Source organism: Streptomyces sp. NPDC102258, from assembly GCF_055584685.1.
This window is the reverse complement of record NZ_JBVJLO010000021.1, coordinates 55,865-110,469: the sequence shown is the minus strand read 5'-3', so window position 1 is coordinate 110,469 and position 54,605 is coordinate 55,865. Positions and strand designations below refer to the sequence as shown.

Genomic DNA, 54,605 nt, shown 5'->3' with positions numbered 1-54,605 from the left:
AACGTCGGTGACAAGCTCGGCTTCGTCAAGCGGCAGATCACCGGTGACCTGAAGCGGTTCAAGGAGTACATCGAGGACCGCGGCCGCGAATCCGGCGCCTGGCGCGGCGAGGTCTGACCCCCGGCTCGAACGCCGGCGGAGGGAGGCGGGCCGGATGCCCGCCTCCCACGCGCCCGCCGGCGGGCGTTCAGGGCCGGACGCCCGGCCCGGTGCTCAGTGCGCGGCGATCTGCTGGAGCGCAGCTCCCTGGTAGCGGGCGCCGGCGTTCCACAGGATGAAGGACTCCATCTTGTTCGCCGCCGCGGCCTTGATCTGCTCGGCCACCTCGGCCGGCCCGTACGTGCTGCCCATCGAGAAGTCCTGCAGCCACGGGATGATCTCGGTCTGGGTGCCCTTCGCCTGGCGGGCGAAGTCGGCGAGCGAACGCTGCACGATCGCGTACGGGGCAGTGTCGGGCTGGGCGACACCGTACTCACCCGGCCCCCAGTGGGACGGGTAGACCATCGGCGCGATGTAGTCCGAAACCTTGACCAGCGCGCTGATGTCCTGCGCGATCTCGGTCGGCCGGGTGGCGGCGATGCCGAAGACCGAGACGCCGAGGTACTTGGCGTGCGGACGCAGCGCCGTACGGGTGTCGGCGACGAACGAGGTGATCGACTGCTCGGGCGTGTCCTTCCCGATGCCGGGGAAGCGCATGTGCGAGAGCGGGCCGTCCGGGCGGCGCACGTAGTCGTAGAGGACGTCGTCGAAGCCCAGCGTGGCCGCCTCGACCGCGAGGTCCTCGTTGTACTTGCGGACCGCCGGGTTGGCGAAGTTGGTGAAGGACAGGGCCCCGTAGTGGCCGCCGTTGTACGGCTGCCCGTCCGGGGTCAGCACGAGCTGGTCGTTCTTGCCGGCCTTCCAGGAGGCCGCGGCCAGCTTCGGGTCGCGGAAGGCCACGATCCGGCCGATGACCTGGGCGCCGGCGGCGTGGATCTCGGCGACCGCCTTGCGGGCGTCGTAGTAGCCCTTGGCCGCGCCGATCTGGCGGGCCAGCGGCACCTGGGAGGCGTACCCGACCTCGCCGTCCTCGTCCTTGACGTCCAGCTCGACGGCGTTCAGCTTGCCGCTGCGGACCAGGGCCAGCACGCCCTTGCGCAGCGTGTCGTCGCCCCAGCCGATCGCCGTGATGTGCGCGGCGCGGATCATGGGGCGGCGGCCGCGGGCGGACACGTCCTTCTTGGTGGTGTTGCCGGCCCGGTCCACCGCGCTGACCGTCACCAGGGGCGTGCCCTTGGGCACGGTGACCTTGAAGGCACCGGTCTTGTCGAGGTCGACCTTCTTGCCGTTCACGCTCACCGCGGCGTCGGTGGAGGCCTGGCCGGTGATCGTCACGGGGTCGGCGGCGTTCTTGATCTGCGGGTCGGCCACCTTCAGCTCGGGAGCGGTGGCGTCCACGCTGAAGCCCACGACCTTGCGGTACGAGGCGAACGGGAGGCTGCTGCTACCCGACACCACCAGGGTGTGCCGGCCCTCGTCGAGGCGGGGCAGGGCGAGCTTGAGGCGGGCGCCCTCGGCCGTGACGGGCACCGCCGCGCCGTCCAGGGTGGCGCGCAGCTTGCTCCGGCCGCCGGCCTCCTCCGTGGCGAGGTACGCGCTGACCTGCGCGGCCTTGTGCCCGTCGAGGACGGCGCCGTCGCTCAGGCCCTGGATCCCGGGACCCGGCGCGAGGAACGTCCAGGCGCCGACGCCCGCTCCGGCCAGCGCGAGCGCCCCGGTCGTCGCTATGAGGGCGCCCCGGCGCTTCGGACGGCGGGAACCGAAGGCGGAGGCGGAGGCGGTGCGGGATATGTACTTACGGGCCATCGGGACGTCCTTCGTGCCGTGGGCGGGAGCTGCCCGGCTGGTTACTGCCTCCATTCATTGCCCCTTGGCGTACCGATCACGTCGTTCTGTCGGTATTTCACACGATCGGCCGCGTTCGTCCCCGGCGTGGCGGCTACGCCATGCAGGGGACAGTGCGGTATGCGGAGCCCTGTCGCCGGTAGGTATGGCGCGACCTACCCCGCCATGAAGGGCTTCTCCATGCGCCACCCACTCCTCCCCCTCGGCGCCCTGGCCGGCGCCGCCGCCCTGCTCGCCTCCGGCTGTTCCGCGGGCTCGTCCCAGCCCGCCGGGCAGCGCCCCGCGACCGCCTCGCAGGCGGCCGCCCGCCCCGTCGCCGCCAAGGCCCCCGCGGAGGTCGGGGCCAACGAACTCGGCCAGGTGCCGGTGCTGATGTACCACCAGCTCACCGAGAAGCCGGCCAGCGTCTACGACCGCACCCCGGCCGACTTCCGCGCCGAACTGGAGCGCCTCGCGCGGGAGAACTACGTACCGGTGACCGCCCGGGACTTCCAGACCGGGCGGATCGACATCCCGGCCGGCGCCCACCCGGTGGTGCTCACGTTCGACGACTCGACCAACAGCCAGGTGCGCCTCAACCCGGACGGCACCCCGGCGGCGGGCACGGCCGTCGCCATCCTGAACGAGACGGCGAGGAAGCACCCCGCGTTCAAGCCGACGGCCACCTTCTTCGTCAACGCGGACGCCTTCTCGGCGACGGGCCCCGCCAAGGCCCTGACCTGGCTCAAGGCGCACGGGTACGAGGTCGCCAACCACACCGACCGGCACGAGAACCTGCGCTCCCTGGACGAGGCGGGCGCCCGGCGGGCGATCTCCGGCGGCCAGCAGGCGATCGAGAAGGCCGCGCCCGGGACGGCGGTGACCTCGCTCGCCCTGCCCTTCGGCGCCATGCCCCAGTCGGCGGAGGTCGCCCAGCGCGGGACGGGCTACCGCTACGACGGGGTGTACCTGGTCGGCTCCAACCCCTCGGTCTCGCCGTTCGCGAAGGCGTTCACCCCCGGCGCGATCCCGCGGATCCGCTCGGCGGGTCCCAAGGACGAGGACGCCGAGTTCGGCTCGTCGCGCTGGCTGGACAAGCTCGCCGCCGGGAAGAACCTCTACGTCTCCGACGGTGACCCGAACACCGTCGCCTTCCCGAGCACCGCGCGGGACGACCTTGCGCCGGCCTTCGCCAAGCGCGCCCTGCCGTACTGATCCATCCATCCACCCGTCCGGACCCGGGCCCCCGCCAGCTTTCGGCGGGGGCCCGGGGCGGTGTCCGACGTGGTGTCCGAGGGGATCAAGGCGTCCGTCCCCATCGGCCGGAGGGATACAAAGGCGCAGGGCCCCATGTGACCGAAAGTCTCACTCCCCGTGCGCGGGCGCGCGGCCGGCCCGCCGGGCCCCCTTCAGCTCGCGGTCGGCCGCCCAGATGTCCGCCACCGGGCCCACGTGGCCGAGCTTGTCGGGGTTGCTCACGGAGCGGATGGTCTGGATCCGCCCCGCCAGGACGTCGAGGGTCAGGACGAAGAGCACCTTGCCGTCCCGCTCGCGGAAGACCGCGCCCGGCTGCCCGTTGACCTCGCGCCGCTCCCACGTCACCCCGATCCGGGCCATCTCCGGGAAGACACCGGCGAGCAGCCGGGCCGCCTTCTCGGCGCCCGCGACGGCCCTGGCCAGCTGCGGAGCCTTGCCGCCGCCATCGCCGACCATCGACACGTCGGCGGCGAGCAGTTCCCGCAGCGCGCCCACGTCCCCGTCCTTCAGGGCGCTGAAGAACCGGGAGGCCAGCTCCTCCCGCTCCCGGCCCTCCGCCTCGAACCGCGGCCGCCCCTCCCGCATGTGCCGCCGCGCCCGCACCAGCAACTGCCGGCACGCCGCCTCCGACCGCCCCACCGCCGCCGCGACCTCGTCGAAGCCGAAGGCGAACACCTCCCGCAGTACGAACACCGACCGCTCCAGCGGACTGAGCCGCTCCAGGAGCAGCAGCGCCGCCATCGACACCGAGTCGGCCAGTTCGGCGGACCGCGCCGGGTCCTGGTACGGATCGCTGAGCAGTGGCTCGGGGAACCACGGGCCCACGTACTGCTCCCGCCGGGCCCGCGCCGAGCGCAGGACGTCGATCGACAGCCGCGTCACCGTGGCCGACAGGAACGCCCTGACGGAGTCGGGCCGGGTCGGCGAGCCGTCGTAGCGCAGCCAGGTCTCCTGCACCGCGTCCTCGGCTTCGCCCACACTGCCCAGGATCCTGTACGCGATCGAGAACAGCAGGGGCCGCAGCTCCTCGAACTCCTCGACCTTGCCCACGTCCACACCCACACCCTCACCCATCCCCGATGTCTCCCCCGTGACCGACCCGGGGCCTGGACGGCCCCCGGTACAGGCTTCCCCAACCTGCCGCCGGCGCCGTGTCAGTGGGCCGCCATCGCGCCGGCCGCCTCGTAATCCCCGGCCGGCGTCTGGGCGATGACGTTCAGCCGGTTCGCCGCGTTCATGAACGAGACCAGGACGACCAGGGCGATCAGCTGCTCCTCGTCGTAGTGCTCGGCGGCACGCGCCCAGACGGCGTCGCCGACCCCGCCGGCCCCGTCCGCGATCCTGGCCCCCTCCTCCGCGAGCTCCAGGGCGGCGCGTTCGGCCGCGGTGAAGACGGTGGCCTCCCGCCACCCCGCGACCAGGTGCAGCCGCACCGGGGTCTCGCCGGCGGCGGTGGCCCCCTTGACGTGCATGCCGATGCAGACGGCGCAGCCGTTGATCTGGCTCACCCGAAGGGCCACCAGCTCCTGCGTCGTGGCCGGCAGCGGTGACTCCCTGAGCGCCTCGCCGGCCGCCATGAAGTACTTGAACGCCTTGCCGGCGGTGGGGCTGGCGAAGTAGTTCAGTCGCGCTTCCATGCTGTCCTCCTGTGCTCGCCGATGGCTACACCCCTGAGACGGGACAGCCCGAGCCCCTGTGACACGTACGCGTGTGACCTGCGCCTCACCCCGCCCGACTGCCGGCCGGGCCGTCGGCTCAGCCGGTGAGCGGGTGCCCGGTCGTGGCGTCCACGTGGTCCGGTACCTCGTCGTGACGATCGCCCACGGTCGGCGTCCCCGTCGGCTCGAACATCAGGATCGCGGCGCCGGACGGAGCGTACGGACGGTGCTCCGTGCCCCGGGGGACGGTGAACACCGACCCCTGGGGGAGCAGCACCGTGCGCTCCCCTCCGGACTCGCGCAGCGAGATGTGCAGCTCTCCCTCCAGCACCAGGAAGAACTCGTCGGTGTCGTCGTGGACGTGCCAGATGTGCTCGCCCGCGACCTTGGCGACGCGGACGTCGTAGTCGTTGACGCGCGTGACGATGCGGGGGCTCCACAGGGCGTCGAAGGAGGCCAGGGCCTTGCCGAGGGAAATCGGTCCGTTGCTCATGGGCTCATCCTGAACCGTTCCGCACGGCCGCCGTAAGTGCTAGGAATCGCACATGCCGAAAGAATCCTCGCACGTGCACCGCGTCGTCGTGATCGTGGACGAGAACTCGAACCCCTTCGAGCTCGGCTGCGCCACCGAGGTCTTCGGCCTGCGCCGGCCGGAGATCGGCCGTGACCTCTACGACTTCCGGCTCTGCTCCCCCGAGCCCCGCACCCTGATGCGGGACGGGTTCTTCACGCTCACCGGGGTCGCCGGCCTGGAGGCGGCCGACGCGGCGGACACCCTGATCGTCCCCAACCGCCCGGACACCGACGTACCGCGCCGGCCCGCCGTGCTCGACGCCGTCCGGCGGGCGCACGCGCGCGGCGCCCGCCTGGTCGGCTTCTGCAGCGGCGCCTTCACCCTCGCCGAGGCCGGAGTCCTCGACGGGCGCCGGGCCACCGCGCACTGGCAGTGGGCGGACTCCTTCCGGGCCCGCTTCCCCTCCGTCCACCTCGCGTCGGACGTGCTGTTCGTGGACGACGGCGACATCCTCACCGCCGCCGGCAGCGCGGCCGCGCTCGACCTCGGGCTGCACCTGGTCCGCCGCGACCACGGCGCGGAGGTCGCCAACGCGGTGAGCCGGCGCCTGGTCTTCGCGGCGCACCGGGACGGCGGACAGCGGCAGTTCGTGGAGCGCCCCATGCCCGACCTGCCCGACGAGTCCCTGGCGCCCGTCCTGGCCTGGGCCCAGGAGCGGCTGGACTCGCCCCTCACGGTCGCCGACCTCGCGAGCCGCGCGGCGGTCAGCCCGGCGACGCTGCACCGCCGCTTCCGGGCCCAGCTGGGCACGACGCCCCTGGCCTGGCTCACGGGTGAACGCCTCGCCCTGGCCTGCCGCCTGATCGAGCGGGGCGAGTCCCGCTTCGACCTGGTCGCCCGCGGCAGCGGCCTCGGCACCGCCGCCCACCTGCGTAACCTGATGCGCCGCGAGACGGGCATCAGCCCCTCCGCGTACCGGCGCCGGTTCGGTCCCGAGGCGATGTGACGAAGGGTCACCCCACCCGGGCGCCGTCCGCGGGCCCGCTCCTAGGGTGGGGGTCAGGTCGACCGGCCGGTCGACGCCGCCACGCCGTCCCGGACCGCGCCCGCGCCCGTACGCGTACACGTAACGCGTACGCGTACGCACCGGGACGCGTCCTCGGAAGGAGCCCCGATGCCCCACGGCGAAGTCAGCCGCCCGCCTTCCCCGGCCGGGGCCGTGCCCCGCAGAACAGCGGGGTCATGGCTCCGGCAGATGCTGCGCGACGGCGCCGACTGGATCCGGCGCCGGCCCCTGCCCACGCCCGACGGGCAGCGGGCCGTCCCGCACTCGGCGGACGTACGGATGATGGTCTGGGCCATCACCGCGGTCGACGTCATCTCGGAGGTGGTGATCGACGCGATGATCCCGCCCGCCTTCCGCGCCGCGCACCTCGTCTTCGGCGTCACCGTCGTGGTGCTGTCCCTGGGCTTCTGCGCCATGACCACGCGCTCCCCGCACCTCGTCGACGCGACCACCCTGCGCCTGCGCACCGGCCCGCTGCGGGCGCTGGACATACCCCTGCACCTGGTGACCGGCGTCCGCGCCGCGCACGGGTCGCACACCGGCCACGGGCTGCGCCGCGTACTGGACGAGGACGACGCCGTGGCCTGCTCCGTCAGCACCGCCACCACCCTCGTGCTGGAACTGGCCCAGCCCCTCCCGGTGCCGATGCGCAGGGGCGGACCGGTCATGGCCCAGCGCGTCCACTTCGCGGCCGACGAACCCCAGGCGGCCGTACGCGCGGTCAAGGCCGCACTGGCCGGCGCGGCGTAGGGCGAACGGGGCCGGGCCTGAGCACGGGTGGCCCGGCGTCGGCGTGCGCGGCCGTTCCACGGCCGGTCGATCCCCGTTCGAGGCGTTCTCCCTTGTGGCCTGGCAGCGTCAGCACCGCAGGTTCCACTCGGTACGAAAGGACAACGGGAATGACCAAGTCAGGGCGCAGGTTCGGTATCGCGGCCGTGGTGGCCGCGTTCGTGGCCGCGATGATCACCTTCGTGGGACCGCAGGGAGCCAGCGCGCACGACCAGGCGCGGCGCGGCTGGGACCACTTCGGCTTCGGCGTGCCGTGGGAGGAGTCCTACGGGTACTCGCAGGCCGTCAGAGCCGGGGACACGGTCTACATCTCCGGCCAGCTGTCGCACGACGAGGCCGGGAACCTGGTGGGCGTCGGCGACTTCGAGGCGCAGGTGCGCCAGTCGTTCGCCAACATGGACAAGGTGCTCGCGCACTACAAGATCCCGCGCAGCCAGATCGTCAGCATGAAGATCTACACGAAGGACCTCCGCAAGAACTTCGACACGGCCGCGAAGCTGCACAAGGAGTACGTCGGCAACCACCGCACGACCGACACCATCCTCGGCGTCACCGACCTGGCCTTCCCCGACCAGCTGGTCGAGATCGAGGCCGTCGCCCTGGTGTCCCCGCGCTCCTGACGCCTGACTTCTGACTCCTGAACCGAACCGGCCGCGCGGCACCGCCGCGCGGCCGCTCCGGCGTGTGACGGCGCCGCGCGGGCGCCGGCCGCCGCAGGACTCAGTACTCCCCGTCGAGGGACGAGGCGGAGTCCGCGCGGTAGCAGAGCGAGACGACCTTGAAGAGCAGCATCGGGCCCCCGGTCGCCGACTGCTTGCGGCCCGAGACGTGCACGGCGAACTTCTCGGCGTCGTTCTCGGCGTAGATCTCGGGATTCTGCGCCTCGCTGTCGGCCTTGCCGTCCTTCGTGATCTTCCAGCCGTTCTCGCCGAGCGCCTTGCGCAGGTTCTGCATGCCGGTGTCGACCTGCGCGTCGGTGATCTCGTACACCGACCAGGGGTGCGACGTCGAGAACAGGTCGTCGCCGTACTCCCGGCAGCGCGTGATGCTCGGGCCCGGCTCCGTCACCTTGCCCTTGATCCCGGTCATCTCCAGGAGCCTGCTGGAGACCTGCTTCGTCTTCGTGCGCGCCGGACCGGGGTCCATCCTGACCGGCGTGTAGTCGGGTTCCTTCACGTTCGAACACCCCACAGACAGGAAGGCCGGGAATCCGGCGAGGACGACGGCGAGGGCCGTGGCCCTGACCGTTCTGGCGATTGCGCGGCGACGGGCCGCTTTCCCGGTGTCAGCCACGCTTGACGTCGCCGTATTGTCCCGCGACCACGTTCGCCTGGTTTTCGATGCTCAACGAGTGATCCCTCCAGTAGTCGGTGTGGCTGTCGGCGTCGTTCGCCATGATGTTGGCCCCGAAGTCCTCGTCGGAGGGCACGTTCGACCCCCACACGGTGCCGAACGGCAGCATCTCCTCCCACCAGTCGGTGGGGCCGCCCAGACCCGCGACCTTGCCGCCGAGCGGCACCTGGTCGTCCAGCGTGCCGGCGGCCTGGGACCACACGTGGCCCTCGCCCGAGTCGAGGTCCTTCGCGTGCTCCACGAGCATGCCGGGGCTGCCGACGGCGATGATGTCGTCGGCGCGCAGGTCGCCCGCGTTGGAGGCGGCGCCGACGACCGTACTGCCGTAGCTGTGGCCGATGATCGTGGTGTGGCTCGCCGCGTCGCCGCCCTGCAGGTTCTCCAGACCGGCCATGAAACGGTTCAGGTCGGGCGCCGCGGTCTGGGCGAAGTGCTTCTCCATCGCCTCCGGGACGATGCTCTGCGGGGCGTCGTAGCCGATCCAGGTGATGGTCGACACGTCCTGGCCGGGGGCCCGGGCGTGGGTCTCCTTCCACAGCTCGCTCATGTGGTGGATGTAGTCCTCGGTCTTGTCGATGCCGGTGAACGTACCGGGGACGAAGACCGCGGTGTGGTCGGCGGTGTCCGGATTGCCGTTGGCGACGATGGCCCGCCCGCCGCCCTTGGTGTCCAGGCCGAGCAGGTAGGCCTCGGGGAGCCCCTCGACGCCCGTCTTGTCGAACCGGGCCTGGATGGCGTTCATGCCCTTGAGGTTCTTGTCGAGGAATTTCTTGTCGTCGCCGTACTTCTCGTCCCACTCCGACCAGGCGGGGTTCAGCGTCACCGCCGGGTAGTCCCGGCCCGAGGGGACGTACTTCTGCGGCTGCGGGGGGATGGCGTCCACCCGGATCTGGAACTCCGCCCGCTTCTCGGCGAGCACGACGCGGTTGGCCTCGTCGCGCACCACGGACGGCAGCCCGTCCAGCGCGCCCACCTGCGCCGCGTTCAGCGACAGGTACGCGGTCTGGTCGTCCGCCGAAAGCCCCTTCCACCACTCGGCGTTGGCCTGTGCGTCGCCGTCCTTGGGCGGGGGCTTGATGTGGTCGAGGTAGTCCTTGGCACCGCTGCGCACCTCGGCCGTGTCGGCCGTGACGTCGTTCCAGTCCGAGTCCGAGACGACGAGGTCGTCGTCGGCCTTGAGCTTACGGAGCCTGGGCGCCCACTGGGCGTCGGCGTCGGTGGCGTCGGCGACGGCCTGCGCGATGCGGTTGGATATCTCGACGGCCTTGCCGAAGTTGGGGTTGGGATGGATGTGCGCGGCCTGCCGCAGCAGGGCGTCGGCCACGCTGTTGGCATCGCGCGTGGGGTCGATCACCCCACCGGAGGGCTTGCCCCGGGCGCTGCCGGTGACGGTGCCGCCCTCGGGGAGCTTGCCGTCCTTCTCCGTCCCGGCGGCCGGGTAGCTGACCGACCCGTCGGCGCCGACGGTGAACTTCGCGGCCTCGGCGTCGGCCACGGCCGCGTCGAGCTTCCGCTTCGCCTCGGTGAACGCCGCGGCGAGGGCGTTCAGCGAGGTCGCGGCGAGCCCGCACTCGATCTGCGTGTAGTGGAAGTTCTTCGCCAGCTCCTGCAACTGCTTCACGGCGGCGTCCACGGCGGCGCCCGTCAGCCCGGCCCGCAGGCGGGCCGTGATCTGCCCCTCCGCGTTCCCGTACGCGTGGTCCGCCATGGCGCTGACCGACTGGTAGCCGTCGGCCGCCTCCGTGAACTCCGACGGCTTCAGGGCCTTCAACGTCGCGTAGTCCATGCCCGTCACCGGCCCCCGGTGCCGCCGCCGGGGGCGGCGGTGTCCTGGTATTGCTTGCTCATCCGGGCGAACTCGCCCTCCAGGGCGCCGTCATTGTGGACCTGGCCCTTGCCCGCCTCCAGCATCGGAGCCTGCAGGGACCCGCACTTGCCCACCAGCCCGTCGAGGTACGTCTTCCACGACTGGTACAGCTCCAGCTGTGCGGCGGCGCTCTCCACACCGGTGACCGCCGCGCCCTTCTGCCCGGACTCGAAGTCCGCCTGGGCCTTCCGGATGCCCGTCATGAGCAGGCCGACGTCGTCGCTTCCCTTCTTCCACACCGCCATGTCCGACTTCAGATCCTCGGATCCGCCACCACCACCGCCATCGGGCGCGGCACCGGCCAGCCGCATCCGCGCCGCGGCCGCCGTCCCGTGCTTGAGCTCCGCCCACTCCGTGTCGAAGGACGCCATGCCCTGTCAGCCCCCGTATGAATTCACGCCAAGTTCAGGCCATCCTATGAGCGCCCCCACCCGGCCCCCACCCGGCCCCCACCCGGCCCCCAACGCGGCTCCTGCGGCTACGGGGTGGGGTCGGGGCCAGTCGTGACATATGTACTCGCCAGGACGGGATGTGCGGCCCTGTTGAGGTGGGTGGTGTCCTTCGTAGGCTCGGGAGCATGTCGAAATCACACGAGGTCGCACGCGACGACTCCTGGGAGGGCGTCGTCACCCACCTGTCCCGGGGCATGCTCGACGGCTCGAACATGTACCACTTCGCGGAGATCCGCCTCGCCGACGGGGAAACGGTCAAGGTCAGGATCAGCCGCCGGCTCTGGAAGTCGATCGCGGTCGGCGACCGGATCGTCAAGCGGCCGGGCGCCGACCCGGACAAGGAGTAGGCCCCCACCATCCTTCGGGAAGAGGTGCGAACAAACGATTAACCGGTGACGAAGCAGATTTTCCATTCCGGAGTGTTCCGGCTCTGGTGAAAACCTTTCTGCTCGCTGGGGGGCGGAACTGCCGGGCTGGGCCGTCCGGGTGAGGGGCCGTTGTGGTATTGGTCAAGGTTCTGCAAAGCTCATGGAGTCGGCGCGGCAGTTCCGGCGCGTACTTTTGGAGGCTCCATGGGCTATGGACGCACCTTGCGTGAAGAAATCGCGACATCCGAAACCACCCCGCTCATCGGCGTGTACGACATGTATTCGGCATCGATCGCGGCACGGCACTACGGCGGATTCTTCGTTTCCGGTTTCGGATTCGCGGCATCCCACTACGGCCTGCCCGACATCGGCTTCATCGCCTGGCCGGACATGGTCGCGTTCGCCGAGCGGCTGCGGCTGGCGTTCCCCTCGCACCACATGGTGGTGGACATCGACGACGGCTACGTCGACCCGGAGGTCGCCTGCCACGTGGTGCAGCGCCTGGAGCGGATCGGCGCCTCCGGGGTGATCCTGGAGGATCAGAAGCGCCCGCGCCGGTGCGGGCACGCCGACGGCAAGCAGGTCCTTCCGCTGGAGGAGTACCTGGAGAAGCTGAACCTGGTGCTCGAAAGCAGGACCGACCTGATGGTGGTCGCGCGCACGGACGCCGTCGAGGAATCCGAGATCCTCCGCCGAGCCGCCGCGCTGGCGCGGACGGACGCGGACGTCGTCCTCGTGGACGGCGTGCGCAGCGTCGAGTGGATCCGCCGGATCCGCGACGTCGTCGGCGACAAGAAGCTCATGTTCAACCAGATCGCCGGCGGCAAGTCGCCCCGGCTCTCCCTCTCCGAACTCACCTCGCTGGGCGTCGACGTGGCGATCTACAGCACACCCTGCCTGTTCGCCGCGCATACGGCGATCGACGCGGCGCTCACCGAACTGAAGCACGCCGACGGCCGCCTGCCCGAAGTCGCCGAGGGCGCCGTGCAGATCGGAGTCCAGGCTTCTACCGCCCTGCTGGAGAAGAACATCAGCAGGCACCACGCGGTGCGGCCACCGATTTCCGTCTGACACACCACCAGGAGCCGTTCGTATCATGCGCATGACCAGGAAGATTCTTCTGACCGCGGTCGCGGCCGGGCTGCTCCTCGCCTCGGCCGCCGGAACCGCCGCGGCGCGTGCGCAGGAGGGTGCATCCGCGCAGCAGCCCCCCGTCCAGATCCTGCCCGTGGGTATCAACGTCGTACTGATCGACAATTCGCGGGCGGACTCCTGGCTCGAAATCGACCGCACCGCCAATTCCCAGTCCGGCACTGGTACGGCGGGCAGCGATCACGAGGGGGAGTGAGCCCCCCGGCCGGGTGCGGGCCGGGGGGCCTTCGTGTGCGGGTGCCTGCGCGCAGCCGGCCCCGCTGCGTCAGCCGGCCGCGTACACGTCCTCTACGTAGCGGCCGTCCGCGACCAGGGCGCTCAGCCACTGCGCCGCCGTCGATTCGTCCTCTCCGCTGAAGCGCACGTACAGCCGTCGGAAGGCCTCGCGGACGCCCGGGGCCATGCGCGAGCCGTCGCCGCAGACGTGGATGCGGGCACCCGACTCGGTCAGCCGCCAGACCTCCTCGCCCTCCGCCTCGATCCGGTGCTGGACGAAGCGGACCCCGCCCTCCGGGGCCCGCGAGAAGGCGGGGCGCATCGATACGGCGCCCTCGCGCTCGGCGGCCTCCAGCTCCGCCCGGTGCAGGTAGTCCACGTCCGGGTGGTCACAGCCGAAGTAACAGAGCGCGGGCGCCAGCTCGGCCCCCGACGCACGCAGCGCGCGCCGGTCGGCGATCGCCCCCCGGAAGGGCGCGAGGCCGGTGCCGGCGCCGATCATGATGACCGGCGTCCGACCGTCGTGCGGAACGCGGAAGGCCTCCCGGCACGGCTGCACCCGGGCGAGCAGCGTGTCACCGGGACGCACCCGGTGCAGGTACGAGGAGCCCACCCCGCGGAACACGCCGCCCCCGCCGGAGCGGTGGGGGGCCTCCAGGAGCGAGACCATCAGATCGGCCTGCCCCGGACCCGCCGAGGGGGAGGAGGAGATGGAGTAGTGGCGCGGACGCATCGGCTCCAGCAGCTCCAGCAGCACGGGCCACGGCAGCCGGCCCCGCAGCGCCGGGTGCTCCTCGACCAGGTCCACCAGACTGTACGAGGGAACCCCCGCCGCGAGCCGTTCCAGCGCGGCCCGCTCCGGCGGACACGGGTGGTGCGCCGCGAGGACGGCCGCCTGCTCCGCCGTCACCGGGGCCTGAAGCTCCACGTACCGGGTCAGCAGCTCCCGTACGGTGACGGGCCGGTCGAGCGGAAGCGCGGTCCGGCCGGTCCGGCGGGCCCGGATGTTCAGCACCGTGTCCGGATCGGCCCCCAGGATCCGGGCCGCCCGCTCCACCTCGGCGGGGTCGTTGGCGGGGAGCACGGCGAGGTGGTCGGCGGTGCGGTAGCCGACGCCTTCGGGCAGCCCGACGCGCAGGAAGCGCTTCGACCGGCCCGCCGGGTGGCCGAGGTCGGCGAGGTCCCCGGTCTGCGTCACCGTCATCGGCCGCAGGTCGTGCCGTCGGGCCAGCGCGTCGAGCGGCTCACCCGTGACCTCCACGACGTCGTACGACGAGCCGGAGCCGGCTGATTCCGCCGACCGCGAGGAGCCCGAGGAGCCCGAGGAGCCCACGGACGCCGGGTCGCCGTAGCGCTCCAGCAGCGTACGGCGCAGGGCGGCGGTGAAGCCGCGTACCGCTCCCGCCAGGTCCCCGGAGGCGTCCGCCGCGGCGCGGTCCATCAGCCGCTCCGCGCCCGTCGCGGCGAGGCGGCCGTCGATGAGCGTGGGTACCTGCTGGTAGGTGGCGGCCCAGTTGCGGTCGCCGACGCCCAGGACGGCGTACCGGACGCCGTCCGCCGCGCCGGGCTCCGCCCGCGTCAGCCAGGAGACGAATCCCGCCGCGTCGTCGGTGGGCTGTCCGTTGTACGAGGCGGCGACGACGACCAGCGGCCCGTCCGTCGGCAGAGCGCCGGCCCGGTAGGCGTCGAGCGGTGCGACCCGCGTCCCGAAGCCCAGCTCCCCGGCCATCTCGGCCAGGTCCTGCGCGTACGTGCGGCAGGTGCCGAAGTTCGAACCGTGCAGCAGCGTCAGCGTCGTACCGGGAACGGCCCGGGTGGGGGAGGCACCGGCGGCCGGTGTCTCCGCGTCGTCGCTCCGCCCGGACGGGAGGACCGCCCCGAGGGCCGCGCGGTTGCGAGCCCGGTCCGCCGGGGTGCGCCGGCCCAGGGCCATCGTGAACCCCTCCGGCTTGAGCGTCAGCGTCTCCTTGACGCGCAGCTCGTAGCGCGCGTGGTCGACGAACCGGTAGCGGTGCACCAGCATGCCCAGCAGCATCGTCGCCTCGTGCAGGGCGAACTGCCGCCCGATGCAGGCGCGTTCCCCGGTCCCGAACGGCTTGTACGCGTGCGGGGAGCGGGCCGCCTCCGCCTCGGCGGCGAACCGGTCCGGGTCGAACTCCTCCACGTTGTCACCCCACAGCGGGTCCCGGTGCAGCATCGGGGTGAGCACCAGCATCCGCTGCCCCGCCTTCACCGGGTAGCGCCCGCCGATCACGGTGTCGGCGCGCGCCTCGCGGGCGAACGCGGCGGCGGTCGGCCACAGCCGCAGTGCCTCATTGAGGACCTGGCGTACGTAGCGCAGCCGGCCGATGTCCTCGAAGGCCGGCTCGGGGTCCGGGTCGTCGCCCCAGAGCACGTCCGTCTCGGCCTGGGCCAGGTGCAGCACCGCCGGGTTCTTCAGCAGGTGGTACAGCGCGAACGACAGGGCGCCCGAGGTCGTCTCGTGGCCCGCGATCAGGAACGTGATCACCTGGTTCCTGATGTTCGCCCCGTCGAGCACCTCCCCGGACCGGGGGTGCGGGGAGCCCAGCATCAGGCCCAGCAGATCGTCGGTCGAGGTGTCCCCCGAGGCCCGGCGCCGCTCGATCACCTCGTCCACGACCCGGGCCAGATAGGCGGCGTCCGCGGCGAACGCCTCGTCGTCGGTGGTGTGGTCCGCGCCGGGCACCCGGCCGAGCTTGGCCTGGCTGTGCGCGAGGGCCCGGACGAGCGCCTGGACGAACGGGTGCGCCTGCTCGCGCTCGAAGGACGCGAAGTCGTAGCCGAACCCGGACAGGCCGATGGTGTCCAGGGTCATCCGGGTCATGTCCTCGGCGACGTCGACCGGGGCCGAGACACCGGCGCCCTCACCGAACCGGCCGTCCCAGGAGGCGATCAGCCGCCGGGCGACCCGCAGCATGTGCGGGTGGTAGGTGCGCATCGAGGTGAGGGCGAAGGCCGGGAGCAGGATGTCGTGCGCCTTGGCCCAGTTGGGCTCGTCGTTGTACGCGGTGAACAGCCCGTCCGCGGCAACCTCGCGCACGTTCTCCAGCGCCGGGCCGATGCCCTTGACGAAGCGCTGCTCGTCGGAGAGCTCCGCCACCAGCTCCGCCCCGCTCACGAACACGGTCTCCCGGTCGTGGAAGCGCTGGACGAAGACCGGACCGAGCCTGCGCGCGTGCGCCATGGCCGTCTGCAGCGGGGTGCTCGTCATCCCCGAGTCGCTCACGTCGACCACCGGCAGGTGCGGGGCGTCGTCGTCGGGCCGTCCGGTACCGGTGGTGTGCGGTTCACTCATGGCGTCTGCCTCTTCTGGTCACGTCGCGCTGCATGGACCTCTGGACCCGTGCACCCGCGCGCCGCACGGGTGCCGTGGCGGGTGTCGTGCCGTGTCGTGTCCACGGTGACGCGGCCGCCGCGCCGGTCCGCCACGAGAACTACCTATTCTTGTAGGGGTGTTTTCCGTTCCGGGCCTTGATCGGGGGCAGTTGGTCGTGCCAGAGGGTGAGTGCGTGACCCAGCCGTCACAGGACGCGGCGGTCGCGGCGGCGGTGGCGGCCGAGGCCGCCGCCTGGCGGTCGCGTTTCGTCAGCCTGTTCGACAGGGCGCCCGTGGCGCTGGTGATCAGCGACGCGTACGGCCTGATCCTCGGCGCGAACCCCGCGTTCGCCTCCGCGTGGCAGCTCCAGCCGGGGAAGCTGCAAGGCCGCCGGCTCCTGGACCTCCTCACGCCGACCAACGACCGCCAGTTGCGCCGGCTGGACGAGGCGCTGCGCTCGCGCCGCAGGTCCCGCTACCCGGTCGAGGTGAGCTGGCGGGTCCGGGGGGCCGATCATCACGGCCGGGTCACCGTCGAACCGGTTTCCGACCCGCAGGACGACGTCCCGCGCCTGCTGGTCTCGCTGGTCGAGGAAGCCAGCGGAGCACAGCCCGAACCGCCCCCGTACGACCCGGCGGGCGGCGGCCTGAGTGCCCAGGAGGCCCGGATCCTGCCCCTCGCCGCGGCGGGGCTGTCGGGATCGGCCATCGCCCGGACGGTGGGTCTCACCGTCGACGGGGTCAATTACCACCTGACCCGGCTGTGCCGGCGGCTCGACGTGCCCAACCGCCCCGCGCTGATCGCCCGCGCCTACGTCCTCAACCTCCTGGACCCCACGGCATGGCCCCCGCGCACGGCCGGCCCGCCCGGCCCGGCGGGCACGTCGGTGGCCCGTCGGTGATCCATGGGTGATCCATGGGCGAGATGTCGGCGGCGTCCGCGACCGTGAGCGCCAGAGCTGTCCGCACGGCAGCCGCCGCCACCGCGAGGGAGTCCCACCATGCCGACCACGTCCGCCACCCCGCCCTGGGACGTCCACCGGCCCCCGCCCGCCCCCGGCAAGGTCTTCCTGGTCACCGGCGGCAACGCCGGCATCGGGTACTTCATCGCGGAACAGCTGTCGGCCGGGGGTGCCACCATCGTCCTCGGCAGCCGCAATCCCGCGAAGGCGCAAGCCGCCACGGCCTCGATCCGCGCCCGGGTCCCCGGCGCGCGGGTGCGTTCCGTACGGCTCGACCTCGCCGACCTCTCCTCGCTGCCGGCCGCGGTGGAGGCACTGGGCGTCGAACGCCTCGACGCGGTGGTCCACAACGCCGGTATCGCGCTCGACCACCCGCCGCGCGAGGAGACCCCCGAGGGCCACGAGCTGATGTTCGCCGTGAACCACCTCGGGCACTTCGCGCTGACCCACTGGCTGCTGCCCCTGCTGTCGGCCGCGCCCGCGGCCCGCGTCGTGACGATGGGCAGCTTCGCGGCGAAGACCGAGCGGCTCGACCCGGACGACCCGCAGTCCCGGAAGGACTACCGGCCCAAGACCGCCTACGGACGCTCCAAACTGGCCCAGATGTACTTCGGCCTCGAACTCGACCGCCGCCTGCGCGCCGCCGGCAGCGGGGTGTCGAGCATCGTCGTCCACCCCGGCGGCGCGCTGGACTCCCTCACCCCCTCCCGGCCGCCCGTCCACGTCCGGACCGCCGGAGCGCGGCTGCGCGGCGCGCCGGCCGCCCTGCTCGTCCAGGGCAAGGACGCCGGCGCCTGGCCCGCCGTCCGGGCGGTGCTCGACCCGGACGTGCGCGGCGGAGAGCTGTGGGGCCCGCGCGTGGGCGGCCTGCGCGGCCGGCCCCGGCGCGAACCGGTGTGGCCCCACCTCGCCGACACCGCGGTCGCGGCCCGGCTGTGGGAGGCGAGCCGTGACCTGACCGGCGTCGACCCCGGCCGCCTCCCGTGACATGCGTACGGGTCCTCAGCTCCCGGGAGCGCGGCCCCTGGGCTGTCGGGGCTCGGGGGATTCGGGCGCCGGCGGCACGGGCAGGTCCACCGGCGCTCCCGTGGTGAGGCCGACCGGCGCGTCGTGGTGCATGACGGTGAGGGGCGCTCCGGACATCAGCGTGTAGCGCGCCGTCGCCTGGCCGATCTCGACGCGGACGAGACGCTGCTGGACCCGGACGTTGAAGGCCAGCCGGGTCAGCGAGGCCGGCAGCCGCGGGGCGAACCGTACGGGTGCGTCCGGCTCCCCAGTCTCCGGCTCCCCGGCCTGCGCCTCCCCGGCCTGCGGACTCCCGTCCGGCCGGCTCCCGCCGACCGGCTGCGCGGCGGGCCCCGGACGGGTGCGGCGCAGTCCGCCGAGGCCCTGGACCAGGGCGATCCAGGTGCCCGCGAGCGAGGCCATGTGGAGGCCGTCCCGCGTGTTGTGTTCGAGGTCGTCCAGGTCCATCAGCGCCGCCTCGCGGGTGTAGGCCCAGGCGAGGCGCAGGTGGCCGGTCTCGGCGGCGATCACCGCCTGGCAGCAGGCGGAGAGGGAGGAGTCCCGGACCGTCAGGGGCTCGTAGTACGCGAAGTTGCGGGCCTTCTCCTCGGCGGTGAACTCGTCCGGGCAGGTGAACATGGCCAGGACCAGGTCCGCCTGCTTCACGACCTGCTTGCGGTACAGGTCGAAGTACGGGAAGTGCAGCAGCAGCGGGTACTGGTCCTCGGCGGTGCCGTCGAAGTCCCAGCGTTCCTGGTCGGTGAAGCCGGCGGCCTGCTCGTGCACCTGGAGCCGCCGGCTGTACGGGAGGGCCATCCGCGCGGCGGTGTTGCGCCAGTCCGCGATCTCCTCGGCGTCCACGCGCAGGTCCGGCGCCCGGTCCGGGTGGCGCGCGACGGCGTCGGCCGCGGCGAGCAGGTTCCGCCGGGCCATGGCGTTGGTGTAGAGGTTGTCGCGCGCGATGGCGCTGTACTCGTCGGGGCCGGTGACCCCGTCGATGTGGAAGACGCCGTCGGCGTCGAAGTGGCCGAGCGAGCGCCAGAGCCGGGCGGTGTGCACCAGCAGGTCGAGCCCGGGGCCGCGGTAGAAGTCCCGGTCCCCGGTGGCGAACACGTACCGCTCGACGGCCGCCGCGATGTCGGCGTTGACGTGGAAGGCGACGGTCCCGGCGGGCCAGTAGCCGGAGCACTCGGCGCCGTTGATCGTGCGCCAGGGGAAGGCCGCCCCGCCCAGCCCGAGCTGCCCGGCGCGCTCCAGCGCGCTCGGCAGCGTGGAATGCCGCCAGGCGAGGGCGGCGGCGACGGTGTAGGGCGCGGAGTGGGTGAGGACGGGCAGGACGAAGGACTCGGTGTCCCAGAAGGCGTGGCCGTCGTAGCCGGTGCCCGTGAGGCCCTTGGCCGCGATCGACCGCCGCTCGTTGCGCGCGGCGGCCTGGTAGAGGTGGAAGAGGCCGAACCGGACGGCTTGCTGGACCTCCTCGTCGCCCTCCACCTCGACGTCGGCGCAGGACCAGAACTCGTCCAGGCAGGCCCGCTGCGCGTCGAGCAGCCCCTGCCAGCCGGTGGTGCGGGCCCCCGCCAGGCCGCCCTCCACCTGGTCGCGTACGGCGGGCAGCGAGCGCTGCGCCGACCAGCCGTACGTCACGAACTTGACGAGATCGAGCCGCTGTCCGGGTTCGAGGGTGGCGGTGACGGTCAGGCGGGCGACGTCCGGCTCGCTCTCCGCCGCCCACGCGGTACCGGCGGGGCCTTCCACGATGTGGTCGGCCGCCACCGCGACGCGCTGCCCGCTGGTGGCCGTGCAGTGGATGAGGCGCAGCCGGGTGCCGTGCGCGTAGTGCTCCTCGGGGAGCAGCGCGGAGTCGAGGGCGGCGGCCATGCGCGGGTCGCCGGAGGCCGTGGGCAGCTGCTCGTTGGCGACCAGCTCGGACTGCACGGCGATGGTGGCCGGCCCGTTGAGCGTCTCGACGGTGTACGAGATCGCCGCGACGGCCCGCTGGGCGAGGGAGACCACGCGGTGGGAGGTCAGCCGCACCGTCCGGCCGGAGGGTGAGGTCCACTCGGCGGAGCGGCTCAGGACGCCGCTGCGGTAGTCCAGGACGCGCTCGTGCGAGAGGAGTTCGCCGTAGCGCAGGTCGAAGGGGTGGTCGTCGACGAGCAGCCGGATGACCTTGCCGTCGGTGACGTTGATGGTCGTCTGCCCGGACTCCGGATAGCCGTACCCGGCCTCGGCGTAGGGCAGCGGGTGGCTCTCGTACACGCCGTTGAGGTAGCTGCCCGGCAGGCCGTGCGGTTCGCCCTCGTCGAGGTTGCCGCGCCAGCCGATGAGGCCGTTGGACAGGGCGAAGACGGATTCGCTCTGCGCGAGGACGTCGAGGTCGAGGGCCGTCTCGCGCAGCTGCCAGGGCTCGGTCGCGAAGTTCCGGTGCGTGATCATCCGCGGTCCGGCAGCAGCTCGGCGAGGTCGCCGACCACGACATCGGCCCCGTGGGCGCGCAGTTCGGCCGCCTGGCCGGTGCGGTCGACGCCGACGACGAACCCGAAGCCGCCCGCCTTGCCGGCGGCCACCCCCGCCAGCGCGTCCTCGAACACGGCGGCGTCGCGCGGGTCGGTGCCGAAGAGACGGGCGCCCGCCAGGTAGCTGTCGGGGGCGGGCTTGCCGCGCAGCCCCTGTTCGGCGACGGTCAGGCCGTCGATCCGGCCCTCGAAGAGGTCCTCGATGCCCGCCGCCACCAGCACGTCGCGGCAGTTGGCGCTGGAGGAGACGACGGCCCGGCGCAGGCCCGCGTCGCGCACGGCGCGCACGTACGCCACGGAGCCCTCGTACGGCTCCACCCCCTGCTCGCGGATCGCCCGGAGCACCAGCTCGTTCTTACGGGTGCCCAGACCGTGGACCGTCTCCCGCTCGGGGCCGTCGTCCGCCGTCCCCTCGGGCAGGGTGATGTCCCGGGAGGCGAGGAAGGTGCGTACGCCGTCCTCGCGGGAGCGGCCGTCCACGTACTCGTCGTAGTCGCGCACGGGGTCGAAGGGCACGAAGGCCGAGCCGTCGTGGTCGGCCCGCCGGCGCAGGTAGTCGTCGAACATCTCTTTCCAGGCGGCCGCGTGGACCTTCGCGGTCCGGGTGAGCACGCCGTCGAGGTCGAACAGGCAGGTGCTGACGTGGTCGGGGAGTCCCAGCATGCGGTCGAGGCTAGGAGGGCGCGGCGGCCCGCGGGCACCGCGGCGCCCGCTGGGCGGGCGCGGTGCCCCGTACGGCTGAGCGGGTGTGGCGTTCGGAGCAGCGCGCCCGCGGCCTCACAGCCCGGCGGCCCGGTGCCGTTCGGGCAGGTGCCAGCGGTAGGGGGCGACGAGGGACGCGATGGCCTCGGGACCCCAGGAGCCGGGGGCGTACGGGGCGACGGGCGGGGGCGCGTCCAGCAGCGGCGCGGAGACCTCCCACAGGCGTTCGATGCCGTCGGAGCGGGTGAAGAGGGACTGGTCGCCCAGCATGGCCTGGAGGATGAGGTGCTCGTACGCCTCCAGGGCGTTGTCGGTGGTGAAGGAGCTCCGGTAGCCGAAGACCATGGCGGCTTCCGCGAGCTGCATGGCGGGGCCGGGTTCCTTGACGAGGAAGCGGGCGGTGATCGAGCCCGGGTCGGCGAAGTCGATGACGAGTTCGTTGGCGCGGCCGTCCGCCGCCTCCCGGGCGTCCAGCGGGAACATGCCCAGCACGGGCTCGCGCAGGCCGAGGGTGACGACGTGCCGCCCTTCGGCCAGCGCCTTGCCCGAGCGCAGGTGGAAGGGCACGCCGGCCCAGCGCCAGTTGTCGATGTCGACGCGCAGCGCGACGAAGGTCTCGGTGTCCGAGTCCGGGGCGACCCCCGGCTCGGCGCGGTAGCCGCTGTACTGGCCGCGTACGACGTGCGCCGGGTCCAGGGGCCGCATGCTGCGGAAGACCTTGACCTGCTCGTCCCGCAGCGCTTGTGCTTCCAGGGCGACCGGCGGTTCCATCGCCAGGAACCCGAGCAGCTGGAACAGGTGCGTGACGACCATGTCGCGGAAGGTGCCGGTGCCCTCGAAGAAGTGGGCGCGGCCCTGGATGTCGATCTGCTCGGGCACGTCGATCTGTACGTGGCTGATGTGCTCGCGGTTCCACAGCGGCTCGAAGAGGCCGTTGGCGAAGCGGAGCGCGAGGATGTTGTCCACCGCCTCCTTGCCGAGGAAGTGGTCGATGCGGAACACCCGGGACTCGTCGAAGACGGCGTGCACGGCCGCGTTGAGTGCGACGGCGGACGCGAGGTCCGTCCCGAAGGGCTTCTCGATGATGACCCGGGCGTCCTGGGCCAGGCCCGTGGAGCCGACCATCCCGATGACGGACGTGAACGCCACGGGCGGGACGGCGAGGTGGAACAGCCGCCGGGGGGTGCCGCCGATCGCCCGCTCGGCCTCGGCCACCGCCGCCACCAGCGGCCCGGTCGCGTCCGGGTCGGCCGCGCCGAAGGACAGGGCGGCCTCGAACTCCGCCCAGGCGGGGCCCTCGGGGCGCGAGCGGCCGAACTCCGCCACGGCCTGGCGCGCGTGCGCGCGGAACCGCTCGTCGCTGAGCGCCTCGGCCGCCGGGGCCGAGCCGACGATGCGGTAGCGCGACGGCAGGAGCCCCGCCTTGGCGAGGTGGAAGAGGCCGGGGAGCAGTTTGCGCCGGGCCAGGTCACCGGTGGCGCCGAAGAGCACGACGACGTGGTCGGCGGGACGCGGCTGGGGCTGGGCCGGGGGCGGTGACTGCTCGGTACCGGGTTCCTGGTTCATGGCGGGCCTCACACGCGGCCCGTGCGGTCGTCTGGTCCGACTGCCGTGCCGAGCCGCAGGGGTGCGTCCGATGCCATCGCCGTGCTCCCGTTCTCCCGCTCCTGGCCGTCGGCCCGCGCCGCACGGTGCGCGCCCCCCGCGTGCGCGGCACGGCCGTACCACCTTCCCCCCTCCGCGCCCCGCCGTGGGCACCCACCACGGCTCCGCGCCCGGAAACTCCGCCAGTCGGCCCCCCCGGCGGCTACGGAGATCCTCCCGATGGAAACGGGGACACATCCCCACTACGCGTGTTACCGTCGGGCTGATGAAACGGGGAGCACTCCCCACTTCCATGGGAGGGCGCGGGAGATGGCGGACAGGGCCTTGGTGCTGGGCGGCGGGGGAGCGGTGGGCCTCGCCTGGACGGTCGGAATGCTGGCCGGCCTGGCCGAGGCGGGCATCGCACTCCACCGGGCCGACGTCACGATCGGCACCTCCGCCGGCTCCGTGGTCGGCGCCCGCCTCGCCTCCGGCGTGAGCGCCGGGCGGATGTACGCCGAACTGCTGGCGGGAGCACCGGAGATCGACGTCACGGTCACCCTCGGCCAGACCGCCCGCTTCCTCTGGGCCGCGCTCGGCTCCCGCGACCCACAGCGCTCGGTGCGGCGCCTCGGCCGCGCCGCGCTGGCCGCCTCCACCGTTCCCGAGTCGGCGGTGCACGCGGCGGTCGCCACCCTGCTGGGAGGCGTACGGGACTGGCCGTCCACCGACCTGCGGCTTACCGCGGTCGACGCCGGGACCGGGGAGCTGGAGGTCTTCGACAGCACGTCGGGCGTCGCGCTGCCGGAGGCGGTGGCGGCGAGCTGCGCGGTGCCGCTGGTCTGGCCGCCCGTCTCGGCGGCCGGCCGCCGCTGGATGGACGGCGGCAGCCGCTCGACGGCCAACGTCCACCTCGCGCGCGGCCACCGGCGGGTCATCGCCCTCACCCCGATCCCGAAAGCCGTCGGCCCGCACCCGAGCGCCACCGCACAGGGCGCGGAACTCGCCGCGGACGGGACACCGGTGGCGGTCCTCACCCCCGACCGAGCCGCCCGCGGGGCGTTCGGCCGCAACATGCTCGACCAGACCCGCCGCGCCGCGGCCGCCCGGGCGGGCCACCGGCAGGCCGCCACGTGCGCGGACGCCGTACGCACGGTGTGGGGGCCCTGACGAAGGCGCCGGCCGGTCCGGCCGTGCCGCCACGCGTCCTCGGCGGCGACCCCCTCGCGGGGCAGCCCGCCCGGGAGATGGCGGGCGGGCATGGGTGATCATGGCCGGATGGACACTCGTTTCCTCGGCATCGCCGAACTGGCAGAGGTGCCGTCCGTGGCGGTCGTGATCGACGTCATGCGGGCCTACACGGTGGCCGCCTGGGCCTTCGCCCGGGGGGCGGAGAAGATCGTGCTCGCCGCGTCCCTGGACGAGGCCCTCGCGCTCAAGGCGCGCCACCCCGACTGGGTCGCGCTGAAGGACGGTCCGGCCGCCCCCGGCTTCGACGCCGTCAACTCGCCGGGCCTGCTGCGCTCCGTCGACCTGGGCGGCCGGACCGTGGTGCAGAAGACCACGGCGGGGACGGTCGGCGCGCTCGCCGTCAAGGAGGCCTCGCTGGTGCTGTGCGCCGGCTTCGTGGTGGCGGAGGCGACGGCCCGGCTCTTGCGCGCACGCGGGTGCGAGCGCGTCACGTACGTCGTCACCGGCGAGGACGGGCGGGCCGAAGAGGACCTGGCCTGCGCCCAGTACATCGCCCGCAGGGCCGCCGGAACCCCGACGGACCCGGCCGGATACCTCCGCCGCGCCGCCGCGTCGCGTGCCGCCTCCGAACTCGCGGAAGGGCTCCGTGAGGGAGCCCACCGCGATGACGTCGCGCTCTGCCTCGACCTCGACCGGTTCCCCTTCGCCATGGTGGCCGCCCCGGAGGACTCGCTCATGGTCCTGCGCCCGCTCGCCGATGCCGCTACGACAGGGTGAAACCGCTGTAGCCGGCCTGCGCGCAGGCGTCGCACTCCTCCCGGTAGCGGTCCAGGCCGCCGGTGTACGCCAGGAACACCCGTGGCTTGCCCGGCACGTTCGCCCCGTTGTACCAGGACGCGACGTCCCGGTAGAGGGTCCCGTCGGCGAGGGCGGCGACGTGTGCGCCCCAGGCTTCCTCGGCCCGCGCGGTGGCGTCGATCTCCGTGAGGGCGCGGTCGCGCAGGTACGCGACGCAGTCGGTGATCCACTCCACGTGCTGCTCGATCGCGACCACCGCGTTGCTGAGGACGGAGGGGCTCAGCGGGCCGAGGACGGTGAACAGGTTGGGGAACCCCGCCGAGAGCAGCCCCAGATGGGTGCGCGGGCCGTCGGCCCACTTCTCCCTGAGCGTGGTGCCCCCCTTGCCCACGATGTCGAGGGCGAGCTGGGAGCCGGTCAGCGCGTCGAAGCCGGTGGCGTGGACGATGACGTCGGCCGCGTGCAGCCGTCCGGCGGTCCTGACCCCCTGCGGCGCGATCTCCACGATCGGGTCCCGCGTGAGGTCCACGATGCCGACGTGCGGCTGGTTGTACGTGGCGTAGTAGCCGGTGTCCAGGCACGGGCGCTTGGTGCCGTACGGGAAGCCGCGCGGTGTCAGCGTCGCCGCCGTGTCCGGGTCGGCGACGATCGCCCGGATCTTGGCGCGGACGAACGCGGCGACCGTCTCGTTGGCCTCCGGGTCGACGAGGAGGTCGGTGTACGTCCGCAGCAGCCCGCTCAGCAGGCCGGATGCCCAGCCCCGCTCGTAGGCGGCGTGCCGCTCGGCCTCCCGCGCCGCGAGGGCCGGCCCGGTCGGCGGCTCGAAGACGGTGCCACCGCGCGAGCGCCGCTGTGCCGTGCGGAACTGCGGGTACTCGGCCTTCACGGCGGCCACCTCGGCCGCGGACAGGGGGCGGTTGTGGGCGGGGAGCGCGTACACGGCCGTGCGCTGGAACACCGTCAGCGACGCCGCCTGCCGGGCGAGCAGCGGGACGGCCTGGACGGCGGAGCAGCCCGTACCGATCACGGCGACGCGCTGCCCGGTGAGGTCCACGCCCTCGTGCGGCCAGTCGGCGGTGTGCAGGGAGCGGCCCGCGAAGGCGGCGGCGCCGGGGACGTCCGGTTCCTTGACCGCGGACATGCAGCCCGTCGCCAGGACGAGGAACCGGGTGGTCACCGTCTCCCCGGTGTCGGTGGTGACCGCCCAGGTGTGCGCGTCCTCGTCGTACACCGCCCGCTCCACGCGGGTCCGCAGAGTGATGTCCGCGCGCAGGCCGAAGCGGTCGGCGACGTGCCGCAGGTAGCGCAGCAGCTCCGGCTGCGTCGCGTAGCGCTCGCTCCAGTCCCATTCCTGGTCCAGCTCGGGGGAGAAGGAGTAGGAGTACGAGGTGCTCTCGATGTCGCAGCGCGCACCGGGGTAGCGGTTGCGGAACCAGGTGCCACCGACGTCGTCGCAGGCCTCGAACAGCCGGGTGGTCAAGCCCAGTTCGCGCAGCCGGTACAGCTGGTACAGGCCGGCGAAGCCCGCACCGACCACGACGGCGTCGAGCGGGGCGGCGGGGGAGGGGGGCCGGGGGGCGCCGGGCATGCCGGTCAGACGCCCGTGGGCGCGGAGGGGGCCAGGGCGGAGATCTCCGTCAGGTCCATGCCCATCTGCGCGTGGAGGAAGCGGACGATGGTCCAGTGCGGCAGGGCGTCCTCGTCGAAGGGGCCGAAGGCGGCGACGTACAGGGGGATCCAGCGCAGGGCTTCCTCGACGGACTTCTCGCGCCCGCGCCCGGGATCGGCTCCGTGGCCGTCCTGGTAGGCGTCGTAGGCGATGCTGCGGTGGTGGATGAAGCGCCGGCCGGGCAGGCGCTCCTCGCACAGCTCCCGGTACTCGCGGGTCTGCAGGATGAGGAAGTGCCAGATCTCGTCGATCTCCTGTTCCACGGGCAGGAAGAGGCCGCCGAGGCGGTCGGGGTGGAGGGAGACCAGGTAGAGGTAGCGCAGGCATTCGCGCACCTGGTGCTCGACGCGGTCGCGTGCCGCGTGGTCGTGGTCGTGGTCGTGTTTCGCGGTGAAGTACCCGACGGTCTCCTCGTACAGGGCCAGGCCCAGGAGGTCGGTGGCGGTGGTGGCGGCGTGGGGTGCGGACGGGGTCACGGGGTCGGCTCCTGTTCGGGTTCCGGTACGGGCCCCAGCCAGGCGTACTTGCCGGAGCGGCCGATCGGCAGGCGGGTGACGTGGGCCAGGCCGCAGGGCCGCCCGATGAGCTGCTCGACGGCCTCGGTCAGACGGTCGGCCCCGGAGGCGTCGAGCGGGCTGTCGTCGAAGGTCACGTACGCGAGGGTGGCGGCGGCGGCCGGACCGGCGGCGGGCGCGGGCGGGCTCAGCCGGTAGAGGAACACCCGCTCGCAGACGGCCGCGACGCGGGCGTCGAGGTCGGCCTGGGCGACGGGCCCGTGCGGGGTGTCGAGGAGCTCCTTCTCCCGGCCGCAGAAGGCGGTGATCCGCTCGGGGTCGCCGCTGCCGTCGGCGGTGCGCACGCAGTCGCCGGAGCGGTAGCGCACCAGCGGCATGTACGGGTTGCGCAGGCTGGTGACGATGAGGCTGTGGATGCCGCTGCCGGGGGCCACCGGGAGGAGTTCGACGCTCATGTCCTCCAGGTGGGGACGGTAGCGGCCGGTGCGCGGGTCGCTGGAGTAGAGGTAGCCGAGTTCGGTGCTGCCGAAGAGGTCGACGACCGGGCAGTCGAAGCGGTCGCGCAGCAGGGCGCGGACGTTGAGCGGGGTGTACTCGTAAGCGTGGACGATGCTGTGCGGCTGGGGGAACTCGTCCCACAGCTTCCAGGCGTCCACCTTCCGTACGAGGTGGGCGAGGTGGTGGCCCGAGCAGTCCAGGTGGTAGCCGCCGTCGGGGTGGGCGTCGGCGATCCCACGGATCTCGGCGAGCATCGCCCGCACCTGCGTCCGGGTCCAGTCGGCCGGATCGAGGGTGCGGTTGAGGTAGAGCGTGCGGTCGTCGAGCCAGCGCTCGCCGGCCGTGGCCCCTGGCTTCCTCGCGTTGACCCGGGCGACGTGCTCGGTGGCGAGCACGGTGGTCAGCGAGACGCGCTTGGCGTGCGCCGCCCAGGTGGCGCGCAGGTCGGGGTGCTCGCTCCACAGGCGGTAGTACGAACGGAGCAGGAAGTAGGGCGGCCGGATCAGCTGCATCCGGGCGTTGTTCGTGCCGGTCGACAGCACGTACTCGGCCTCTCCCGAGGCAAGGGCCTCGGCCAGCCGGGGGGTCATCCAGTTGTCGGGGAACCCCCGGGCGATCTCGGGTTTCTCCAGGATCGGGAAGTCGCCCCGGGCGACGCTCTCGCGGTAGAGCGGGATGTCCCGCACCCGGTCCACGACGTGCGGGCTGGGCAACGGACTCATCAGGGCCTCCTTGGGATCGCGGCGGCCGGGGACCGTCGCCGCCGCCGTGCGCGGACGGCGGCGACGGGCCCCGGTGCGGGCGGGTCAGGTCGGGTCGGGTCGGGTCAGGAGATGCAGCCGGTCTTGCCGGTGACGCTGATGCAGCCCTCCTTCGGGGTGGCGCTGATGCAGCCCTCCTTGGCGCCCTGCGCCGAGTTGGCGGCTACCCACTGGGCCCAGACGCCGTCCTTGGTCAGGTGTTCGATGAGCCGGTCCATGGTGGTCCTCCTCGTATGCCGGGGATGGGGATGCGGGTGCCGGAGTCCCCCGTCGGCGACCCGCCCTCCGAAGGTAAAGAGCGGTTCAATCAACTGTCAACGGAGAGTCAAGTCGGTTGGCGTGAAGTGGCCTTGGGCATCGCCCGGCCGTGCGCGGGCAGCCCGGCGCGACCCCCGCCGGGAGTCTCCCGAGGGGGCTTCCACCAGCGCCCGTGCGGTGCCGGGCGGCGGCGTGCGGAGCTCTTCCGACGTCAGCCGTGACCGGCTTCGAAGGGCTCCGGACGATCACCACGTCCGGATCTGCCCTCCCGGTCGGCCCCGAGGCCGACGCCCACGGCCAGGGCCGGCCCGGCGGCGCCGGTGACCAGGCGCACCGGTTCGCCGCCCGCCGCCTGGTGCCGCAGCGCCCAGCCCTCCAGCGCCGTCTGGCAGGCGACGTCCAGGTGGCGCACCCCGCTCAGGTCCAGCTCGACCGGACGGTCCTTGGGCAGCGCCTCCAGCGTCTCCAGCGTCCGGGGCAACCGCAGGAAGGTGGCGTGGCCCGCGAGCGTCAGCACCAGGTGCCCGTCGGGGCGTTCGCGTACGTCGATCTGGACGTGCGAGGTGTCCCAGGCGCACTTGGCCACCGCGAGGACCAGCCCCAGGATCACGCCCTCGAACAGGTTCGTCACCACGATCGCGACGGCGGTGACCCCGAGGATCAGGGCCTCGCCCCGGTCGCGGCGCACCAGGGGGGCGATCTCCTTGACCGGCACCAGCTTGCAACCCGCGTGCACCAGCACGCCCGCCAGCGCGGCGAGCGGGATGATCCCGATGGCGGCCGGCAGCAGCACCGTGAACAGCGCCAGCCAGACCCCGTGCAGGATGCGCGAGAGCGACGTACGCGCCCCCGCCTGCACGTTGGCCGAACTGCGGACGATCACGGCGGTCATGGGCAGAGCGCCGAGCATGCCGCACAGGCTGTTGCCGACGCCCTGCGCCACCAGTTCCTTGTCGTAGTGCGTACGCGGCCCGGTGTGCATCCGGTCCACGGCCGCCGCGCTGAAGAGGGACTCGGCGGACGCGATGAGGGTGAAGGCGACGACCGTGCCGAGTACGGCGAGGCCGCCCAGCTCCGCCAGATCGCTCAGGCCGGGTGGCTGGATCGTGTCCAGCAGCCCCCGTACCGTCACGGGAGCCACGTCCAGGCGGAAGACGGCCGTCACGGCGGTGGCCAGGGCCACCGCGGCGAGCGGCGCGGGCACCACGCGTACGGAGGAGGGCATCCTCGGCCAGACGACGAGCACGCCCACGCTGCCCAGCCCGACGAGCACGGCGGTCAGGGCTCCGGGACCGGTGGCCACGTCGACGATCAGCCCCGGTACGCCGAGGATCTTGTCCAGGCCGGAGCGCGGTTGCCGGGCGCCGGCCATGGTGTAGAGCTGGCCGAAGATCAGGACGAGCCCGATCCCCGCCAGCATGCCCTGGACGACGGAGACGGAGATGGCGCGGAACCAGCGCCCGCAGCGCAGCAGCCCGAGCGCGATCTGGAGCACGCCCGTGAGGAGCACGATCGCCCCCAGCATGCCGAGGCCGAACTCCTGGACGGCCTCGAAGACCAGGACGGTCAGCCCGGCCGCCGGACCGCTGACCTGGAGCGAGCTGCCGGGCAGGAAGCCCACCACCAGTCCGCCCACGATGCCGGTGAGCAGGCCCAGTTCGGCGGGGACGCCGGAGGCGACGGCGACTCCGACGCACAGGGGCAGGGCGACGAGGAAGACGACCAGCGAGGCGAGCACGTCCTGGCGCAGGACGCGGGGCCGGCGCAGTTCCCCGAAGGAGGTACGCAGGTGGGTGCGCGTGGCCGACATGATCCCGGGGTCGGGGCCCGTGCCCTTACCGGGCTGAGTGCCGGGGCCGGGGCCGCGCCGCGGGCCGTTCACAGCGGCCCGAAGGCGGGCCGGCCCGCCGCGTCGCCCCGCCCGAACGCGGCCCGCGACGCGTCGTGCGTCCGGCCGCCGTCCGGTGGGGGCCGGTAGGCGGTGACGGCGCCGGTGTGCACCTCGTAATACCAGCCGTGCAGGGACAGTGAGCCCCGTGCACGGCCCTCGCGGACACAGGGGTAGTCCCCCAAGGCCGCCAGCTGGGCGACGACATGGGCCCGTACGGCATCGGCGACGTCCGGCGCGCCGGCCGCCAAGGTGCGTACGGGAGCGCCGGACGGGACGGCATGCTCCAGCCAGCCGCGGACGGCGGGCACGGTGGACAGGTCCTCCCCCCGGACCAGGGCGCCGATCGCCCCGCAGTGCGAGTGCCCGCAGACGACGATGTCGCGGATGCCGAGCACCCGCACCGCGTACTCGATGGTGGCCGCCTCGCCCAGCGGGCGGTCGTCGGCCGGATACGGCGGGACGACATTGCCCGCCGTGCGCAGTTCGAAGAGCTCGCCGGGCCGCGCTCCGGTGATCAGGGCGGGGACGACGCGGGAGTCCGAGCAGGTGATGAACAGGGCCTGGGGCGACTGCCCCGCTTCCAGGGCCCGGAAGCTGTCGGTGTGCCGGGGGTCAGCGACATGGTGCGCGGCGAAGGCGCGCGCGTGGTCGATGAGTGACTTCATGCTGGCCTGCCTCCTGCGCCCGTCACGGCACGGTGCCGGGGGCGCGGTGTGGTCGGGTCGGTGGAGGGGGCTCCGGCGCGGTCATACGGGATGGGGCCGGGCCGCCCGTTCGCACGGTCCGAGCGGACCGTGACCGACATTTTGCCAGTCCCATACCTGTCTTTGACAGAGTGTTTTTCTGCCACCCCGCCCACCCCGTCCGAGATCCGACCCACTTGACCGTCGTGCGTCCCCTTTTGTCAGGGGGTGGTGCCGACGAGGACGCCGACCTTGTCGACGCGGTGCTCGGGGTTGTCCTGCGCGTCCCGCCAGGTGTTGCCCGCGGCGTCGTCCTCGGGCGTGAGGCAGGTGGTGACGGTGATCATCGCGCGGCTCGGCGACGCGCCGCTGGAGCCGGGGACCGGGGCGCGCTGCTCCGCCATGGAGGACGGGGAGCGGAAGGAGGTCGTCCGGGTGGTGCCGATGACGTACTCGTACGTCACGCCGCCCGCGGTGACGAAGACGGACGCACCCTGGGCCAGCGACGGCAGGGCGTTCAGCGGCCCGCCGCCGGCGATGCGGTGGCCCGTGACGATGTAGTTGCCGACGTCGCCGGGGCCGACCCCGCCGCCGGGGCCGTAGGGGCTCGCGGCCAGGCCCCGGTCCTGGATCGCCGTACCGGGGGCGTCGTCCGGGCTGCCCTCGTACGGGACGACGGGCAGCCCGGACAGGCCGATGGCCGGTATCGACAGGGTGGCGGCCTGGATGCGGGTCACGGCCGTGGCGGGCGCCGGGGACGACGTCGGCGCCGACTGCCGCGCGAGGGCGCCGGGAGCGGCCGTCAGCAGGACGGCGAGGGACGCGCTGGCGAGCGCCGCCGGCACGCTGCGTGCGGGGCGGTAGGGGCGTGGATACATGGCGGTGTCCAAAGGTTGCCGGAGTCGTTCGGTCGAGCCGGCCGGTCGGCTCTTCCAGCCTGACACGGGCGGGGACGGGCGGCAGTCCGGCGCGGCGGCACCCGCTGGCCGGGGCCCCGGGCCACCGGACGCGACGGGGCGCGTGAGGGCGCCGAGGCGGTGGTGACTGGCCGGAAAGAGCTGGTGGGGCGGCGTAGAAAGGGACCGGATCGAGGTGTTCCGGCCACGCGGCCGAAGGGGCGTGGGAAGGGTGGTCCACCGCATCACCGCCGTAGCGGAACCGGACCACGGAGGCCCCATGGACCCCAGCCCGTTCCTCCCCCAACCCCCCTTATCCCGCGAGGAGTTCGCCTCCGAGCTGACGCGGCTGCGCGAGAAGGCCGACCTGACCGTCCGCGCCGTCGCAGCCCGCGTCGGCGCACCGGGCGCCCACAGCACCATCGGCGGCTGGTTCGCCGGCCAGAACCTGCCGTCCATGGGGTCCCTGCCCCTGTTCCGCCGGGTGCTGCAGGTCTGCGGGGTGACCGACGCGGCCGAAATCGAGCGCTGGCTGGAACGGCTCGCGGAGCTGCGGCGCTCCCGCGTCCTGCGCGTCCCGGGAGGCGCGCCGCCCTACCGGGGGCTCGCGGGCTTCGAGGAACGCCACGCCGCCTGGTTCTTCGGCCGGGAGCGGCTGCGGGCCGTCCTCGTGGACCGGATCCTCGCCGAGGGCGCCGACGTACCCCAACTGCTTGTCGGAGCGTCCGGTTCGGGGAAGTCCTCCCTCCTGCGGGCCGGGGTGCTGCCCGTCCTGCGGAGTGAGCACGGCTGGACACCCGTGCTGCTCTCACCCGGCCGCGACCCGATGCGCGCCCTGACGTCCGCCCTCGCCGCGGCGTCCGCCCTGTCCACGGAGCCCGGCCTGGGGGACCCGGCAGGCGATCCCCTCGAACTCGCCGCACGGATGCGGGCGGCGGCCCGGCGCGAGGGCGTACGCGTCATCGTCGCGGTCGACCAGCTGGAGGAGGTGTTCACCGCATGCCCCGACCCCGCCGAACGGGAGCGGTTCCTGCGCTGCCTCGCGGCCCTCCCCTCCCCCGAAGTACGGGTCACGGGCTGCCTGCGCGCCGACTTCTACGCCCAGGCCCTCGACCAACGACCCCTCGCGGCAGCCTTGCAGAAGGGCCAGACCGTCGTGGGCGCGCTCAGCGAGGACGAGATCCGCGCCGTGGTCGGCGGCCCCGCCGCCAAGGCCGGGCTGGTCCTGGACGAAGGGTTCATCGACGTACTTCTCGCCGACCTGCGGGGTTCCGGCCCGGGAGCCCTGCCCCTGCTGTCGCACGCGCTGCTGTCGACCTGGGAACGCGGCCGCGGCGCCGCCCTGACCATCGCCGACTACCGGGCCGGCGGCGGGATGTCCGCGGCCGTCTCCGAGACGGCGGAAGAGGTCTACGCGGACCTGTCGCAGGCCGAGCGCGTCCGCGCGCGGCAGCTGTTCCTGCGGATGGTCGCGGTGGGCGACGGCGTGCCCGACGCGCGCAGGCTGCTGCCGCTGCCGCTGCCCCCGCCCACGGGCCACCCCGACCGGGCCGGGGAGGCGTACGCGGTGCTGGAGCGCTTCGTCGACCGCCGCCTCGTCACGCTCGACGGCGACGGCGCCAGGATTGCCCACGAAGCGCTGCTCACGGCGTGGCCGAGGCTGCGCGGCTGGATCGACGCCGACCGGGCCGGCCAGATCGTCCGGCAGGACCTGACGCGGGACGCCGACCGCTGGCTCGCGCACGGCCGCGATCCCTCGCTGCTCTACCGGGGCACCCGCCTGGCCGTGGCCGCCGACTGGGCCATGGACAGTGGCCACGCCCCGGAACTCGACGCCCGCGAGGGCGAGTTCCTCGACGCGAGCCGGCGGGCGGAGGACGGCCGGGTCCGGCGGGAGCGGCGCCGCAGCCGCCGGCTGCGCCGGCTCCTCGTCCTGCTCTCGCTGCTGGTCGTCCTGTCGGGCCTGCTCACCGGTGTCGCCGTGGTCCAGCGCCGGGACGCGCAGAGACAGCAGGCCGTCGCGCTGTCCCGGCTGGTGGCGGCGCGCGCCGAACGCCTGCGGGGCAGCGACCTCGCCCTCTCCGCGCAACTCGCCCTGGTGGCGTACCGCACGGCTCCCACCGCCGAGGCCCGGGAGGCGCTGATGGACGCCTCGGCGCTGCCCGCCGTGACCCGGATCCTCGCCTTCCGTGGCGTCGTACAGGCGGTGGCCCTCAGCCCGGACGGGCGCACCCTCGCGGCGGGCGGTCTCGACCACCAGGTCGCGCTGTGGGACCTGCGCGATCCGCAGCGGCCGCGACCGCTGGGGGCGGCGCCGGTCACCTTCCCCGACACCGTGTACGCGCTCGCCTTCAGCCCGGACGGCCGACGGCTCGCCGCCGGGTCGGGGGACGGGACCGTACGGGTGTGGGAGCCGTCGGGCCCCGGTCCGGCGGCGGCCGGGCTCCGGTCGTTCAAGGGGCCGGATTCGGCCGTGTACGGGGTGGCTTTCGCGCCGGACGGCATGACGCTGGCCGCGGCGGGCGCCGACGGCGGGGTGTACCTGTGGCCGGACCCGGCGGTGTCGGGGACGCGTACGGAGGAGGGTTCCGCCGCCGCCCCGGCGGCCGCCGCCGGGCCGCGGCTCACCGGGTTCACCGGGGCGGTGCACACGGTCGCGTTCCGGCCGGGCCCCGGCCCCGCCCTGCTGGCGGCGGGCGGCGCGGACGGCTCCGTACGCCTGTGGGACCTGGCCGACCCGGGGCGCCCGCGCGCGTACGGGCAGCCGCTGACCGAAGCGGCCGGCCCGGTGTTCGGGCTGGCCTTCACGGCCGACGGCGCACGGCTCGCCGCCGGGAGCCAGGACCGGTCGACACGGATCTGGGACGTACCCGCCCCGGGCTCCGACGCCGGCTCTCCCGCGGTGCTCGGCGGGGCCCCGGCCGCTCCCGACGGCCCGGCCAGCTACGTCAACGCCGTCGCGTGCAGCCCCGACGGGCAGTGGCTGGCGACCGGCAGCGCGGACAACCAGGTGCGCCTGTACGACGCCCGGACGCGCGTCCTCGCCGGGGTCTTCCCGCACCCGGGACCGGTCACCTCGCTCGCGTTCCATCCCGGCGGCCGCCAGTTGGTGGCGGGCGCCGCCGACGGAACCGTACGCCTGTGGCAGCTGCCTCCCCGCCCGCTGCGCGGCTTCCAGGGCACCGTCAACGCGATCGGCTACGCGCCGGACGGGAAGCTGCTCGCCGTCGCCGGGCGCGACGTACAGCTGTGGGACGTCTCCGACCCCTGGGCCCCGCGCCCCGTCGGGCCGCCCCTGACGAACCCCACGGGGTACTCCGCGACGGTCTCCTTCACCCCGGACGGCCGCACCCTCGCGGTGGGCGGCCGGGAAGGCAAGCTGTGGCTGTGGGACCTCTCCCGCCCCGACCGCGCCGCACCCTACGGAGCACCCCTGACCGGGGGCTCCGGAACCATCCAGTCCGCCGCCTTCGACCGGACCGGCCGGATCCTGGCCGTGGGCAGCGAGGGGCGCACCGTACGCCTCTGGAACACGGCGGAACCGGCGCGCCCGGAGCTCTCGGCGGAACTGTCCGAGCCGACGAACTACGTCTACGCGGTGGCGTTCAGCCCGGACGGGCGGCGGCTCGCCGCCGGCACGGTCGACAAACAGGTACTGCTGTGGCGGCTGCCGCAGGGCGGCGGCCGGCCGGTGGCGGAATCCACGCTGCGCGGGCCGGGCAGTTACGTCATGTCCGTCGCGTTCAGCCCCGACAGCCGGACCCTGGCGGCCGGGACCGCGGACCGGGACATCTGGCTGTGGGACGTGAGCGGCGACCGGCCGCGCGCCGCCGGGCCGCCGCTGACGGGGCCGGGCAGTTACGTGTACGCCCTGTCGTTCAGCCCGGAGGGCGGCACGCTCGCCGCCGCCAGCACGGACGGCACCGTATGGCTGTGGGACACCCGTGATCCGGGGCGGCCGCGGCCCCGCACCGTACTGAGCGGCCTCGGCGGGAAGGCGTACGCCGTCGCGTACAGCCCGGACGGCCGCTCCCTCGCGGCCGGCGGCGCGGGCCCGGCCGCGCTGCTGTGGTCCCGGGACGAGGAGGAGATCGCGCGGCGGCTGTGCGAGCGCGCGGGGACTGTCGTCACCGCCCAGGAGTGGGCCCAGCTCGTCCCCGGACTGGAGTACGCGCCGCCGTGCCGGTGAAGAGGGGGCGGGCTGTACGGAGTTGTACGGAGCGCCGTACGGGCCTGGTCGACCTGCGGTTCCTTCCTTCCGTCGGCGGCGGTCGGGGTGGCTCTCTGGTGGAGCGCCGCCGGATCCGCCGGGGGCGCCGCACACCACCGCGAATCTCCCGAGGAGAACGACGATGCGCATGACGACCACCACCACGCTGCGGTCCCGGGCCGGACTGGCCGCCGCCGCGGCCGCCGTCGCCCTGACCGGTCTGCTCGCCGGCGCCGGCGGCGCCGACGCGGCGGGCAGCTACATCTCGTCCAACAGCGGCGGGGCGAACGAGCGCACCTGCGCCAACACCGGGTGCGGTTCGCTCGGCTACCTGTCCAACGGGACCGGCGTCACGATGCTGTGCTGGACCGACAGCCAGTGGGTGTACCCGCCGAGCTCGAACTACGCCTCCAACCGGTGGTTCCGCGTCTCCAGTTACGTGGGGACCGGCTACGTCCACTCGTCGCTGGTGAGCGGCCAGACCAGCGTCGGCCACTGCTGACACCGCTGACACCGCTGACGTGGCCCATCGGCCCCCGGCTCCCGGCCTCCGCCGGGGGCCGGGGGCCCGGCCGCGCGCGGCTACTGTTCCGAGGGCGGGGACTCCGCGGTCTGGAGGGCCTGGGCGGCGATGGTGATCGCCTCCTCGTCACGGCCCGCCTCCTTCGCCGCCCGGGCCTGGCTGAGGGAGACGCGGAGCAGCCCGACGGCGTGCTCCGGCAGAGAGCCGGACGCCACGGCGTCCTCCAGCTTCCGGATGGTGTCCGCGGCCAGGTCGTCGGGCATCGTACGGCCTCCTCTGGGTGCGACTGAGGGCTGAGGCTTCCCGACGGTGCCACGCCACACCGCCCCGGACAAGGCGACGGGCCGGTAGCCCTACTTCCGCTTGACCGCCGACGACTTGTGCACGGCGGTACGGCCCGACACGACGCGGGTCACGTCACCCGGTCCCGTACCGCGGCAGGGCGACTCCCCGGCCACGCACCGCCCCTACGCGCTGTCCGGGAGGAGATGCCGGGCGCCCCACTCGCCCAGGGCTGCCAGCGCCCCGCTCAGTTCCCCGCCGAGCGGGGTCAGCGAGTACTCCACGCGGGGCGGGACCTCGTCGTAGACCTCGCGGTGGACGATGCCGTCCGTCTCCAGCTCGCGCAACTGCGCCGCGAGGACCTTCTCCGAGACACCGGGGACCAGTCGGCGCAGTTCGCCGAAACGGCGGCCCGGGCACTGCTCCAGCTCCCACAGGATCGACACCTTCCACTTGCCGTCGATCACCGACATCGCCGCCGCGATCCCGCAATGGTCCGCACTCGGCCTCCGCGCCAGCGTCGCCATCCCGCCCACCCCTTCCCACCTGCTCGCTCACCCCGGGGTAACCACCCACCGGTAAGTGCGTACTTGATCATCCGTCAGCCCGCTCCCAGGCTAAACGCCATGACTGACAACGACACCGGGCACCGCCCGCTCTCTCTCCTCGGCCTCGGCGACATGGGTACCGCACTCGCCCGGACCTGGCTCGCCGCCGGCCACGCCCTGACCGTCTGGAACCGCACCCCCGCCAAGGCGGAGGCACTCGCCGCCGAGGGCGCCGCCGTCGCCGCGCACCCCGCCGAAGCCGTCCGCGCGAACACCCTGATCGTGCTCTGCCTGCTGGACGACGCGAGCATCGGCTCGGTGCTGGACGGCGTCGACCTGAGCGGCAAGGACGTCGTCAACCTCACCACCGGCACACCCACCGAGGGCCGGGCCCGGGCCGCCTGGGCCGAGGAGCGCGGCGCCCGCTTCGTGGACGCCGGGATCATGGCCACCCCGTCGATGATCGGCGTCCCCGAGTCCGGCGGCTACGTCTTCTACAGCGGCTCCCGCGCCCTGCTCGACACCCACCGCGCGACCCTGGAGGTACCGGCCGGAGCCCGCTTCGTCGGCGCGGACCCCGGCCACGCGGCCCTGCACGACGTGGCGCTGCTGAGCGCGATGAACGGGCTCTTCGCCGGGATCTCGCACGCCTACGCGCTGATCGAGGGCGAGGACATCGCCCCGAAGGACCTGGCGCCGCTGCTGTCGGAGTGGCTGGGCGCGATGGGCTTCTTCGTCGGGAACGCCGCCGAACGACTGACCTCCCGGGACTTCACCACCGGGGTGGTGTCCAACCTGGCCATGCAGGTCGCGGCAAGCGGCACCCTGCTGCGCACCGCCGCCGACCAGGGCGTCAGCACCGAGCTGATCGCGCCGTACCTGGACCTCATGAGGGAACGCCTGGAAGCCGACCCGGCCGCCCACGCGACCGAGGACACGACCGGAGCGATCACCCTCCTGCGCCGTGCGCGCCGCGCCTCCTGAAACCTCTTGCCGGACACCCCGAAGGGGCGCGACGGCTGGACGCCTGAGTTCCGTTAATTGCCTCCCCGCGGGGTGAAACATTCCCCCGCTCCCGTCGCGTCAATGGGGTGAGTCGGACGCGAGGGGGGACGGGGATGCGGCACACACGCAGGGAGGGGTTCCGCGAGTTCGCGGAGGCCCGGGCGGGGGGTCTGTACCGATCGGCCTGTCTGCTGGCGAGTGGGGACACCCACCTCGCCGAGGACCTCGTACAGGAAACCCTGGGCCGGATGTACCTGATCTGGGGAAGGGCCTCCCGCATCGACAATCCGGCGGCGTACGCGCAGACGGTGCTGATACGGGAGTTCCTCAAGCACAAGCGCCGCCGCTCCGCGGGGGAACGGCCCTTCGCCGTCCCGGCCGAGTCGGGCGTGACGGTGGTGCTCCCGGCGGCCGGGACCGATCCGGTCCTGCGGCTGACCCTGTTGGAGGCGCTCGGCCACCTGGCTCCCAAGGACCGGGCGGTGCTCGTGCTGCGGTACTGGGAGGACCGCAGCGTCGAGGAGACCGCCGACGCCATGAACGTCAGCTCGGCGCCCGTGCGTACGCGCAGTACCCGGGCGCTCGCCCGCCTCCGCGCGGAACTGGGGGGCAGCCTCAGTGTGTTCGTGGCCACCTGAGGCCGCCGGACCGTCCTCCCCGCCCCTCCACCCCTCGCTCCCGTCAGGCCCCCTCGCCGGATCAGAGCCCGGCGCGTTCCTTCACCACCACCCGAAAGGTGCTTCGGCATGCCCTTTGAAGATGAGCTCGGTGCGGCCCTGCGGCGCACGGGAGACGGATTCGTTCCCGGCCGCCCGGATCTGGTGGCCGCCGGCGAACGGCGCGGCCGCCGCCTGGTGGCCCGCCGCCGGGCCGCCGTCGTCGGCGGTTCGGCGCTGGCCCTGGCCCTCGTCGGCTCCGTCGGGGCCTACGGAGGCGGCCTGCTCGGTGTCGGCAGCGGGGGCGACGGCACGGCGAACGTGGCCGCCGCCCCCGTCCCCACCTTCCAGACGGCCGCCGCCTCCACCCCGGTCACCGCGCAGTCCGCCGACGGGCTGAGCGCGGCCCGGCTGATCGAGACCTACCGGCAGTTGCTGCCGGGCGGCCGGGTGAGCGACACCACGGCCAGTGTGCCGGGCGGCGCCGACCCGTCGCCGAACGCGTCGGTGACCGGCGTGTACGACGACGGCAAGGGCCGCGCGGCGGTCTCCGTCGGCCTCGCCCGCACCGACCCCCACGGCCAGGCGGCCGAGGACATGCTGACGTGCCCCGACCGCAGGGTCGTCCCGTACGACTCCTGCACCGTTGAGACACTGCCGGACGGCGGCCGGCTCAACCTCTTCCAGGGCTACGAGTACCCGGACAAGCGCGAGCCCACCAAGCTCTGGCGGGCCGTCCTGGTCACCCGGGAGGGCTACCAGGTCGACGTGTCGGAGTGGAACGCCCCCGCCGAAAAGGGGCAGCCCGTCAGCCGGCCCAACCCGCCGCTGGACAAGGCCCAGCTGAAGGCCTTCACCACCTCGGCCCTGTGGCGCCAGATCGCCGGCCGGCTCCCCGCGCCGCCCCGGCAGGCCCCGGAGGGGGCCGGCGCCGCGGCCGCGAACCAGGCCGACGCGACGAGCCCCGACACCGCCGCCGGCACGACCAACGGCAAGGGCACCGGCACCGGCAAGGGCGCGCCCAGCGCCACCCCGGGCGCGCCGCAGCCGACCGCCGGGACGGGCCAGACAACCGACCAGGGGGACACGGGCCAGGCAGACACGGGCCAGGGCGAGTCGGCCCACGGCGGCAGCACGGTCGCGGTCCTGGAGTCCCTGGTGCCGAAGCCCGGCATCACGATCCTGCGCAGGTCCGGACAGCCCGGCTACGGCTCCCTCGTACTCGACGACGGCAAGGGCGCCTCGCTGGTCCAGGTCAACGTCCAGGAGGGCATGGGCGAGGTCCTCAAGCACCGCATGGAGGGCGCGGGCGTCATCGTCCTGCCCGACGGCACCCGGGTCCTGGCGGAGCGGAAGTCGGGTGAGAAGGGCGGCGCGGGCGTGGTCCGGTGGAGCGTCGACACGTTGCGCCCGGACGGGCGCCGGGTGGTCGTCTCGGCCTTCAACACCGGCGACCAGTCGAAGGCGGCCACTCGCGCCCAGCCCATCCTGACGATGGAGCAGATCAAGGCCATCGCCCTCGACCCGAACTGGTTCGCCTGACCCCACCCGGGGCCCCGCCGTCCGGCTCAGTGTCCGGCCCATTGCGCTGGTCGTTGCAGAGACATGACTGCGCGCGCTCGCGGGCACGTTGTCCCTCGTTCTGGCGTGCGCGGCCCCGACCGCCGCGCACGCCACCGGCGCCACCCCGGAGAAGGGCGGCCCCGTCGGCTACGCGGCCCTGGGCGATTCGTTCGCCTCGGGTGTCGGGGCCGGTTCCGTCGGCGGGGACTGCCGTCGCAGCTCCCTCGCCCACCCCTCCTTGTGGGCCGACGGGCCCCCGCGCGCACGGTTTCCGCTTCGCCGACGTCTCGGCCGCCTTCGCCGGTCACGAGATCTGCTCCGCCGACCCCTGGCTGCACGTCCCGTCACTCTTCACCGCGGACGTGGCGTACCACCCCACCGCCGAAGGCCAGCGCGAGGCCTACCTCCCCGCCTTGACGGCAGCACTCACCCCCTGACCCGTCCGCATGCGGCAAGGCCGCCCGGTGATCGTTGAGTTGGGCTAACAGCGATCACCTGTGCTATTTTTTGTGAGCGATCGTTCAACTATGGAGGTGCCCGTGGGACGCAGACAGCTCTGGGACCGGGCAGAGGTCCTGGCCTCTGCCATGGGCCTCTTCCGCCGCCAGGGCTACGCCGGCGCCTCGCTCCGGGACATCGAGGCGGCGACCGGGCTGCACCCGGGCAGCCTGTACCGCAACTTCGAAAGCAAGGACGGCCTGTTCCGCGCCGCCCTGGACGCCTACAACGACCAGGTCGTCCGGGGCCGGGTCCGGGAACACCTCCTGGAGCCGGCGGACCCCGTGGCCGGGATCCGCTCGTTCTTCACCTCGGCGTTCGAGACCGGCCCCGGACCCGATCCGGGCTGCCTGCTCACCAACACCGCCGTGGAGTCGTTCACCGTCCCCGAGGCCTCCGACGCGGTGCGCACAGGGCTGGAGACGATCGAGTCGGGCTTCACCGAAGCCCTGACACGCGCCCGTGGCCTGGGCCTGCTGTCCGCGGAGCTGGACGTCGAGGTGTCGGCGGCCCAGCTGCTGGCGCTCTACCAGGGCCTGCTGGTGCTGGTCCGGGCCGGCGCGCCCCGCACGAAACTGCACATGACCACCGACGGCGCGATGGCGTTGATCGGCCCCGAGAAAGAGGCACAGCGATGAGCGATGCACAGCAACCCCAGGACACACGGCAGCTCTGGGACCACTACGCCGCGTGCTGGTCGGCCGAGCCCGGGGAGCGGCTCGCCGCACTCGGCGCGGTCGTGGTCGACGACGTCGCCTACCGGGACCCGGGCACGGAGGTCGGTGGGCGGACCGAACTGGCCGCGTACATGACCGGCTTCGCCGGAGCCTTCCCCGGCCACCGGTTCCGCATAGACGAAGTACTCGAACACCACGACCGGTCGCTCGCACGGTGGACCCAGCTCGGCGAGCAGGGCGAACCCGCGATGGCGGGCGTGAGCACCGCGCTCCACCGCGAAGGCCGGCTGGCCGACATCACCGGGTTCTTCCTGCCCGCCTGACGGCCCCCGGCCTTCGCCCGCACTGTCGCGGCCGGTTGCGGCCGGTCGCGGCGGTCGCGGCGGTCGCGGTGCGTCACGGTCCGCCGCCTAGGATCACCGGCATGGCTCTGCGACCCGTCCAGGTGAACATCAAGGCCGTTGACAGCCCCGCGCTCGGCCGGTTCTGGGCCGGGGCGCTCGGCTGGAGCACGTACCCCGGGGCGTCCGGCGCGACGTACGTCGGACCCGCGGGCGGGCTCGTATGGCCGGATCCGGCCGCCCTCGGCATCGACGTGATCCCCGTCCCGGAACCCAAGACGGCGACGAAGAACCGCGTGCACATCGACCTCGCCACCACCTCGGCGACCCACTACGCCGAGCTGGTCGCCCGCGTGCGGGAACTCGGTGCGACACCCGCAGACATCGGCCAGGGCGACGACGTGCCGTGGACGGTGCTCGCCGACCCGGAGGGCAACGAGTTCTGCGTACTGGAGCCCCGGGAGGTCTACCGGGGGACCGGCCCCATCGCCGCAGTGGTGGTCGACTGCGCGGATCCCCCGGCCATGGCCCGGTTCTGGGGCGGGGCCATCGACTGGGACCTGCGCGAAGCGGCCGACGACCGCGCGGTGTTCCGCTCCGCCCGGGCCGAAGGACCGTACCTGGAGTTCCTGCGCACGCCGGGCAGCACGACGACGGCGCCGGACCGCCTCCACCTCGACCTGCTCCCGTACCCCGGCGGCGACGCCCCGACGGAGGCGGCCCGGCTGCGCGCCTTGGGCGCCACCGACCTCGACCTCGGCCAGGGCGACGTCCCGTGGACGTGCCTGGCGGACCCGGAGGGGCACGAGCTCTGCGTCCTCGCCCCGTCCTGACCCGCCGGCTGACAGACGCAAACGGGGCGGCGCGGGTGTCAGGGTGTGCGGGGGCGATTGCAGAAGATGCAGCCCTCCCAGTGAGGCAGTGCGCTGAGGACCCGGTGGTGCGCGCACGAAGCCACCGCACGTTCCTCCGCTGAGGGGAAGCGTCCGGGGAGCCCCGTACCGCCCACCGGTACGAAGGACTCGACCATGGCGCGGAACCGGCGCAGGTGGTCACGGGCGAACGGGGGTTCGTAGCCCAGCTCGTTCCACCGGTGGCGGCTCAGCGCGAGGGTGGTGGAGCGCAGCACGAAGTCCTTCGCCCGGGCACGCTCCGCCTCGGACGTGCCCCACACGATGTCCTCCAGGTCGAAGCCGACGGCCCCGCGCCCCATCACGTTCTGGTCCTGCAGCGTCAGGAGGGCGGCGAATCGGTAGTCCCACTCGGCGTCAGCGAGGGCGGACACCGCGAGCATCAGCACCTCGACGAACACCTCGGTGCCACCGTTGGACAGATCCAGACTCTGCCCGCCACCACCGAACACGTTTCCCATCGGCCCACACTACGACGTCCTCTCCCGGCCGGTGGGCGACGTACGCGGGGCGGCCCGGCCGTCGACTTCCTGCCACCAGCGTGGCAGTTTGGCCCAAGACACCTGGTTCAGTTGCCACCGCTGTGGCAGTATCGGCCCCGCAACAGCCGCTGCGCCGACGCCCCTTGGGGCCGGCGTGACATGTCCTGCGCGCCCTCGGGAGTCGGAGTCCAGACCGGTGACAGAAGCCTTCTCCTCCGTACCGGCCGGGCCCGGCTCGCGGCTGGCCGCGGCCGTCGAACGGGTCGTGGACCTGGGAGCCAAGCTGGGCCGCGGCCGCGCCGAGGTGCTGGACCCCGAGGCACTGCACCGTGCCTGCGGAGTCCCGCTCACCGTCGTACGGGCGCTCCTCCAGGGCCGGCCGGCCGGCGAGCCGGACATCCACGAGCGTTTCCGCCAGCGCCTCGACCTGCTCCACGCGACGTACCTCAAGGAGAACGGCCGCAAGTTCTCCCACGGGGAGATCGCCCGCCAGAGCGGCATCTCCCGACAGCAGGTCCAGGCGCTGCTCGGCGGCGACCGCCGCCCGACGATGGACCACTGCGCCCGCCTGGAGAGGTTCTTCGAACGGCCCGCCGGCTTCCTCCAGTCGGAGGACACCGAGGCGCTGAGCTGCGCCCTGGCCGCCGTCGAGCAAGCGCTGCTCCAGGAGTACCGGGAACACAGCGAACGCGGCGCCCTCGCGGCGGCCCCGGCCGGCGCCGGACGCCCGAGTCTCTACGAGCGGCACGGCGTCGACGGCATCGCCCTGCGCGCGGCCCTGCTCCCTGCCCAGGGGCGCACCAAGCTGCTCGAATGGCTCGACAACTACATGGACGAGCGCGCGGCCGAGGGGAACACCCCGGAGGAACAGGGCCCGGCCGGCCATGCGTCCTGAAGCGTGGAGGCCGACCGTGGCGCAGATAACCGGGATCTCGGCGGTCCCGGCGCCCGCGTCGCGTCGCCTGCGCCACGCCGCCGCCTTACAAGCGGGGGTCGAGTCGGCTGTGGCCGTCGCCCTCACGGCGTACGGGGCCGACCGTGTCTGATTCCGCCGGGGCGAGGGCGACTTCGACGACGGCCGCCCAGGCCGACAGACCGGACCCGGAGAGGGAGCACGCATGACCACGGTGTACTTCTACCTCCTCGTCGGCGTCCTCTCGCTCGCCTTCGCCCTGAGGGCGCCCGGACTCGTCAGACACTGGCGCGATCCCCTCGTCCGTTCCGTGACCCTGCTCCTGCCGCTGGGCGCCGCCGTCTTCTTCTTCGCGGCGCCGCCGACGATCTCCCAGGTGAACGCGATCACGGGGATCCCCAACTTCTCGGTACCGCTGGTCTACGGCATCGTCACCGCCGCCAGTGCGGCGCTCATCAACCTCACCATCACCTGGCGCGGAGGCCCGAGCGGCCGGCGCCGGGCCGCCACCCGCTGGTGCGTCGGCGTCTACGGAGCGGTGATCGCGAGCCAGTTCACCCTGTTCGCCCTCGGAGACGCGTCCGAGGAGCGCCTCCGGGACTTCGACACCTACTACGCCACCACCCCGTACGTCCGGGAGATGGTCGTCCTCTGCGTCCTGTCCTACGGGCTGGCGAACCTGGTCCTGGCCCGCCTGTGCTGGCGCTGGTCCCGCGAGGTCCCGGGCCTGCTGCGCACCGGGCTGCTCCTCATCGTGAGCGGATCCGTCCTGAGCCTGGGCTACGTGGCCTGCAAACTCCTGGCCCTCGGGGCGCGATGGGCCGGCCACGACTGGGACGGCGTCAGCACCACCGTCGCCCCGACGGTGTCCTCACTGGCCTCGCTCCTCCAGTGCGTCGGCCTCGCCCTGCCCTCCGCGAGCCAGGGCGGGATGAGCCTGTGGCGCCGATGGTCCCAGTACCGCCGGCTGCGGCCCCTGTGGCTCACCATGCGCGCGGTGACCCCGTACGAACTGGCGCGCATCCCCTGGTACTCCTCGCTCGGCAAGCGCCAGCTGCGCCGGACCTGCGACATCCGCGACGGCCTCCGGCTGATCGCGCCCCGTCTCGGCCACCACGCGGAAGGGGAGAGACGGGCGGACACGCTCCCCGCCGAGCTCAAACCCGGCGCCGCGCGGCATGTCGCCCTGGTGGTCGCGGCGTTCGACGCCTTGCGCGGCACCGAGAGCGACGCGGGGGACCGCGGCCTTGAGGGCATGTTCTCGGGCGGCGACGACCAGCTCGTCCGGCTCTCGGACGCCCTGCTGACCGCACCGGCCGCTCGGCCCTCCATTCACACGGATCCGCCCCCCGGCCCTCCCCCACCACGCCCGCCCGCTCCCCTCCCCGGCGGCCCTGAGAGAGCAGTCACATGACCCACCCCGGCAACACTCGCCCCGCAGCGATACGCCACCGGGCCCTCGTCATCGGCGGCGGCCTGGCCGGCACGCTGGCGGCCGCCGCGTTGCGCGAGGTGGCGGACGAGGTCCTCATCGTCGAGAACGACGAACTGCCGGCCGGCCCGGGCCCCCGCACGGGACTCCCCCAGGCGAGTCACGCGCACATGTTCTGGAGCAGCGGAGTGCACGCCGCCGAGGCCCTCCTGCCCGGCATCACCGAGCGGTGGACGGCCGCCGGTGCCAACCGCATCCCGATCCCCACCGGCATGGTCGGCTTCACCGCCGAGGGCTGGCTCCGCCGCTGGAGCGCCGAGACCGCCTTCCTGATCGCCTGCGGCCGCGACCTGCTGGACCACGTCGCCCGCGACCTCCTGCTGGCCGACGCCCGGGTGACCGTCCTCCAGCGCACCCGCGTCGAGGGCCTCGCCGGCACGGCCGCCCGCGTCACCGGCGTCCGCACCCGGGGGGCGGACGGCCGGGAAGCGGTACTGGAGGCCGACTTCGTCGTCGACGCGAGCGGACGGGGTTCGCGAGCCCCGCGGCACCTGGCGGAGCTGGGGGTCGCTCCCGCCGTCGAACGCTCCCTCGACCTCGGCCTGACGTACGCCAGCCGCGTCTTCCGCGCCCCCGCGGAAACGGCCGGCTTCCCGCTGGTCGTCGTCCAGTCCGACCCCCGCACGGCACGCCCCGGGCAGAGCGGCAGCATCCTCCCCATCGAGGACGGCCAGTGGATCGTCACCACGGCCGGAACCAGAGGGGGCGAGCCCACGGCGCACAGCGAGGACTTCGAACCGTTCGCCCGCGGGCTGCGCCATCCCCTCATCGGCGAGATCATCTCCGGCCTGGAGCCGCTGACCGGCGTCACGCTCAACCGCAGCACGCGCAACAGCCGCCGCTACTTCGAGAACGTCAGGAACTGGCCGGAGCGGTTCGTCGTCCTCGGCGACGCCCAGGCGGCCTTCAACCCCATCTACGGGCACGCCATGTCCGTCGCCGCCCAGGGCGCGCTCGCGCTGCGCGACCTCGTCGCGGCCCACGGCGTCGACGCGCCCCGGCTCTCCCGGCGCGTCCAGAAGGCCATGGCCAAACCGGTCGCCGCAGCCTGGGACCTGGCCCTCGGACACGACGTGTTCTATCCGGGCGCCCAGGGCAGCGCCCAGAGCACCCCGACCCGCAAGGACAAGGTCCTGTCCGGCTACACCTACCGCCTGCTGAACACCTGCTGCGGCAGTTTCACCATGACGAAGGACTTCTTCGACGTCACCTCCCTCCAGGCCCCGCTGACCACCCTGGTCACCCCACGCGTCCTCCTCGCCGCCCTCCGCGGCCCCCGACACCCTCCCCTGAACGCACCGCCCCTGACCCCCCAGGAACGGGCGTCCATAGGCCTCCCCGACCCAAAATGACAGGCACGTGCTCGGCCCGCGGCAGACAGGGCCCGGCACCGGCGCGGGGGCACGGCGTCGAAGAGGCCGACACGGAACCCGGAACACGGTGGCGGAGTTCCCACGGTTGTCGCCCAGCAGGAACAACCGCCCCCGGGGCACCGACACGTCGAACGCCGCGGGCGTACCCGCCACTGGATCGCCGCCCTGGAGGTACGGCTCGTCCAGCGGCTTCCCATTGAGCGTCAGCGTACGGTCGCCGGGCGCGTAGGTGACGCGGTCACCGCCCACGGCGATCACCCGCTCCACGGAGAGGCCCCTGCTCAGACCTAGGGCAGCACTGTACTGCCCGGCCGCGGCGGGACCGCGGCCGGAGCTCAGCGGCCGGCCGGTCCCAACGTTTCCGTGATGGCTTGCGCGGCGTGGCCCAGGGTGGGGAAGCAGGCATCGGCTTCGGCGAGCAGTTCGGGCGTATGCGTGGTTGTCACGGCGTAGACGGTGCAGCCGGCGGTGCGGCCGGCCCGGATGCCGGCCGGTGAGTCCTCGACCACCACGCATCGGCGCGGGTCTACGCCGAGTTGTTCCGCCGCGGCGAGGTAGCCGTCCGGTGCGGGTTTGCCGCGCTGGACGTCCTCGGCACAGATGCGCACGTGCGGCACGGGAAGCCCCAGGCGTTCCATCCGTAACCGAGTCGCCGCCCTCCGACTGGAGGTGACGACTGCCCAGGGCGTCATCAACGCGCGCAGGACGCCGGCGGCGTCAGCGTAGGGGCGCATGGCCTCTTCCTCGGCGGCCATCAAACGATCCAGCACCTGGTTCTCGTCCGCGATGTCGAGGTCCGGACCCACGATGCGCAGGGTGTCTTGGCGCCGCCTGCCTTGAGTGACCTGCCGCACGTACTCCGGGTCCAGGCCGCGTAGTTTCGCCCACGAGGCCCACACGCGGTCGTGGGCCGCCCCGGAGTCGATCAATACGCCATCCACGTCGAACAGCACAGCGCACGGCGTCGTCGTCATGCCCACACCCTCCTGCGCTCGCGCAGCGGTGCGCAAGCGCCATGCCCGGACCTGGCTCGGCCGCCGCCCCAGGCCGCCGGCTGGTCGCGCACGGAACTGCGCGGCCACACCCCCCTGAAACCCCGCGCGCCCCGTCACAACTCGGCACGCCGGTTCGTCAAGGAGAGGAGACCGCCGGACAGCCCGGCAGACACGAGGGAGTGCCACCCATGACGAACGACGAGGACCGTTTCATCCTGCTCGAACCCGGTGCCGTCCGGCCGGGCCGCGTACCGTTGCCGCTCGCCTTCGCCGTCAAGGCCGCCACGGCCGATACCCAGGGGCGGCTGTCGGTCCTCGAAGTGACGCTGGCGAAGGACATTCCGCGGCACGTCCACCACCGGGCCGACGAGTGCGTCTACGTCCTTGAGGGGGTCCTCGCCATCGAGTTCGACGACCAGACCCACCTCGCGCCGCGAGGGGCCTTCGCCCTGCTGCCCCGTGGCGTCCCGCACGCCCTGCGCCGCGCCTGCGACCCGCCGCCGCGCATCCTGCAGATCTCCTCCCCGGGCGGCTGGGAGTGCTACGTCGAGGACCTGGTCGAGGCCGGCCCGACCGTCCTCACCGGCGGCGAACTGGACCCTGAGAAGATCAACCCCATCGCCGCCCGACACCACATCCATTACGAGGAATGACACGCGCTTGAGGACACGCCAAGCGGGCTGCGGGCCGGATTCGCCGCCGCGGCGCCGTGTCATGGCCGCGGCTCATCCACACCAGGACGGTCTGGCACATGGTCGACAACGAGCACATGGACGTCCCCGCGCTGCTCGAATCAGCCTCCCTGTTGGTCCCGGAAGAGACCGCCACCGAGAACGACATCACGCTGCGAGACGTCTGGGACTACCTCGCCCACGACGAGTGGGAGATCGCCTTGAGCCTGCTGGAGGAGCTCGCGGAGGTGCGCCCGCTCCCTCTGGCGTTGTGGGAGAAGCTCGCCGAAGCGGCCGAGCAGCTCCGGCTGGAGCGGAGCGCGGCCTGGTGCCATTGGCGGTGCGCCGAGATCCGCAACGGCGTGATCCGGGCAGAGCTGAGGCTCCGCCCCGCCGGCGAGGGCCGGCGTACGACACCCATCCCCGGCGCCGGCGTCCTGCGGCCCATGTGGGACATCGGACACCTCTCGCCCACCGGAGAACGCGCGGTCAGCATCGCCGCGCTCTGGGTGGAGAACATGCCCGTTCTGCAGCCGGGCGGGCAGGCCACCGTGCGCCTCGTGCCCCTCACCCCCTCCCACTGGACGCACGTCCGACCCGGCCGGCAGATCACCCTGCACGAGGACCGGACCGTGGCCGGGACCGCGGTCGTTTTGGAGGTTCAGCCCCCTGCGACCGGTCATGCCCGGAGGGTGACGTGACCGGCGCACGCGCCGGAGGGGGCCGACAGGCGGTCACTCACCGCGTTCGGCGAGCTCGGGGCTGGTGAGGATGAGCCGTTCCTGATCCGTCTTCGAGGGTGCGATCTGAAGAAGCGGTCCGTTTTCGGGCGTGCGGCGTTACGGCGGTGCCGCTTACGAGGAGTACCGTGGCAGGGGTCCGGCGGAAGTGTGCTGACGGCGGAAGCGCCGGAGCCCCCTTTTATGCCGTCCCCCATACGCCCTGACCAGCCATCCCCCCCCGGCTGCGTCAGGGCCCGCCCCGACCGGCCTCTCCCCCCCTGGCCGGTCGGGGCCCTTTTTCTCCGGAGCCGGCGGGTGATCCAGTCGTTCTACTCGTCCTACTCGGTGTGCAGCACCGAGGCGATGGTCATCCGGGCCGCCGAGCGGGCCGGGACCAGGGCGCCGAGGACTGCGATCACCACACCCGCCAGGAGCAGCGCGGTCAGCTGCGGCACGTGCCACACGTCCTTCATGTACGCGGGGAAGTCCACCACCCCGACGTGGTCCACCACGAGGCGGTGCGCCGCGATCCCGAGCGGGATGCCGAGCAGCCCGCCGAACGCGCCCGGCCCGGCGACCGAGGTCACCGTCATCACCACCACCTGCCGGGGGGTCATCCCGATCGACTTGAGCATGCCCAGGTCCCGGCGCCGCTCGCGGGTGTTCAGCAGGACGGTGTTGAAGACACCGAGCGACGCGACGAGCGTCAGCAGCACCGTGAACACCGTCGAGAAGGTGATCACGGTGGCGGTGCCGGCGTTGCCGGAGTCCATCACCGACGCGGACAGACCCGGGTCGAGCGCCGCGACCGCCTCGGCGTAGGCGCGCGCGTCGGCCCCGGGGGCGAGCCGCACCGTGTACTCGGTGGCGTGGGCGTCCGGGGCGAGGAGGGCGAGGGTCTCCCAGGTGGCCTCCAGGGCCCGGGCGTTGCCCTCGATGAGCTGCCCCACGACGGTCGCGGTGATCCTCCTGCCGTTCAGCTCCAGCGTGACCCGGTCACCGAGCTCCAGCCCGCGCTGGGTGAGGAACGCCGGACCGGCCACGATCTCGCCCGCCGCGCCCGGCGCCCGGCCCTTGACGATGGTGTGCTCGTACAGCGAATCGTCGCCGCGATAGAAGTCGGCGTAGACGGGCTGGGTCTGCCCGGTCAGGTTCACCTGGGACAGCGCGCGGGCCTGTACCCCCTCCGCGCCCGGCAGTGACCGTAGCCGTTGGTCGATCTGCGGGTCATCGAGCCGGGGCGGGGTCCGGTCGTTGCCCGACCCGCCGGTCGTCACGTGGATCCGGGCGCCTCCGTCCTCCCGCCCGGTCTCGCCGTACGCCACCATGGTGCTGGTCAGCCCGGTCGACAGGGTCACCGTGGTGACGCCGAGGACGATGGCCGCCAGGGTCAGCAGGGTGCGGCCGGGGCGGGCGAACGGCAGGCCGAGGCCCATGCTGACCGGACGCGACAGCCGGCTGGCGCCGAGCCACCGCTGCACGCGCAGCCCGCGCCCGGTTCGCGGCGCGCCGCCCGCGCTGATCGCCCGTGCGGCGGGCAGCCGGTGGGCGCGCAGGGCGGGGACCAGCGCGGCCAGCAGGACGAGGGCGGCCATGCCCGCGAGGCAGGCCACGGACACCCACGGGCTGAAGTCGCCGACCGGGGCCCGGCCCACCTCGATGCCGGTGAACGCGACCCTCAGGATCGGCCCGGCCAGCGCGTTGCCGGCCAGCGTGCCCAGCACGCAGCCCACCACGGCCGGTACGGAGAGCATCGTCAGGTAGACGGCGACGACTTGGTTGGGGGTGAAGCCCAGGGCCTTGAGCACCCCGATGTGCCGGTACCCGGAGACGACCGCCCCGCTGACCACGTTGCCGACGATCAGGGTGGAGACGAGCAGGCCGAGGATGGCGAAGAGCGTGATGAACGGGAGGTAGGAGTCGGCCAGCGCGGAGAAGGCCTGCTTGAGGGTGAGGTAGGTCTGGGCGCCGGTCAGCGCCTCCCCGGGCAGTCCCGTGGTGGCCCGGGCCAGCGAGGCGCTGAGCCGGGCCTGCGTCGCGGAGTCCGTGAAGCGGTAGAGCATCTGCGCGGAGGCCGGGTGCAGGGCGGCCATCTGCTCGGGGGAGACCCAGGCGCTCGCCGACTTGCTCATGCTGGTGGCGAATCCGACGACGGTCAGCGTCACCCCACCAGGGGTCTCCAGCCGGGTGCCGAGGAGCGCGGTGCCGGGGGAGCCCTGGGAGGACCAGTTGACGACGATCTCGCCGGGGGCGGTCGCCCAGTGGCCCTCAAGGAGGTCGATCCGGTCCACCGGGCCCGCCGGATCGGCCCGGCCCACCACCGTGAGGGTGCCGCCCGCCGTCCAGAGCCAGTCCTTGGGGATGTCGAGGACGGCCTGCCCGAACGGCCCTGCCGCGGCTTCCACCCCGGGCTGCCGGGCGGTCCGCGCCAGCTGCTCCGGCGAGACCTTCGTGGTGTCGAACGTCGCCACCGTATGGGCACCGCGCTGTTCGGCGTACGCCTTGTCGAAGGGGCCCGAAGCGGCGCTCAGCAGCGCCAGCGCGAGCAGGACGGTCGTGGTGGAGCAGAACACGACGAGCCCGATGACGAAGGTCTGGACCCGGCGGCGCTTCACGGCCGCGCGCGAGGCTCTCCACACGGCGCTCACGCGGTCGCCTCCAGCGTGCTCTCGCGGGCGACCCGGCCGTCGGCGACTTCGATCAGCCGACTGGCGCAGCGGGTGGCCAGTCGCGGGTCGTGGGTGACGATCAGCAGGGTCTGGCCGATCTGGTTGAGGTCGATCAGCAGATCCATCACCTGCTCGCCCGACCGGCTGTCGAGGGCCCCGGTCGGCTCGTCGGCCAGCAGTAGGGCCGGCCGGTTCATCAACGCCCGTGCGACGGCGACGCGTTGGCGCTCGCCGCCGCTCAGCGTCGCCGGATAGTTGTTCCGGCGCTCGGCGACACCGAGTTCGTCCAGGAGCTCCAGAGCGCGGCGGCGCGCCTGCCGGGCCGGGGTGCAGGTCAGCTGCGCGGCCAGCGCCACGTTGTCCAGGACGGGCAGATCGTCGATGAGGTTGAAGAACTGGAAGATCATGCCGACGTTCCGTCGCCGGAACAGCGCCAAGCCGGTCTCGTTGAGTTTTCCGAGGTCATGTCCCTGTACCTCGACCGTGCCCGAGGTCGGCCGGTCCAGGCCGGCCACCATGTTGAGCAGGGTGGACTTGCCGCAGCCGGAGGGGCCCATGACGGCGACCGCGTCCCCTGCCCTGATCTCCAGGGACAAGCCGTCCAGGGCCTTCGCGTCGCCGTACTCCTTGTGCACGCCGTCCAGCCGCACCACCACGTGCCGGGTACTTCCGTGATCAGTCGTCATGATGCGCAATGTAGGAGGGAGTCGGCGGACGGGGCGTCCCTCCCCGGATGTATCGGTCCGGGCAGGTCATCCCGGAGATGTACGCGGCTGTATCCGGGGGCCGATGCGGTGCGCGCCGTACGGCTGCGAAGATGTTCCGGTGAGGGGATCGGGATCCGGGACGGTGTGGCTGATCATCGCCCTGGCGGCGGCGGTTGGTGCCGCCGGGTGTCTGTGCGTGGCGGCCGTTCGGGCGCGGCGGCGGCACCAGGCGGCCATCGAGGAGCGCGGCTGGCTGCTGGAGCGGGAGCGCGAGAGCGCGGCGCGGACCGCGGTCGACGCCGAGCGGGCCAGGATCGCCGCCGAGCTCCACGACATCGTCAGCCACAACGTCAGCCTCATGGTGGTCCAGGCCGGGGCCGCCCGCGAGGTGCTGGCCACGATGCCCGAGGAGGCCGCGGCCGCGATGAGCGCCGTCGAGACCGCCGGGCGCAACACGATGACCGAGCTGCGGCACCTGCTCGGCTTGCTCGCGCCCGCGCAGAACGGCGACGACGAGCCCTACGGCATGGACCTGTCACCGCAGCCGAGCCTGAGCCGGCTCAGCTCGCTGATCGACCGGATCGCCTTCGCCGGCCTGTCCGTGGAGATGCGCGTCTCGGGTGAGCCGCGTCCGCTGCCGCCCGGGATCGACGTCACCGCCTACCGCATCATCCAGGAGGCCCTGACCAATGCCCTCAAACACGGAGACGGGGCGAAAGCCGAGGTGACGGTGCGCTATGCCGACCACTACCTGCGCGTCGAGGTGCTGAACAGCGGACCGAGCGTCCTGTCGGACAGCCGGCCCGCGCGCAGAGAGCCGGCCCCCGGCCGGGCCGACGGAACGGGACGCGGGCTGCTCGGTCTGCGGGAGCGGGTCGCCGTCTACGGCGGCGACCTGGACGCCCGCCGCCGCCTCGGCGGCGGCTACCGCGTCCGCGCCCGGATCCCGCTGGACCGGCCATGACGACGCCGCCCCCCGCATCCGCTGCCCCCCGCGTCGTGATCGCCGACGACCAGGAACTGGTGCGCACCGGCTTCCGCCTGATCCTCACCGCCCGCGGCATCGACGTGGTGGGGGAAGCCGGTGACGGAGCCGAGGCCGTGGCCGCCGTACTGAGGCTGCGGCCCGACGTCGTACTGATGGACATCCGGATGCCCGTCATGGACGGCCTGGAAGCCGCCCGCCGTATCCTCGCGCGGGCGCCGGACTGCCGGGTGATCATGCTGACCACCTTCGACCTCGACCACTACGTCTACGCCGCCCTCGCCGCCGGAGCCAGCGGTTTCCTGCTCAAGGACGTCACCCCCGCGCATCTGGCCGCGGCAGTACGCCTGGTGAGCACCGGCGACGCCCTCCTCGCCCCCTCGATCACCCGCCGCCTGGTGGAACGCTTCGCGGCGGGCGCCGCCGGAACCGGTGCGGGCCTCGCGGCCCCGGCCGTCCACCGGGACCTGGCCGCGCTGACGCCGCGCGAGCGCGAGGTGCTGACGCTCATGGGGCGGGGGCTCTCCAACGCCGAACTGGCGCGGGACCTGACGCTCAGTGA

The 54,605-nt window shown here is 73.3% G+C and carries 51 protein-coding genes and 2 pseudogenes (2 of these 53 running past the window's edge); 28 read left to right on the top strand and 25 right to left on the bottom strand.

All coding sequences use genetic code 11. The features are described from left to right. Window positions 1–117, top strand: the final stretch of a protein-coding gene (locus ACZ6ZT_RS29035; protein ID WP_469723028.1) for an SRPBCC family protein. 333 nt of this gene lie to the left of the window's left edge; only the last 117 of its 450 coding nucleotides appear in the window; its start codon lies beyond the left edge, outside the window; the stop codon is at window positions 115–117. Window positions 118–213: 96 nt separating this feature from the next. Here the strand turns inward: ACZ6ZT_RS29035 and ACZ6ZT_RS29030 are convergent, their stop codons facing one another. After that, window positions 214–1,899: a putative glycoside hydrolase gene (locus tag ACZ6ZT_RS29030; RefSeq protein ID WP_469723027.1), complete on the bottom strand. Its 1,686-nt coding sequence runs from the start codon at window positions 1,897–1,899 to the stop codon at window positions 214–216. A gap of 165 nt (window positions 1,900–2,064) precedes the next feature. On the opposite strand from ACZ6ZT_RS29030, the gene ACZ6ZT_RS29025 reads away from it, so the two are divergent. Beyond that, on the top strand, window positions 2,065–3,078 hold the full coding sequence (locus tag ACZ6ZT_RS29025) for a polysaccharide deacetylase family protein (RefSeq protein WP_469723025.1): 1,014 nt from the start codon (window positions 2,065–2,067) through the stop codon (window positions 3,076–3,078). 150 nt (window positions 3,079–3,228) lie between these two features. On the opposite strand, the gene ACZ6ZT_RS29020 is transcribed toward ACZ6ZT_RS29025, so the two are convergent. The 3 genes from ACZ6ZT_RS29020 to ACZ6ZT_RS29010 form a co-directional block, all read right to left on the bottom strand. After that, window positions 3,229–4,170: an RNA polymerase sigma-70 factor gene (locus ACZ6ZT_RS29020; protein ID WP_469723087.1), complete on the bottom strand. Its 942-nt coding sequence runs from the start codon at window positions 4,168–4,170 to the stop codon at window positions 3,229–3,231. A gap of 104 nt (window positions 4,171–4,274) precedes the next feature. Further along, window positions 4,275–4,757 (bottom strand): carboxymuconolactone decarboxylase family protein, encoded by a 483-nt coding sequence (locus ACZ6ZT_RS29015; protein ID WP_469723024.1) that lies wholly within the window; start codon window positions 4,755–4,757, stop codon window positions 4,275–4,277. Between the two features lie 118 nt (window positions 4,758–4,875). Beyond that, entirely contained in the window at window positions 4,876–5,271 is a 396-nt protein-coding gene (locus ACZ6ZT_RS29010) for a cupin domain-containing protein (protein ID WP_469723023.1), read from the bottom strand. Between the two features lie 52 nt (window positions 5,272–5,323). Here ACZ6ZT_RS29010 and ACZ6ZT_RS29005 point away from each other — a divergent pair, with 52 nt between their 5' ends. The 3 genes from ACZ6ZT_RS29005 to ACZ6ZT_RS28995 all read left to right on the top strand — a co-directional run bounded on the left by ACZ6ZT_RS29005 (window position 5,324) and on the right by ACZ6ZT_RS28995 (window position 7,767). Then, window positions 5,324–6,298, top strand: coding sequence for a GlxA family transcriptional regulator (locus ACZ6ZT_RS29005; RefSeq protein WP_469723022.1), 975 nt, complete (start codon window positions 5,324–5,326; stop codon window positions 6,296–6,298). 168 nt (window positions 6,299–6,466) lie between these two features. After that, entirely contained in the window at window positions 6,467–7,108 is a 642-nt protein-coding gene (locus ACZ6ZT_RS29000; protein WP_469723021.1) for a hypothetical protein, read from the top strand. A gap of 149 nt (window positions 7,109–7,257) precedes the next feature. Beyond that, window positions 7,258–7,767 carry a RidA family protein gene (locus tag ACZ6ZT_RS28995; RefSeq protein ID WP_469723020.1) on the top strand — a complete coding sequence of 170 codons (510 nt, stop codon included), beginning with the start codon at window positions 7,258–7,260 and terminating at the stop codon, window positions 7,765–7,767. 100 nt (window positions 7,768–7,867) lie between these two features. Here the strand turns inward: ACZ6ZT_RS28995 and ACZ6ZT_RS28990 are convergent, their stop codons facing one another. The 3 genes from ACZ6ZT_RS28990 to ACZ6ZT_RS28980 all read right to left on the bottom strand — a co-directional run bounded on the left by ACZ6ZT_RS28990 (window position 7,868) and on the right by ACZ6ZT_RS28980 (window position 10,738). Beyond that, window positions 7,868–8,323 carry a hypothetical protein gene (locus ACZ6ZT_RS28990; protein WP_469723018.1) on the bottom strand — a complete coding sequence of 152 codons (456 nt, stop codon included), beginning with the start codon at window positions 8,321–8,323 and terminating at the stop codon, window positions 7,868–7,870. A 109-nt stretch (window positions 8,324–8,432) separates the two neighbouring features. Continuing rightward, window positions 8,433–10,286, bottom strand: a complete 1,854-nt coding sequence (locus tag ACZ6ZT_RS28985; protein ID WP_469723017.1) for an alpha/beta hydrolase — start codon at window positions 10,284–10,286, stop codon at window positions 8,433–8,435. A 5-nt stretch (window positions 10,287–10,291) separates the two neighbouring features. Further along, window positions 10,292–10,738 (bottom strand): hypothetical protein, encoded by a 447-nt coding sequence (locus ACZ6ZT_RS28980; protein WP_469723016.1) that lies wholly within the window; start codon window positions 10,736–10,738, stop codon window positions 10,292–10,294. Window positions 10,739–10,944: 206 nt separating this feature from the next. Here ACZ6ZT_RS28980 and ACZ6ZT_RS28975 point away from each other — a divergent pair, with 206 nt between their 5' ends. From ACZ6ZT_RS28975 to ACZ6ZT_RS28965, 3 genes are all read left to right on the top strand, one after another. Further along, window positions 10,945–11,166: a DUF7489 domain-containing protein gene (locus tag ACZ6ZT_RS28975; protein ID WP_469723015.1), complete on the top strand. Its 222-nt coding sequence runs from the start codon at window positions 10,945–10,947 to the stop codon at window positions 11,164–11,166. 225 nt (window positions 11,167–11,391) lie between these two features. After that, on the top strand, window positions 11,392–12,258 hold the full coding sequence (locus tag ACZ6ZT_RS28970) for an isocitrate lyase/PEP mutase family protein (RefSeq protein WP_469723014.1): 867 nt from the start codon (window positions 11,392–11,394) through the stop codon (window positions 12,256–12,258). Window positions 12,259–12,283: 25 nt separating this feature from the next. Next, entirely contained in the window at window positions 12,284–12,535 is a 252-nt protein-coding gene (locus tag ACZ6ZT_RS28965; RefSeq protein WP_469723013.1) for a hypothetical protein, read from the top strand. Between the two features lie 69 nt (window positions 12,536–12,604). Here ACZ6ZT_RS28965 and ACZ6ZT_RS28960 read toward each other — a convergent pair whose 3' ends face one another. After that, complete coding sequence (locus tag ACZ6ZT_RS28960) at window positions 12,605–15,871, bottom strand: bifunctional cytochrome P450/NADPH--P450 reductase (RefSeq protein ID WP_469723011.1); 3,267 nt, start codon at window positions 15,869–15,871, stop codon at window positions 12,605–12,607. Window positions 15,872–16,085: 214 nt separating this feature from the next. Here ACZ6ZT_RS28960 and ACZ6ZT_RS28955 point away from each other — a divergent pair, with 214 nt between their 5' ends. Both ACZ6ZT_RS28955 and ACZ6ZT_RS28950 read left to right on the top strand, forming a co-directional pair. Next, window positions 16,086–16,793 (top strand): helix-turn-helix transcriptional regulator, encoded by a 708-nt coding sequence (locus ACZ6ZT_RS28955; protein ID WP_469723010.1) that lies wholly within the window; start codon window positions 16,086–16,088, stop codon window positions 16,791–16,793. Between the two features lie 99 nt (window positions 16,794–16,892). Further along, window positions 16,893–17,840, top strand: a complete 948-nt coding sequence (locus tag ACZ6ZT_RS28950; RefSeq protein WP_469723009.1) for an SDR family NAD(P)-dependent oxidoreductase — start codon at window positions 16,893–16,895, stop codon at window positions 17,838–17,840. A 15-nt stretch (window positions 17,841–17,855) separates the two neighbouring features. Here ACZ6ZT_RS28950 and ACZ6ZT_RS28945 read toward each other — a convergent pair whose 3' ends face one another. The 3 genes from ACZ6ZT_RS28945 to zwf form a co-directional block, all read right to left on the bottom strand. Then, window positions 17,856–20,294, bottom strand: coding sequence for a glycoside hydrolase family 65 protein (locus ACZ6ZT_RS28945; protein ID WP_469723007.1), 2,439 nt, complete (start codon window positions 20,292–20,294; stop codon window positions 17,856–17,858). Continuing rightward, the gene (locus ACZ6ZT_RS28940) at window positions 20,291–21,037 is read right to left on the bottom strand and encodes an HAD family hydrolase (RefSeq protein WP_469723006.1); all 747 of its coding nucleotides are present in this window, start codon (window positions 21,035–21,037) and stop codon (window positions 20,291–20,293) included. The genes ACZ6ZT_RS28945 and ACZ6ZT_RS28940 overlap by 4 nt, the downstream gene beginning before the upstream one ends. 114 nt (window positions 21,038–21,151) lie before the next feature. Next, window positions 21,152–22,642, bottom strand: coding sequence for a glucose-6-phosphate dehydrogenase (gene zwf, locus ACZ6ZT_RS28935; protein WP_469723005.1), 1,491 nt, complete (start codon window positions 22,640–22,642; stop codon window positions 21,152–21,154). A gap of 348 nt (window positions 22,643–22,990) precedes the next feature. On the opposite strand from zwf, the gene ACZ6ZT_RS28930 reads away from it, so the two are divergent. After that, on the top strand, window positions 22,991–23,830 hold the full coding sequence (locus tag ACZ6ZT_RS28930) for a patatin-like phospholipase family protein (RefSeq protein WP_469723003.1): 840 nt from the start codon (window positions 22,991–22,993) through the stop codon (window positions 23,828–23,830). 108 nt (window positions 23,831–23,938) lie between these two features. Continuing rightward, window positions 23,939–24,628 carry a 2-phosphosulfolactate phosphatase gene (locus tag ACZ6ZT_RS28925; protein WP_469723002.1) on the top strand — a complete coding sequence of 230 codons (690 nt, stop codon included), beginning with the start codon at window positions 23,939–23,941 and terminating at the stop codon, window positions 24,626–24,628. On the opposite strand, the gene ACZ6ZT_RS28920 is transcribed toward ACZ6ZT_RS28925, so the two are convergent. The 7 genes from ACZ6ZT_RS28920 to ACZ6ZT_RS28890 form a co-directional block, all read right to left on the bottom strand. Then, window positions 24,615–26,237 (bottom strand): flavin-containing monooxygenase, encoded by a 1,623-nt coding sequence (locus tag ACZ6ZT_RS28920; protein WP_469723001.1) that lies wholly within the window; start codon window positions 26,235–26,237, stop codon window positions 24,615–24,617. The genes ACZ6ZT_RS28925 and ACZ6ZT_RS28920 overlap by 14 nt on opposite strands. Window positions 26,238–26,242: 5 nt before the next feature. Continuing rightward, window positions 26,243–26,794, bottom strand: coding sequence for a glycine-rich domain-containing protein (locus ACZ6ZT_RS28915; protein ID WP_469723000.1), 552 nt, complete (start codon window positions 26,792–26,794; stop codon window positions 26,243–26,245). Next, complete coding sequence (locus ACZ6ZT_RS28910; protein ID WP_469722999.1) at window positions 26,791–28,053, bottom strand: hypothetical protein; 1,263 nt, start codon at window positions 28,051–28,053, stop codon at window positions 26,791–26,793. The genes ACZ6ZT_RS28915 and ACZ6ZT_RS28910 overlap by 4 nt, the downstream gene beginning before the upstream one ends. 104 nt (window positions 28,054–28,157) lie before the next feature. Further along, a complete protein-coding gene (locus tag ACZ6ZT_RS28905; protein WP_469722998.1) occupies window positions 28,158–28,310 on the bottom strand; it encodes a hypothetical protein in 153 nt (50 codons plus the stop codon). A gap of 251 nt (window positions 28,311–28,561) precedes the next feature. Next, window positions 28,562–30,160 (bottom strand): SulP family inorganic anion transporter, encoded by a 1,599-nt coding sequence (locus ACZ6ZT_RS28900; protein WP_469722996.1) that lies wholly within the window; start codon window positions 30,158–30,160, stop codon window positions 28,562–28,564. A 68-nt stretch (window positions 30,161–30,228) separates the two neighbouring features. Beyond that, a complete protein-coding gene (locus ACZ6ZT_RS28895; protein WP_469722994.1) occupies window positions 30,229–30,906 on the bottom strand; it encodes a carbonic anhydrase in 678 nt (225 codons plus the stop codon). Between the two features lie 239 nt (window positions 30,907–31,145). Then, window positions 31,146–31,802 carry a sortase domain-containing protein gene (locus tag ACZ6ZT_RS28890; RefSeq protein ID WP_469722993.1) on the bottom strand — a complete coding sequence of 219 codons (657 nt, stop codon included), beginning with the start codon at window positions 31,800–31,802 and terminating at the stop codon, window positions 31,146–31,148. A 298-nt stretch (window positions 31,803–32,100) separates the two neighbouring features. Here ACZ6ZT_RS28890 and ACZ6ZT_RS28885 point away from each other — a divergent pair, with 298 nt between their 5' ends. Together ACZ6ZT_RS28885 and ACZ6ZT_RS28880 are read left to right on the top strand one after the other, a co-directional pair. Beyond that, window positions 32,101–36,009 carry an nSTAND1 domain-containing NTPase gene (locus tag ACZ6ZT_RS28885; RefSeq protein ID WP_469722991.1) on the top strand — a complete coding sequence of 1,303 codons (3,909 nt, stop codon included), beginning with the start codon at window positions 32,101–32,103 and terminating at the stop codon, window positions 36,007–36,009. 163 nt (window positions 36,010–36,172) lie between these two features. Then, window positions 36,173–36,532, top strand: coding sequence for an SH3 domain-containing protein (locus ACZ6ZT_RS28880; protein ID WP_469722989.1), 360 nt, complete (start codon window positions 36,173–36,175; stop codon window positions 36,530–36,532). A gap of 80 nt (window positions 36,533–36,612) precedes the next feature. Here the strand turns inward: ACZ6ZT_RS28880 and ACZ6ZT_RS28875 are convergent, their stop codons facing one another. After that, the gene (locus ACZ6ZT_RS28875) at window positions 36,613–36,816 is read right to left on the bottom strand and encodes a hypothetical protein (protein WP_469722988.1); all 204 of its coding nucleotides are present in this window, start codon (window positions 36,814–36,816) and stop codon (window positions 36,613–36,615) included. A gap of 204 nt (window positions 36,817–37,020) precedes the next feature. Then, window positions 37,021–37,362 (bottom strand): winged helix-turn-helix transcriptional regulator, encoded by a 342-nt coding sequence (locus ACZ6ZT_RS28870; RefSeq protein ID WP_469722987.1) that lies wholly within the window; start codon window positions 37,360–37,362, stop codon window positions 37,021–37,023. 99 nt (window positions 37,363–37,461) lie between these two features. On the opposite strand from ACZ6ZT_RS28870, the gene ACZ6ZT_RS28865 reads away from it, so the two are divergent. From ACZ6ZT_RS28865 to ACZ6ZT_RS28840, 6 genes are all read left to right on the top strand, one after another. After that, window positions 37,462–38,367 (top strand): NAD(P)-dependent oxidoreductase, encoded by a 906-nt coding sequence (locus ACZ6ZT_RS28865; RefSeq protein ID WP_469722986.1) that lies wholly within the window; start codon window positions 37,462–37,464, stop codon window positions 38,365–38,367. Between the two features lie 134 nt (window positions 38,368–38,501). Then, window positions 38,502–39,026 carry a SigE family RNA polymerase sigma factor gene (locus ACZ6ZT_RS28860; RefSeq protein WP_469722984.1) on the top strand — a complete coding sequence of 175 codons (525 nt, stop codon included), beginning with the start codon at window positions 38,502–38,504 and terminating at the stop codon, window positions 39,024–39,026. Between the two features lie 108 nt (window positions 39,027–39,134). Continuing rightward, the gene (locus ACZ6ZT_RS28855; RefSeq protein ID WP_469722983.1) at window positions 39,135–40,586 is read left to right on the top strand and encodes a hypothetical protein; all 1,452 of its coding nucleotides are present in this window, start codon (window positions 39,135–39,137) and stop codon (window positions 40,584–40,586) included. A gap of 560 nt (window positions 40,587–41,146) precedes the next feature. Beyond that, window positions 41,147–41,743, top strand: coding sequence for a TetR/AcrR family transcriptional regulator (locus tag ACZ6ZT_RS28850; RefSeq protein WP_469722981.1), 597 nt, complete (start codon window positions 41,147–41,149; stop codon window positions 41,741–41,743). Next, complete coding sequence (locus tag ACZ6ZT_RS28845) at window positions 41,740–42,105, top strand: nuclear transport factor 2 family protein (protein ID WP_469722979.1); 366 nt, start codon at window positions 41,740–41,742, stop codon at window positions 42,103–42,105. Before ACZ6ZT_RS28850 ends, ACZ6ZT_RS28845 begins: the two co-directional genes overlap by 4 nt. A gap of 101 nt (window positions 42,106–42,206) precedes the next feature. Next, window positions 42,207–42,956, top strand: a complete 750-nt coding sequence (locus tag ACZ6ZT_RS28840) for a VOC family protein (RefSeq protein WP_469722977.1) — start codon at window positions 42,207–42,209, stop codon at window positions 42,954–42,956. 38 nt (window positions 42,957–42,994) lie between these two features. On the opposite strand, the gene ACZ6ZT_RS28835 is transcribed toward ACZ6ZT_RS28840, so the two are convergent. Further along, window positions 42,995–43,495: a hypothetical protein gene (locus ACZ6ZT_RS28835; protein WP_469722976.1), complete on the bottom strand. Its 501-nt coding sequence runs from the start codon at window positions 43,493–43,495 to the stop codon at window positions 42,995–42,997. A 217-nt stretch (window positions 43,496–43,712) separates the two neighbouring features. On the opposite strand from ACZ6ZT_RS28835, the gene ACZ6ZT_RS28830 reads away from it, so the two are divergent. The 4 genes from ACZ6ZT_RS28830 to ACZ6ZT_RS28815 all read left to right on the top strand — a co-directional run bounded on the left by ACZ6ZT_RS28830 (window position 43,713) and on the right by ACZ6ZT_RS28815 (window position 47,273). Next, window positions 43,713–44,411, top strand: a complete 699-nt coding sequence (locus ACZ6ZT_RS28830) for a helix-turn-helix domain-containing protein (RefSeq protein WP_469722975.1) — start codon at window positions 43,713–43,715, stop codon at window positions 44,409–44,411. A 16-nt stretch (window positions 44,412–44,427) separates the two neighbouring features. After that, on the top strand, window positions 44,428–44,562 hold the full coding sequence (locus ACZ6ZT_RS28825; protein ID WP_469722973.1) for a hypothetical protein: 135 nt from the start codon (window positions 44,428–44,430) through the stop codon (window positions 44,560–44,562). Window positions 44,563–44,634: 72 nt separating this feature from the next. Next, on the top strand, window positions 44,635–45,843 hold the full coding sequence (locus ACZ6ZT_RS28820; RefSeq protein ID WP_469722972.1) for an MAB_1171c family putative transporter: 1,209 nt from the start codon (window positions 44,635–44,637) through the stop codon (window positions 45,841–45,843). Next, window positions 45,840–47,273 (top strand): FAD-dependent oxidoreductase, encoded by a 1,434-nt coding sequence (locus ACZ6ZT_RS28815; protein ID WP_469722971.1) that lies wholly within the window; start codon window positions 45,840–45,842, stop codon window positions 47,271–47,273. Before ACZ6ZT_RS28820 ends, ACZ6ZT_RS28815 begins: the two co-directional genes overlap by 4 nt. A 105-nt stretch (window positions 47,274–47,378) precedes the next feature. Here ACZ6ZT_RS28815 and ACZ6ZT_RS28810 read toward each other — a convergent pair. Both ACZ6ZT_RS28810 and ACZ6ZT_RS28805 read right to left on the bottom strand, forming a co-directional pair. After that, a pseudogene (locus tag ACZ6ZT_RS28810) lies at window positions 47,379–47,552 on the bottom strand (S26 family signal peptidase); the annotation flags it as partial. 77 nt (window positions 47,553–47,629) lie between these two features. Then, on the bottom strand, window positions 47,630–48,268 hold the full coding sequence (locus tag ACZ6ZT_RS28805) for an HAD-IA family hydrolase (RefSeq protein ID WP_469722969.1): 639 nt from the start codon (window positions 48,266–48,268) through the stop codon (window positions 47,630–47,632). Window positions 48,269–48,477: 209 nt separating this feature from the next. Here ACZ6ZT_RS28805 and ACZ6ZT_RS28800 point away from each other — a divergent pair, with 209 nt between their 5' ends. Continuing rightward, complete coding sequence (locus ACZ6ZT_RS28800) at window positions 48,478–48,942, top strand: cupin domain-containing protein (RefSeq protein WP_469722967.1); 465 nt, start codon at window positions 48,478–48,480, stop codon at window positions 48,940–48,942. Window positions 48,943–49,040: 98 nt separating this feature from the next. Continuing rightward, on the top strand, window positions 49,041–49,661 hold the full coding sequence (locus ACZ6ZT_RS28795; RefSeq protein ID WP_469722966.1) for a hypothetical protein: 621 nt from the start codon (window positions 49,041–49,043) through the stop codon (window positions 49,659–49,661). Between the two features lie 359 nt (window positions 49,662–50,020). Here ACZ6ZT_RS28795 and ACZ6ZT_RS28790 read toward each other — a convergent pair whose 3' ends face one another. Continuing rightward, complete coding sequence (locus ACZ6ZT_RS28790) at window positions 50,021–52,330, bottom strand: ABC transporter permease (RefSeq protein WP_469722965.1); 2,310 nt, start codon at window positions 52,328–52,330, stop codon at window positions 50,021–50,023. Further along, entirely contained in the window at window positions 52,327–53,037 is a 711-nt protein-coding gene (locus ACZ6ZT_RS28785) for an ABC transporter ATP-binding protein (RefSeq protein ID WP_469722963.1), read from the bottom strand. The genes ACZ6ZT_RS28790 and ACZ6ZT_RS28785 overlap by 4 nt, the downstream gene beginning before the upstream one ends. Window positions 53,038–53,176: 139 nt before the next feature. Between ACZ6ZT_RS28785 and ACZ6ZT_RS28780 the strand changes: the two genes are divergently transcribed. Next, window positions 53,177–54,022, top strand: a complete 846-nt coding sequence (locus tag ACZ6ZT_RS28780) for a sensor histidine kinase (protein ID WP_469722962.1) — start codon at window positions 53,177–53,179, stop codon at window positions 54,020–54,022. Next, window positions 54,019–54,605, top strand: a pseudogene (locus tag ACZ6ZT_RS28775) (response regulator transcription factor) (its annotated part continues 25 nt past the right edge of the window); the annotation flags it as partial. The gene ACZ6ZT_RS28780 and the pseudogene ACZ6ZT_RS28775, both read left to right, overlap by 4 nt.

Excerpts from the sequence above, each read along its gene's own strand:
- ACZ6ZT_RS29030 (WP_469723027.1), bottom strand. The coding sequence starts at position 1,899 with ATGGAGGCAGTAACCAGCCGGGCAGCTCCCGCCCACGGCACGAAGGAC.
- ACZ6ZT_RS29025 (WP_469723025.1), top strand. The coding sequence starts at position 2,065 with ATGCGCCACCCACTCCTCCCCCTCGGCGCCCTGGCCGGCGCCGCCGCC.
- ACZ6ZT_RS29015 (WP_469723024.1), bottom strand. The coding sequence starts at position 4,757 with ATGGAAGCGCGACTGAACTACTTCGCCAGCCCCACCGCCGGCAAGGCG.
- ACZ6ZT_RS29010 (WP_469723023.1), bottom strand. The coding sequence starts at position 5,271 with ATGAGCAACGGACCGATTTCCCTCGGCAAGGCCCTGGCCTCCTTCGAC.
- ACZ6ZT_RS29005 (WP_469723022.1), top strand. The coding sequence starts at position 5,324 with ATGCCGAAAGAATCCTCGCACGTGCACCGCGTCGTCGTGATCGTGGAC.
- ACZ6ZT_RS29000 (WP_469723021.1), top strand. The coding sequence starts at position 6,467 with ATGCCCCACGGCGAAGTCAGCCGCCCGCCTTCCCCGGCCGGGGCCGTG.
- ACZ6ZT_RS28995 (WP_469723020.1), top strand. The coding sequence starts at position 7,258 with ATGACCAAGTCAGGGCGCAGGTTCGGTATCGCGGCCGTGGTGGCCGCG.
- ACZ6ZT_RS28985 (WP_469723017.1), bottom strand. The coding sequence starts at position 10,286 with ATGGACTACGCGACGTTGAAGGCCCTGAAGCCGTCGGAGTTCACGGAG.
- ACZ6ZT_RS28980 (WP_469723016.1), bottom strand. The coding sequence starts at position 10,738 with ATGGCGTCCTTCGACACGGAGTGGGCGGAGCTCAAGCACGGGACGGCG.
- ACZ6ZT_RS28975 (WP_469723015.1), top strand. The coding sequence starts at position 10,945 with ATGTCGAAATCACACGAGGTCGCACGCGACGACTCCTGGGAGGGCGTC.
- ACZ6ZT_RS28970 (WP_469723014.1), top strand. The coding sequence starts at position 11,392 with ATGGGCTATGGACGCACCTTGCGTGAAGAAATCGCGACATCCGAAACC.
- ACZ6ZT_RS28965 (WP_469723013.1), top strand. The coding sequence starts at position 12,284 with ATGCGCATGACCAGGAAGATTCTTCTGACCGCGGTCGCGGCCGGGCTG.
- ACZ6ZT_RS28960 (WP_469723011.1), bottom strand. The coding sequence starts at position 15,871 with ATGAGTGAACCGCACACCACCGGTACCGGACGGCCCGACGACGACGCC.
- ACZ6ZT_RS28950 (WP_469723009.1), top strand. The coding sequence starts at position 16,893 with ATGCCGACCACGTCCGCCACCCCGCCCTGGGACGTCCACCGGCCCCCG.
- ACZ6ZT_RS28945 (WP_469723007.1), bottom strand. The coding sequence starts at position 20,294 with ATGATCACGCACCGGAACTTCGCGACCGAGCCCTGGCAGCTGCGCGAG.
- ACZ6ZT_RS28940 (WP_469723006.1), bottom strand. The coding sequence starts at position 21,037 with ATGCTGGGACTCCCCGACCACGTCAGCACCTGCCTGTTCGACCTCGAC.
- zwf (WP_469723005.1), bottom strand. The coding sequence starts at position 22,642 with ATGAACCAGGAACCCGGTACCGAGCAGTCACCGCCCCCGGCCCAGCCC.
- ACZ6ZT_RS28930 (WP_469723003.1), top strand. The coding sequence starts at position 22,991 with ATGGCGGACAGGGCCTTGGTGCTGGGCGGCGGGGGAGCGGTGGGCCTC.
- ACZ6ZT_RS28925 (WP_469723002.1), top strand. The coding sequence starts at position 23,939 with ATGGACACTCGTTTCCTCGGCATCGCCGAACTGGCAGAGGTGCCGTCC.
- ACZ6ZT_RS28920 (WP_469723001.1), bottom strand. The coding sequence starts at position 26,237 with ATGCCCGGCGCCCCCCGGCCCCCCTCCCCCGCCGCCCCGCTCGACGCC.
- ACZ6ZT_RS28910 (WP_469722999.1), bottom strand. The coding sequence starts at position 28,053 with ATGAGTCCGTTGCCCAGCCCGCACGTCGTGGACCGGGTGCGGGACATC.
- ACZ6ZT_RS28905 (WP_469722998.1), bottom strand. The coding sequence starts at position 28,310 with ATGGACCGGCTCATCGAACACCTGACCAAGGACGGCGTCTGGGCCCAG.
- ACZ6ZT_RS28900 (WP_469722996.1), bottom strand. The coding sequence starts at position 30,160 with ATGTCGGCCACGCGCACCCACCTGCGTACCTCCTTCGGGGAACTGCGC.
- ACZ6ZT_RS28895 (WP_469722994.1), bottom strand. The coding sequence starts at position 30,906 with ATGAAGTCACTCATCGACCACGCGCGCGCCTTCGCCGCGCACCATGTC.
- ACZ6ZT_RS28890 (WP_469722993.1), bottom strand. The coding sequence starts at position 31,802 with ATGTATCCACGCCCCTACCGCCCCGCACGCAGCGTGCCGGCGGCGCTC.
- ACZ6ZT_RS28885 (WP_469722991.1), top strand. The coding sequence starts at position 32,101 with ATGGACCCCAGCCCGTTCCTCCCCCAACCCCCCTTATCCCGCGAGGAG.
- ACZ6ZT_RS28880 (WP_469722989.1), top strand. The coding sequence starts at position 36,173 with ATGCGCATGACGACCACCACCACGCTGCGGTCCCGGGCCGGACTGGCC.
- ACZ6ZT_RS28875 (WP_469722988.1), bottom strand. The coding sequence starts at position 36,816 with ATGCCCGACGACCTGGCCGCGGACACCATCCGGAAGCTGGAGGACGCC.
- ACZ6ZT_RS28870 (WP_469722987.1), bottom strand. The coding sequence starts at position 37,362 with ATGGCGACGCTGGCGCGGAGGCCGAGTGCGGACCATTGCGGGATCGCG.
- ACZ6ZT_RS28865 (WP_469722986.1), top strand. The coding sequence starts at position 37,462 with ATGACTGACAACGACACCGGGCACCGCCCGCTCTCTCTCCTCGGCCTC.
- ACZ6ZT_RS28860 (WP_469722984.1), top strand. The coding sequence starts at position 38,502 with ATGCGGCACACACGCAGGGAGGGGTTCCGCGAGTTCGCGGAGGCCCGG.
- ACZ6ZT_RS28855 (WP_469722983.1), top strand. The coding sequence starts at position 39,135 with ATGCCCTTTGAAGATGAGCTCGGTGCGGCCCTGCGGCGCACGGGAGAC.
- ACZ6ZT_RS28845 (WP_469722979.1), top strand. The coding sequence starts at position 41,740 with ATGAGCGATGCACAGCAACCCCAGGACACACGGCAGCTCTGGGACCAC.
- ACZ6ZT_RS28840 (WP_469722977.1), top strand. The coding sequence starts at position 42,207 with ATGGCTCTGCGACCCGTCCAGGTGAACATCAAGGCCGTTGACAGCCCC.
- ACZ6ZT_RS28835 (WP_469722976.1), bottom strand. The coding sequence starts at position 43,495 with ATGGGAAACGTGTTCGGTGGTGGCGGGCAGAGTCTGGATCTGTCCAAC.
- ACZ6ZT_RS28820 (WP_469722972.1), top strand. The coding sequence starts at position 44,635 with ATGACCACGGTGTACTTCTACCTCCTCGTCGGCGTCCTCTCGCTCGCC.
- ACZ6ZT_RS28815 (WP_469722971.1), top strand. The coding sequence starts at position 45,840 with ATGACCCACCCCGGCAACACTCGCCCCGCAGCGATACGCCACCGGGCC.
- ACZ6ZT_RS28805 (WP_469722969.1), bottom strand. The coding sequence starts at position 48,268 with ATGACGACGACGCCGTGCGCTGTGCTGTTCGACGTGGATGGCGTATTG.
- ACZ6ZT_RS28800 (WP_469722967.1), top strand. The coding sequence starts at position 48,478 with ATGACGAACGACGAGGACCGTTTCATCCTGCTCGAACCCGGTGCCGTC.
- ACZ6ZT_RS28795 (WP_469722966.1), top strand. The coding sequence starts at position 49,041 with ATGGTCGACAACGAGCACATGGACGTCCCCGCGCTGCTCGAATCAGCC.
- ACZ6ZT_RS28785 (WP_469722963.1), bottom strand. The coding sequence starts at position 53,037 with ATGACGACTGATCACGGAAGTACCCGGCACGTGGTGGTGCGGCTGGAC.